Raw genomic sequence first — 57,202 nt, forward strand, 5'->3', positions numbered from 1 at the left:
ACCCAGGCGGCCTCTGCCGCCCCCTCTGCCGCCCCCCCTTCTGCCGCCACCTGCGAAGTCGACCGACCCATCCGCTTCAGCGGACTGAACTGGGAATCCAACCTGGTGCTGGCGGGCATTGAACGCTACGTGCTGGAACACGGCTACGGCTGCAAGACCACCGTGGAAATCGGCGAAACGCTGCCCATGCTGGCGGCGCTGCAACGCGGCGACGTGGACGTGACGCCTGAAGTGTGGCCCGGCCAGATCGAAGGCGCCTGGAAAAAGGCCCTGGCCAGCGGCAAAGTGCTGGGCGTGGGCCACGTGTACGACGCCGGCGAAGGCTGGTATGTGCCGCGCTACACCGTCGAACGTCATCCGGACCTGAAGGCGGCGTCCGACCTGGCGCGCTTCAAGAAGGTGTTCACCGACCCCGAAGACCCCGGCCGCGGCCGCATCTACGGCTGCCCCGCCGGCTGGGCTTGCGGCACCCTGAACGACAACCTGCTGCGCGCCTTGAAGCTGGACAAGGACTACTCGCTGTTCGCGCCCGGCTCGGGCGCCGCGCAGAAAGCCGCCATCGTGTCGGCCTACAAGCGCAAGCGCGACATCGTCTTCTACTACTGGACGCCCACCTCGCTGGTGGGCGCGCTGGATCTGGTGAAGCTGGAACTGCCCACCTTCGACCAGGCCGCCTACACCTGCATGACCGATCCCAAATGCGCCGACCCGGTCGCCACCGAGTTCAAGCCGAACCCCGTCGTCACGGGCGTGAACGCGGCCTTCGCCAAAGAGGCGCCCAAGATCGCCGACTTCCTGGGCAAGCTGACCGTGCCCGACGAGGCCATCAACGCCACCTTGGGTTGGCTCGAAAACGAAGGCAAGGAACCCGAAGACGCGGCGCGCTACTTCCTGAAGCAGTACGGCCCCGTCTGGCGGCAATGGATGCCGGCGGACGCCGCCGATCGCGTGCAGGCGGCGCTGGCTCGCGAGTGATGGCCGGCCGCCACCGCCGCCTCATGTATCCTGGCGTTTCGGCGCCGAAGCAGCGCCTACCCGATTAAAGCGAAGGAAGATGAACATGGATGCCCTGTATTGGCACGACGGTCACTGGACCACCGACAATCCCAAACTGCTCGGCCCCGCCGACCACGCGTTCTGGATGGCCAGCATGGTCTTCGACGGCGCGCGCGCGTTCCGCGGCCTGACGCCCGACCTGGACCTGCATTGCCAGCGCGTCGTGCGTTCGGCTGAAAAGATGCTGATGAAGCCGCAGATCGGCTGGGAAGCGATCCAGAAGCTGTGCCTGGAAGCCGTGGCCAAATTCCCCGCCGGGACCGAGCTCTACATCAAGCCGATGTTCTATTGCGCCGACGGCTTCCTGCTGCCCGACGCCGACAAGACCCAGTTCGTGCTGCACGTGTTCAAGGTGCCGATGCCGGGCGAGCAAGGCTTTTCGGCCTGCTTCTCCAGCTACGCGCGTTCCTGGCCCAACATGGCGCCCACCGATGCCAAGGCGTCGTGCCTGTACCCGAACGGCCAGCGCGCCATTCGCGAAGCCACCGAAAAGGGCTTCGACAACGCCATCATGCTGGACGGCGCGGGCAACATCGCCGAATTCGCCACCAGCAACCTGTGGATCGCCAAGGACGGCATCGTTTCCACCCCCGTGGACAACGGCACCTTCCTGAACGGCATCACGCGCCGCCGCGTCCTGGCGCTGCTGAAGGCAGACGGCGTCGAGGTGCTGGAACGCAGCCTGACCCGCGCCGATGTCGAAGCGGCCGACGAAGTGTTCTCGTCCGGCAACTACGGCAAGGTGGTCCACGTGAACCGCGTGGAAGACCGTGCGCTGGAATACGGCCCGCTGGCGCGCCGCGCCCACAAGCTGTACATGGACTACGCGGAAAGCACCGGCAGCCGCTAAGCCGGCGCCGCCGCCTATCGCTCCCCCCGACACTGCCCGCCTTCCCGCGGGCAGTGTCGTATTCCAGGATGCCCGAGCCCCATGCAGACCCGACGCGACTTCCTGCGCAACAGCGCAACCCTTGCCGGCGCCGGCAGCGCGCTGGCGCTGTTGCCGGCCTCCATCCGCCGCGCGCTGGCCATTCCCGCCGACCGCCGCACCGGCACGATCCGCGATGTCGAGCACATCGTGATCTTCATGCAGGAGAACCGCTCGTTCGACCACTATTTTGGCGGTCTGGCGGGCGTGCGCGGCTTCGGCGACCGCTTCCCCATCCCGGTGCCGGACAGCCCGGACGCCCGCCGCCGTACCGTTTGGGCGCAATACAACGACAAGCCCGATGAAGGCGCGCCGCGCACCGTGCTGCCCTATCGGCTGGACACGCGCGAAGCTTTCGAGACCCTGCGCATCGCCAGCACGCCGCACACCTGGTCCAACGCGCAGGACGCCTGGGAGGCCGGCCGCATGGGCCGGTGGCCGGCCGCCAAGAAGAACCATTCGATGGCGTACTACACCGAGGCCGACATGCCTTTCCAGTACGCCATGGCGCGCGCATTCACGGTCTGCGACGCCTATCACTGTTCGTTCACCGGCGGCACCAACACCAACCGGCTGTTCGTATGGAGCGGCACGAACGACGGCGCGGGCCATGGCAACGGCCCGGCGCTGGGCAACGTCTACAACAAGCTCAAGGGCGGGGACCCGGCCCGCGCCTACACCTGGACCACCTATCCGGAACGGCTGGAGGCCGCAGGCGTCAGCTGGCGCATCTACCAGGACATGGCGGACAACTATTCGCTGAACCCCACCGCGGGTTTCAAGGCCTATCGCGATGCCTACCATGGCGTGCCGGGCTCGCTTGCCGCGTTGAAGGACAAGGCGCTGAGCACCCGCGGCCTGGACCTGCTGCGCCAGGACGTGCTGGACGGCACCTTGCCGCAGGTGTCGTGGATCTGCGCGACCAAGGCCGGGTCCGAACACCCCAGCCCCTCAAGCCCTGCCCAGGGCGCGGACTACACGGCCCGCGTGCTGGACGCGCTGACCGCCAATCCGGAGGTCTGGAGCAAGACCGTCCTGCTGCTGATGTTCGACGAAAACGACGGCTTCTTCGACCACATGCCGCCGCCTGCCCCGCCGTCGCGCGACGCCGCCGGCGAACTGGCCGGCGCGTCCACCGTGGACACCCGGGGCGAATACCACGAAATCATCACCGGCGTGGAAAAGGACGACACGCCGGCGCATCTGCATGGCGTCTACGGGTTGGGGCCGCGCGTGCCCATGTACGTGCTGTCGCCCTGGACCAAGGGCGGCTGGGTCAATTCGCAAGTGTTCGACCACACGTCCGTGCTGCGCTTCGTCGAACAACGCTTCGGCGTGGCCGAACCGAACATCTCGCCTTGGCGCCTGGCGGTGTGCGGCGACCTGACGTCGATCTTCGATTTCGCCAACCCGGACGAAGCCGACCTGTTGCGCGGCTTTCCCGCCACGGCGGAACGGGCCGCGCAAGCCTCCGCCCTGCCCGGCACCGTGACACCTTCCGCGCCCGCGCAACCGGCGCCGGCACGCCAGCAATCCGGCACACGCCCCTCCCGCGCGCTGCCTTACGCGCTACATACCCATGCCCTGGTGGATGGCGGCCGCGTCACGCTGCAGTTCGAGAACACGGGTGCCGCCGGCGCGGTGCTGCATGTCTATGACCGGTTGCATCTGGAACGCGGCCCGCGCCGCTACACCGTGGAAGCCGGCAAGCGGCTGGAAGGCGCGTGGCCGACGTCGGATGATGACGGCCGCTACGACCTGTGGGTGCTGGGGCCGAACGGATTCCACCGGCATTTCACGGGACGGGCCGCGGCCGGCGCCATGCCGCCGCTGGCCGTCACCGCGGCCTATGCGGGGCCCGGCGCCTCCTTGCGCCTGTCGGTGCGCAACCCCGGCCCGCGTCCGCGCGCGTTCCGCATCGACGCCAATGCTTACGGCTATCCGCAGCAGGCCACCGCGGATCTGGCTCCTGGAGAATCCGTGGAGTTGTCGTGGGACATGACCCGCACGGGCGGCTGGTACGACGTGACCGTGCACGCCGCCAGCGACCTCGCCTCCCCCTGTACACACCGTCTGGCCGGCCGCATCGAGACCGGCGCCCCTTCCACTTCCGACCCCGGCATGGGGCAGGAGCTGACCCTGCAATGGACACCCCAAGCATGAAACCACCCGCCCCCTACGAAAACGCCGTGACGTTCCAGTTCGGCGATACGCCCGAGCTGGCGGACGAGCTGCTGGCCCTGGTGCTGGCAGGCGCCAAGACGGCGACCTGCGGCGCGCTGCATCATTTCAACGACAAAGAGCCCGTGCCCGAAGCCGGACGCCGCGACGTCGTGCTGGACGGCAAAGGGCGGCCGGCGTGCGTCATCGAAACCACCAGCGTGCTGATCCAGCGCTTTGACGAGGTGGACGAGGCCTTTGCGCTGGCGGAAGGCGAAGGCCCCTACGACGTCTGGCGGGAGGCGCATATCGCCTACTTCGAACGCAATGGCGGCTATGCCCCGGACATGATGCTGGCTTGCGAGCGCTTCCGCGTGGTCGAGGTCTTCGAATAGCCGTTTCCGCAATTTATGTAATTTCGACTACAGAATGTGCTAAGATGGTCGGCTCAACCTGATCCGATCCGGAGCGCAACATGGCAGATTCTTCCCTCACCGACGCGACAACGGTGATCCCCACGCGAACCGGCATGGTCGCGGTACCCGCGTCCCTGGCGGCCGACGTCGAACAATTCCACTACGCCCCGGCGCGCCGGGCGGGCGACCTGGTCTTCGTATCGGGGGTTGTCGTCGCCAACCCGTCTTCCGAGCCGATGGACGCCGACGCCTTCAAGCAAGCGCTGCGGCGCGTTTTCCGCAGTATTGAATCGCTGTTGGCCGCGTGCCAGGCCGAGCTCTCGGATGTCGTCGAACTCCAGATGTTCCATGTCTTCGGAAGCGATCGCACGACGCTGGACAAGGCGGCGCAGCTGCAAGCCATCGCCACGGTCCGGGACGAGTTCTTCGCCGCCCCCTACCCCGCCGCCGTCGAGCTGGCCGTCGCGGACTTGAATCCTCCTGGCGGCCTGGTCGAGATCAAGGCGCTGGCATTTTCCCCGGTCCGTTAAATGGCGGCGCGAGGAAGGCCCCGCGCCTTTGACCGGAACGCCGCGCTCCACCTGGCGCTGGAGGTGTTCTGGGAAAAGGGCTACCAAGGTGCCCAGGTCAGCGACCTGACCGCCGCCATGGGAATCAATCCCCCCAGCTTCTACGCGGCCTTCGGATCAAAGGCCGCCGTGTTCCAGGAAGTCGTCGACCTGTATGGGACGACCGTGGGGGCCGGCCCGATGCAGGCCCTCGAAGCGCCAGGGCCGCTTGCGGCTGCGATCCGGCTGATGCTGGAACGGAGCATCGGCGTCGCCCTGCAATCGCCTTCCGGGGGCTGCCTGCTCGTTCTTGGCGGCGTCAATTGCCAAGCGGAACACCAGCCGGCGGAGGATCGGCTGAAGGCCGCGCGCCGGGCGTCCACGATACAGGTGGGCAAGCGCCTGGAGCGCGGCATCCGGGACGGCGAGCTGCCCGCCAAGACGGACGTCCGCGCGCTGGCGGCCTTCTATTGCGGGGTGATGCAGGCCATCTCGTTCCAAGCCCGGGACGGCGCCTCGAAACGCGCGCTTGAAGGCCTGATCGCGCCGGCCCTGGCGGCGCTCGCATGACGTCCGGGTCTGCGGCCAGGCCATAAAAAAACCGGGCACCTTTCGGTGCCCGGCGTCTTTCCCGATCCTGCGCGCCGGGCGCGTCAGGCTTGTTCCGCGCCCTTGCCCAGGCCCAGATAGCTCTCGATGACTTTCGGGTCGCCGGCCAGTTCGCGCGCTGGGCCGTGCAGGATCACTTCGCCGGTTTCCAGCACGTAGCCATAATCGGCCACCTGCAGGGCCGCGCGGGCGTTCTGCTCGACCAGCAGGATCGCCACGCCGGTTTCGCGCAGGCGCGCGATGATGTGGAAGATCTCGCGCACGATGCGGGGCGCCAGACCCAGGCTGGGTTCGTCCAGCATCAGCAACGTGGGCTTGGCCATCAAGGCGCGGCCCACGGCCAGCATCTGGCGTTCGCCGCCGGACAAGGTGCCGGCCTGCTGGGCGCGGCGTTCGCGCAGGCGCGGGAACAGGTCGAACACTTCATTCAGGGTGTCGCGCCAGCCGGCTTCGCGCGCCCGGTAACGGCGGAAGCCGCCCAACAGCAGGTTGTCTTCCACGGACATGGTGCCGAACAGCTCGCGGCGCTCGGGCACCAGCGACATGCCGGCCGCCACGCGGCGCTCCACCTGCCAGCCGGACACGTCGGTGCCCGCGTACTGCACGGTGCCGGCCGAATGGCCGGTCTGCGGCAGCGAGCCCATCACGGCGTTGAGCATGGTGGATTTGCCGGCGCCGTTGGCGCCGATCACGGTCACGATGCTGCCGGCGGGCACCGTCAACGTGGCGCCCACCAGCGCGCCGACCTTGCCGTAGCGGGCCGACAGGTTGCTGACTTCCAGGACGGGGGGTTGCGTGGCGCTCATTGCACACCTCCGGCCGACACGGGCTTGGCCTGGTCCGCTTCGGGCAGGTCGTCGTCGATGCCGCCCAGATAGGCTTCCAGCACCGCCGGGTTCTTTTGCACGTCGGCCGGCACGCCTTCGGCCAGCTTGGTGCCGAAATCCATCACCACGAGGTGGTTGGTCAGGCGCATCACAAAATCCATATCGTGTTCGACAAGCAGAATGCTCATGCCTTCCGCGCGCAGCTGTTCAAGCACGCGCGCCAGGTCCTGCTTTTCCTTGTAGCGCAGGCCGGCGGCGGGTTCGTCCAGCAGCAGCAGCACGGGATCGGACGCCAGGGCGCGCGCGATTTCCAGGATGCGTTGCTGGCCCAGCGCCAGGTTGCCCGCCTGCTCATACAGGTATTCGCCCAGGCCCACGCGCTTGATCTGCTCGGCGGCCTCGTGCAGCAGTTGCGCCTCGCGGGCGCGGTCCGAATGCAAGGCGCCCGCCAGCACGCCGACGTCCGAACGCAAATGCGCGCCCAGCGCCACGTTTTCCAGCACGGTCATGCCGGGCAGCAATTGCACGTGCTGGAAGGTGCGGCCCACACCCAGCTTGGCGATTTCACGCGCCGAGCGGTTGTCGATGCGCTGGCCCATGAACGTGACCTTGCCACGCGTTACCGGCAGCACGCCGCTGATCAGGTTGAAGGTCGTGCTCTTGCCGGCGCCGTTGGGGCCGATCAGGCCCATGATCTCGCCCGAGCTGACCTTGAAGGTGATGTCGTTGACGGCGACCAGGCCACCGAATTCCTTGCGGATGGCATCCACTTCCAGCACCACCTGACCCGGCTGCGGACGCTCTCGCGTCGGCAAGGCGGGCGCCGGCGCCGGCGGCGCCAGGTTGCGGCGCGAACCGTCGGCGCCGGTGATGCTGCCCCACCAGCCCGCCAAGATCGGCCACAGGCCGTTGCGGGCGTATTGCAGCATCAGGATCAGCAGCACGCCGAAAACGATCATTTCGAAGTTGGCGTTGGTGTCCAGCAGCTTGGGCAGCCAGTTCTGCAACTGGTCCTTCAGCACCAGGATCACGCTGGAGCCCAGCAAGGCGCCCCAGACGTAGCCCGCGCCGCCCACCACCGCCATGAACAGGTATTCGATGCCGTAGTTCAGGCCGAAGGGACTGGGGCTGACGGCGCGCTGCATGTGCGCGTACAGCCAACCCGAAATGCAGGCCAGCAAGGCGGCCCAGACGAAGATCACGACCTTGTATGCCGCCGTGTTCACGCCCATGGATTCGGCCATGCCTGCGCCGCTTTTCAGCGCGCGGATGGCGCGTCCCGGACGCGAATTCAGCAGGTTCCGGGTCGCCCACAGCGCCAGCAGGACAAACACCCAGATCAGGTAATAGATATGGCGGCCGCTGGCCAGCGAAATGCCGAAAACGCTGAGGGGTTCGATGCCGGCGATGCCGTCGTGTTTGCCCAGCAGGTCGATGTTGCCGAACAGGAAGTACAGCGACAGGCTCCAGGCGATCGTGCCCAACGGCAGATAGTGGCCCGACAGGCGCAACGTGATCGCGCCCAGCAGATACGCCACGACGGCCGTGATGACGAGGCCGACGGGCAGCGCCAGCCAGGGCGACACGTCGTACTGCGTGGTCAGGAAGGCCGTCGTGTACGCGCCCAGGCCGACGAAAGCCGCCTGGCCGAACGACGTCAGGCCGCCCACGCCGGTCAACAGCACCAGACCCAGCACGACCAGGCTGGCCAGCCCGATGTAGTTGAGTTGCGTCACCCAGAATTCCGGCGTGACCGGCACCAGCGGCAGGCCCGCCAGGACGACGATGAATACGGCAAGCAAAATGCGGTTCATGGCGTTTATTCCTCTTCGTCCACGTGATGGGTGCTGAACGAACGCCAGACCAGAACCGGGATAATCAAGGTGAAGACGATCACTTCCTTATAGGCGCTGGCCCAGAAGGACGAGAAAGATTCCAGCACGCCGACCAGCAGCGAACCCGCCGCGGCGATGGGGTAGCTGGCCAGGCCGCCGATGATGGCGCCCACGAAGCCCTTCAGGCCGATCAAGAAACCCGTGTCGTAGTAGACGGTGGTGATGGGCGCGATCAGCATGCCGGACATGGCGCCGATGCCCACGGCCAGCGTGAACGTCAGGCTGCCGGACATGGTGGTGCTGATGCCGACCAGGCGTGCGCCGCGGCGGTTGACGGCGGTGGCGCGCAGCGCGCGGCCGTACAGCGTCTTGCCGAAGAACAGCCACAGGGCCACGATCAGCAATCCGCAGGTCGCCACCACGAACAGGCTCTGCGCCGACCAGACCATGAAGCCCAGGTCCACCTGGCCGCTGACGAACGCCGGCGTGCGCCAGCCTTCGGCGCCGAAGAACACCAGCGCCAGGCCCATCAAGGCGAAGTGCACGGCCACCGAGACGATCAGCAGCACCAGCACGGTGGCTTCGGCCAACGGTTGATACACGATGCGGTAGACCATGGGGCCCATCGGGATCACCAGCAGCAGCGTCAGCAGCATGTTCAGCCACAACGAGTTGTCCGGTCCGGTGTAGCTTTTGGTCAGCCAGAACAAGGCAAGCGGCAGCACGACACAGGTGGCGATCGTCTTGGGCAGGCCGGCGGCGCTGCGGGCGCGCACGGCGCGCAACAGCTCAAGCGCGAGGCACACGGCGCCCAGCAGCGGCAACAGATAGGCGGTGCCCGGCACTTTGCCGTCCACCAGCATGGCCAGGGTCAAGGCGCCAAACGCCACGAACTCGCCCTGGGGAATGAAAATGACGCGCGTAACGGCGAAAACCAGCACCAGAGCCATGCCCAGCAGGGCATAGATAGCGCCGTTGACGACACCGTCTTGCAGCAGGATCAGCGCAATTGAGGAATCCATCGAACAACTACCTTGTGATTTCTTGCTGATACGACACACCGGCCGGAAAGGCCGGTGCGAAGCATTGCTCGGGTACCGCGGAGCAGGCGCCAGACACTGGCGCTACCCCGCGTTCGCGCACCCGCGGATCGGGCAATCCTGGGGAATTACAGGCCGGGCTGATAGACCCACTTGCCGCCTTCGACCTTGACGATGACGCGCGAACGCTCGTCAAAGCCGGCGTGGTCGGTGGGCGACATATTGAACACGCCTTGCGACGCGGCCAGATCCTTCACGCCTTCCAGCGCGTCGCGCATGGCGGCGCGGAATTCCGGCGTGCCGGGCTTGGCGCCCGACTTCAGCGCCACGGGCAAGGCCGCCACGACCAGTTGGCCGGCGTCCCACATGTGGCCGCCGAACGTGTTGGTCGAGCCGGCGCCGTTGGCCTTCTCGTAGGTCTCGACGTAGGCCAGGGCCGACTTCTTGACCGGGTTGGAATCGGGCAGCTGGGCCGCCACCAGCAGCGGGCCGGCCGGCAGCAGCATGCCGTCGCAGTCCTTGCCGCAGACGCGCAGCACGTCGTTGTTGGCGGCGCCGTGGGTCTGATAGATGGTGCCGCCGTAGTTGCGGGCCTTCAGTTCCTTTTGCGGCAGGGCCGACGGGGTGCCGGCGCCGGCGATCAGGATGGCGTCGGGCTTTGCGCCGACCAGCTTCAAGACCTGGCCCGTCACGCTAGTGTCGGTGCGGCTGTATTTTTCGATGGCGACGATTTCGATGCCCTTGGCCTTCGCGGCCTTCTGCATCACGTCCAGCCAGCCGTCGCCGTAGGCGTCGGCAAAGCCGATAAAGCCCAGGGTCTTGACCTTGGACTTGGCCATGGCGTCAGCCAGGGCGCCGGCCATCAGGGCGTCGTTCTGCGGGGTCTTGAAGACCCAGCGGCGCTTTTCGTCCACGGGTTCGACGATCTTGGCGCTGGCGGCCACGCTGATCATCGGCACCTTGGCTTCGGCAGCCACGTCCACCATGGCCAGCGAACCCGGCGTCACGGACGTGCCGATCAGCACGTCGACCTTGTCGTCGGAGGCCAGCTTGCGCGAGTTCTTGACGGCTTGCGTCGTGTCGGTGGCGTCGTCCAGGACGATCCATTCGATCTTCTGGCCGGCCACTTCCTTGGGCAGCAATGCCACGGTGTTGCGCTCGGGGATCCCCAGCGACGCGGCGGGGCCGGTGCTGGATACCGTCACGCCCACCTTGACCTGCGCGCTCGCCAGGAGCGGCAGAGTCAGGGCGAAAGCGGCAGCCGCCGCGGACAAGCCGAAGTGCTTGCGCATATTTTTGTCTCCTGTGGTGGCTCTTATGTGCCTCGATTGAGGCGAAGCGAGCCTAGTTAAAGTTATACAGAAAAAAATATTATAGGGTTAAAAGCGTATCAGATGACTTCTCACAACTACGGTAAATCCCTGATGTGCTACGGAAACCTCATCCCAGCAAACGCATTCGTTAATGGCGAACTTGTACTAGGAAAACTCTCGGCGCGTCTGTTGGGGGATTCCCTGTGCTGGCCGGTTCATCGCCCCAGCATCGGCCAAACGCGTTCGACCCGCGACGCCACCCACGCGGCCACGACCGCCTTGACCAGGTCGCCCGGCAGGAACACCGCCACCGCCATCGCCGCCTTGGGCAGGCCCATCTTCGTCACCGAGGCCAGCCACGGCACGCCGAAGGCATACACCACGGCGATGCCGCCCACGACGCAAGCCGTCACGTAACCCGCCAGCCCGGTCCACGTGCTTGTGGCGCGGCCCGCCAGACGGCGGGCCAGCCAGCCCGTCACGAAGGCGCCGGCCACCATCCCGATCAGGAATCCGCCGGTCGGTCCGAAAAAGGCGCCCAAACCGCCGCGGCCGCCAGGCAGGACGGGCAGGCCGATCGCCGCCAACGCCAGATACAGCAGGCAGGCCAGCGCGCCGCGCACGGGCCCCAGCATCGCGCCGGCGAGCATGGCGCCGAGCGTCTGCAAGGTGATCGGCACCGGAATGCCCGGCAACGGAATCGGCGGCATCAGGCTCAGGACGACAATCAGCGCCGCGAACAGCGCGATCAGCACGGTGTTATTGGATTTCATGGTTTTCCCCTCTACGGAATCAAGGCAGTGCGCGTGGCAGTCATGGGCTGCGCGCGTCGATGGCTTCGGCCACTTCCTCTGCGCGTTTCAGCGTCAGCACGATCAAAGGCACGATCAAGGCGACCGGATGGGCGCCCAGTCCGCGCGCGGCTTGCGCTTCGCGGATCTCCTGGAAGTTGCGCCAGATTTCAGGCACGAAACGCAACGCCAGCGCCAACGCCAGCGCGACCTTGCCGGCATCCACCAGCCCGATGCGTTCAAGCGGCATCAGCGCGCGCTCGCAGACGGCAATCAGGTCCGAGGTGCGGGTCGACAGCGTCACCACCAGCGCCAACCCCACCATCGCCCCGACGCGCAGCACCACCGCCAGCGCCTCGCTCCAGCCCTGGAACCACCCGGTGAACAGCGCCACGGCCAGCAGCACCCAGAGCAGCCCGCGCACCTGCCGCCAGACGGCGGAGGCCGCGACCCCGGTGGCCGCCACCAGCCCAGCGGCCACGGCGAACGCCGCAGACAGCCAGCGGGGATCCCGCAGCATGAACAGCCCCGCCCCGGCCGCGATCAGCACCAGCAGCTTGAGCCAGGCCGGCAATTGATGCAGCGGCGTCCGGCCTGGGACGTACAAGGGCTCCATCATGCGCAGTGCTCCCGGTACCAGCGCAGGGCCGCGGCCGGCGTGTCGTCGGCCGCGATGCCGCCGTCGCGCACGACCAGCACGCGGTCGAAGTCTTCCAGCAATTCCAGATCGTGGCTGACGACAATCGCGTCATGCGGCAGCGCGGCGATGGCGTCGCGCACCCGGTTGCGGTTGCGCAGGTCCAGCTGGGTGGTGGGCTCGTCGAAGACGATCAGCGCCGGCTCCATCACCAGCACGGCCGCCAAGGCAACAAGCTGGCGCTCGCCCCCCGACAGTGTGTGGCTCGTGCGGTCGGCCAGATGGCCCACGCCCAGCGCGCCCAATTGGGATTCGATGCGGCTTTCGCGCCGTGCCTTGTCGGGTTCCAGGCGTTTCAGGCCAAAAGCCAGGTCTTCCCGGACGATGGGAAAGACGATCTGGTTCTCGGGGTTCTGGAACACGAAGCCGACCCGCTGGCGCACGGCCTTCAGGTCGTGGCGGGTATCCCGCCCGTCCACCCTCACGCTGCCCGCGGAGGGCAGCACCAGGCCGTTGACCAGGCGCGCCAGCGTGCTCTTGCCAGCGCCGTTGGGGCCGACGATGCCGACACGGCGTTCGGCCAGGGTCACGCTCACCCCGCGCAAGACTTCCGCCTGGGGCGTGGACACTACCGCCTGGTCAAACTCGATTAACATGGGGCGGGATTATGCCCGAACCATTTCGGGCATCGGGACTCCAAGAGCTCATATGGAAAAAGTACGCAAATCCGACGCCGAATGGCGTGCACAGCTTTCCCCCGAAGAATACGTGGTCACCCGTGAAAAAGGTACCGAACGCGCATTCACCGGGCGTTACTGGAATACCACCACGCCGGGCATCTACCGCTGCGTGGGCTGTGGCACCGCCCTCTTCGCATCCGACACCAAATTCGACGCCGGCTGTGGCTGGCCCAGCTACTTCCAGCCACTCGACCCGGAACTGGTCCGAGAAGAGCGCGACGCCACCCACGGCATGGTGCGCACCGAAGTACTGTGCAACGTCTGCGATTCGCACCTGGGTCACGTCTTCCCCGACGGCCCCGAGCCCACCGGGCTGCGCTATTGCATCAACTCCCTGTCGATGACGTTTGAACCCATAGAAGACTGAATGAAGAAGTTTCTGTTCGACCTGTTCCCGCTGTTCCTGTTCTTCATCGCCTACCGGTACACGGATATCTTCATCGCCACGGGCGTGGCGATGGCGGCGGCCGTGCTGCAGATCATCTGGCTGAAAGCCACGGGCCGCGCCACCGAGGCCATGCACTGGATCAACCTGACGGTCATCCTGGTCTTCGGCGGCGCCACGATCTGGCTGCACAGCGACGTCTTCATCAAGTGGAAACCGACGGTGCTGTACTGGCTCTTCGGCGGCGCGCTGCTGGTCTCCCGCCTGCTGTTCGGCCGCAACCTGATCCGCCGGCTGATGGAAAAGCAGATCCAGCTGCCCGACGCCGCCTGGGACAAGCTGAACCTGGTCTGGGCCGGGTTCTTCCTCATCGCGGGCGCGCTGAACCTATATGTGGCGTTTTCCGGCCATTTCACCGAATCGCAATGGGTCAGCTTCAAGGCCTTCGGCCTGATGGGCCTGATGGTCGTGTTCGTGATCGGCCAGTCGGTGTGGCTGGGAAAGCACATCCAGACCGACGAAAACGCCAGCTCCGGCACCCCGCCGGGCAAGCCCTGATTCGCCAGACGGCCCTACCATCGGCGTGCCCGCCCCAGGGCGGCGCGCCGGAACTTCCCCCTTGCCGCCATGTCAGACACCACCGACCGCATCGCCCTGATCCGGGAGCGCCTAGCCGCCCTGGAACCTCTTACTTTGGACATTCTGGACGACTCGCATTTGCATGCCGGCCACGAAGGCAGTAAAAACGGCGCCGGCCACTATCGCGTGCACATCGTTGCGCCTTGCTTTGCGGGGCTCTCCGCTGTAGCGCGACATAGGCTGGTGTATCATCATTTGCAAGATTTGATCCCCTATCCGATTCATGCGCTTGCGCTAGATGCCCAGGCTCCCAAATAGAAAGTCAAAGGATATTCATGAAACGCATCGTCATGCTGGCTGCGGCCTGCGTCATCGCCGTGCCTGCTTTCGCGCAAAACGTGGCAACCGTCAACGGTAAGGCCATTCCGCAGAAGAACCTGGATCAATTCGTCAAGCTGCTGGTCAGCCAGGGCGCGACCGATTCGCCGCAACTGCGCGAACAGGTCAAACAAGAAATGATCAACCGCCAGATCTTCGTGCAAGCCGCCGAATCCAGCGGCATCGCCAAGCAGGCCGACGTCCAGACGGAAGTCGAGCTGGCCCGCCAAGGCATCCTGGTCCGCGCCCTGATGGCCGACTACCTGGCCAAGAATCCGGTGTCGGATGCCAAGGTCACGGCTGAATACGACAAGATCAAGAAGGAACAGGCCGGCAAGATGGAATACAAGGTCCGTCACATCCTCGTCGAAGACGAGAAGACGGCCAATGACCTGCTGGCCCAGATCAAGAGCAACAAGAGCAAGTTCGACGATCTGGCCAAGAAGAACTCGAAGGACCCCGGCAGCGCCGAAAAGGGTGGCGATCTGGGTTGGGCTCCCCCGACCAACTACGTCCAGCCGTTCGCGCAAGCCGTGACCCAGCTGAAGAAGGGCCAATTGGTCGACAAGCCGGTGCAAACCCAGTTCGGCTGGCACATCATCATGGTTGACGACACCCGCCCGGTGGAATTCCCGCCGCTGGACCAAGTGCGTCCGCAACTGGAAGAAATGCTGCGCCAGCAAACCCTGGCCGACTACCAGAAGCAACTGCGCGACAAGGCCAAGATTCAGTAAGCCTCTCGCCAGACACGAAACTGCCCGCGATTGCGGGCAGTTTTTTTTCGACTGTACTGGCTGCGAATACGGACGATCCTTTCGCCCGCACTGCCTGCGAACGCCCTGCTACGACATGCCCAGCAAGGCCTTCAACGCGTCTTCGTCCAGCACGGTCACGCCCAGCTCCTGGGCCTTGGTGAGCTTGCTGCCGGCCTCTTCGCCCGCCACCAGGTAGGCGGTCTTCTTCGACACCGAGCCGCTGACTTTGCCGCCGGCGGCCTGGATGTGCATCGAGGCCTCTTCGCGCGTCCAGTTGGGCAGCGTGCCCGTCAGCACAAAGGTCTTGCCGACCAGCGTCGTGCCCTGCGGCACGGCTTCGGCCACCGGGTTCACACCCTGGGCCTTCAGTTGCTCGATCACGTCGCGGTTGTGCTGCTCGGCGAAGAAGCGGCGGATGGACGCCGCCACCACCGGGCCCACGTCCGGCACCGACGACAAGGCGTCTTCGTCCGCATCCATGATCGCGTCGATGCTGCCGAAATGCCGGGCCACATCGCGCGCCGTGGTTTCACCCACGTGGCGGATGCCCAAGGCGAACAGCAAGCGGCCCAGGCCCGGTTCGCGGGCCTTTTCAATGGCGGCCACCAGGTTGTCGGCGGACTTCTGGCCCATGCGGTCCAGGCCCACGAGTTCCAGCGGACGCAGGCTGTACAGGTCGGCCAGCGTCTTGACCCGGCCGCTGTCGACCAGTTGGTCCACGAGCTTTTCGCCCAGGCCTTCGATGTCCAGCGCCTTGCGGCTGGCCGCGTGCCACAGGGTCTGCTTGCGCTGGGCGCCGCAGAACAGGCCGCCGGTGCACCGCGCGATGGTTTCGTCTTCAAGCCGTTCAATGGCCGAACCGCAGACCGGGCAGGCCGTCGGCATGACGAATTCCTGCGCGTCGTCGGGGCGCTTTTCCAGCACCGGGCCCAACACTTCGGGAATGACGTCGCCGGCGCGGCGCACGATGACGGTATCGCCCTTGCGCACGTCCTTGCGGCGGATCTCGTCTTCGTTGTGCAGCGTGGCGTTGGTGACGGTGACCCCGCCCACGAATACCGGTTTCAGGCGCGCCACCGGTGTGATCGCCCCGGTGCGGCCGACCTGCACCTCGATATCCAGCAGGGTCGTCGTGGCCTCTTCGGCGGCGAACTTGTGCGCCAGCGCGAAGCGCGGCGCACGCGCCACAAAGCCCAGCACCTTCTGGGCGGGCAGCGAATCCACCTTGTAGACCACGCCATCGATGTCGTAGGGCAAGGTCGCGCGCATCGCGCCCACGCGGGCATAGAAGGCCATCAGGCCGTCGGCGCCCGTGGCCCGGTGGTTGTGCATCAGATTGACCGGCAGGCCCAGCTCGTGCAGCCAGGCCAGCATGGCGCCATGGGATTTTTCGGGTAGCAGCGACGCTTGCCCGGCGCCGGCCGACGCTTCGTCGAACAGGCCGCTCTGCGCGCCGGGCAGGCCCTGGACCTCGCCCCAACCATAGGCGAAAAAGCGCAGCGGCCGCTTGGCCGTAATGCGCGGATCCAGCTGACGCAGGCTGCCGGCCGCCGCGTTGCGCGGATTGACGAAGACTTTCTCGTCGCGCTTGGCCTGGGCGATATTCAGTTTTTCGAAGTCGGCGCGGTTCATCAACACTTCGCCGCGCACCTCCAACACCTTCGGGGCCGTGCCCTTCAACTGCAGCGGAATCGCCTTGATCGTGCGGATGTTGGACGTGACGTCCTCGCCCGTCTGGCCGTCGCCACGCGTGGCGGCCTGCACCAGACGGCCGTCTTCGTAGCGCAGGCTGATCGCCAGGCCGTCCAGCTTCAATTCACAGAAATAGTCGGCTTGCTGCGCCGGGCCCAGCAGCCCCGCGCCCCGCAGCGTATCCGTCACGCGGCGGTCGAACGCCGCGACTTCTTCTTCGTCGAACGCGTTGTTCAGCGACAGCATGGGCACCGCGTGGTGCACGCTGCCAAACGCCGAAACCGGCGCGGCGCCCACGCGTTGCGTGGGCGACTCCGGCGTGACGAGTTCGGGGTGCTCGGCCTCCAGGGCTTCAAGCTGGCGCATCAGTCCGTCGTACTCGGCATCCGAGACCGAGGGCTCGTCGTAGACGTAGTAGCGGACGTTGTGCTGTTCAAGCTCCGCGCGCAAGCGCGCCGCGGCCTGGGCCGCGGATTCCCCTCCGGACGCGCTGTTCATTAAGCGAACACCCGTTGAGCGCGCTCGCTTCCGGCGGGCAGACCCGCTTGTTCGAGCTGTTCGAACAGCACTTGCAGCCGTTCGTCGATGACCGTCTCCGACCCGTCGGCCAGCGGCTTGCCCTGGTCGTCGACCAGTTCAGCGCGCAGGCGCGCGGCCAAATCGCGGCCCACATCCACCATGCGGCCAAACGCGCGGCTGTCCGCCGGTGCGCACGGCACATCCAGCAGCAGGTACAGGCGTTCGATGCCTCCCATGCCGGCATCGAAGGCGGCCCCGTCGGCACGCGACAGCGTGAAGCGGGTCGCGCCGTTCTCGGCAGGCCAGGCCAGGCGGCTGCCGTCCGCCACGAAACCCGTATCGCGGGCAACGGACAGGACTTCGGCGGCCGGTTGGCCAGAGCCCAGCATCAAGGTCAAGCCGACTTGGGTATCCAGGGCGGCGCAGGTGTCGTCCAGGCGGGCGCCCTGCTCCAGCACGGCTTGCTGGTCCGGGCCTTCGATCGTGGCGTCGAAGCGTTCAGCCATGTCCTGGGCGCGGGCCCAGGCTTGCGACCATTCGATGGCGGTCAGCGGACCGCTGCGGTTGGCCAGCAGCACGGCCAACTGCATGGATGCGTAGGTCTCGCCGGCATGCACCCGCGCGCGATGGCGGCGCTGGTCGGTTTCGGCGAACACCCGCATGGGCTTGCGGCCCACGTGGCGCAGGCTTTGCATGTACGGCAGCAGGTCGGCGCCGCGCACCGGTTCGGCGAAGTTGATCTCGATGACCACCTCGCAGGCGGGATCGGGTTCTTCGGCGTCGTCGGCGTCGCTGCCCGGGTCCACCGGCGCAGGCTGGCCTTCCTTGCGCGGCGCATCGCCGCCCATGCCGGGTTCGCGGCGCGACGACGCCGCCCCGGAAGCCGTGGCCGCGGCGCCGGCCGCAGCCGAGCCGCCCAGCAGGGGATCCTGCTCGGAGGTGGGGAAATGGCTCTGCATCTTGCGCCGGACGCGCCGGTCCTGCCACCAGTTGAACCCCAGCACCAGCAGTATCAGCAAGACGCCCAGGGCAATCAGCCCGATCTGCAAATCACTCATGTGTAAATCCCGCGCCAACAGGGCGGCGCCTTTCTAAATATTGGGTTTATGCCGCTTCGGAGGCCATCATTTGCACGGCCGAATCTATATCTACCGCAACGATACGCGAAACCCCTTGCTCTTGCATGGTTACCCCGATCAGTTGCTTGGCCATCTGCATGGCGATCTTGTTGTGCGAGATGAACAGGAACTGCGTCTGCTCGCTCATGCTGGCGACCAGGTTCGCGTAGCGTTCCGTGTTGGCGTCGTCCAGCGGCGCGTCCACCTCGTCCAGCAGGCAGAACGGCGCCGGGTTCAGCTTGAACAGCGCGAACACCAGCGCCGTCGCGGTCAGCGCTTTTTCGCCGCCCGACAGCAGGTGGATCGTGCTGTTGCGCTTGCCCGGAGGCTGCGCCATCACCTGCACGCCCGCGTCCAGGATTTCTTCGCCGGTCATGCTGAGCTTGGCCTCGCCCCCGCCGAACAGCTTGGGGAAGAGCTCGCCGAAGTGGCCGTTCACGACGTTGAACGTCTCTTGCAGCAGCTCGCGGGTTTCGCGGTCGATCTTGCGGATGGCGTCTTCCAGGGTCTCGATGGCGGTCATCAAGTCCTGGTTCTGCGAATCCAGGAAGCCCTTGCGTTCGCGCGACGTGTTCAGTTCGTCCAGCGCCGCCAGGTTGACCGAACCCAGCGATTCGATCTGGCGCGAGATGCGGCCCACTTCCTGCTGCAGCCAACTGGCGCGGCGCCATTCGTCAGGCGCGTTGGCCAAGTCCTGGGCCAGCGCCTCGCGGTCGACTTCGCGCGCGTTCAACTGTTCCGTGAACTGCTCTTCGGCCAGGCGGGCAGCCTGTTCCTGCAACTGCAATTCCATGATGCGCGTCCGGCGCGGTTCCAGCGTCTGCTCTTGCTGCTGCCGGTCTTCGTCGGCCCCGCGCAGCAAGGCCGCCAGGTTTTCCATTTCCTGGCGCGCGCGCGACAGCGCTTCCTCGCGTTCGGCGCGGGCTTCCAGGGCGTCCTGCAAGCCGGCCTGGGACGCGGAGGCGTCCAGCTCGACCAGATCGCCCATCAGCTGTTCCAGCTCGACCGAGCCGCGCTGGCTCTGGTCGGCGGCCAATTGCTGATTGCGCTGCAGGTCGGTGATGCGGACCTGGATGCCGCGCTCGGCGAATTCGGCTTCCTGGGCGGCGCGCTCCAGCTCGCGCAGGCGCGTGCGGGCCGCTTCGGCCTGGGCCGCCAGCGTTTCGCCGTCGATCTCGGCGTCGGCGAACCGGGACTGGTGTTCGGCCAGCTCTTCGTCCAGGGTCTCGAAGCGCGCTTCCGCCTCTTCGCGGGTGGCGCGCAGGTCTTCTTCCTGGACCTTGATTTCTTCCAGGTCCTGCCGCAGGCGCGACGCGCGTTCGCCGGATTGCTCGGCCTGCTGCTGCAGCCGCGAGTGTTCCAGCTGGATGTCGTGCACCCGGCGCGTTACCTCGGCCACGCGCGTGCGCGCCGGCGCGATGGCCTGGGACACCTGCTGCCAGGCGGCTTCGGCGCGGGCGACCGCGGCGCGCGCCTGGTCGGCGATCAGTTGCTGGGCCTTGATCTCGCGCTGCAGGTTCTCGATTTCCTGCTGGCGGGCCAAGAGGCCGGCCTGTTCGGAGTCCGGAGCGTAGAAGCGCACGCTGTGCGCGTCGATCAGATGACCGGCCTTGACCACGCAAGCGCTGCCGGCCGGCAAGGTCGCCCGCATGGCCAGGGCCTGCGTCACGTCGGTGGCGGTGTAGATACCGGCCAGCCAGTCGTTCAGGAGCGTGCGCAGGTCGGGATCGGTGATGCGCAGCAGGCTGGCCAGCGGCGTCAGTCCGGCAGACGCGGCCGGCGCGGGCGCCGCGGCGGGCAGCTGGTAGAACGCCAGGCGGGCCGGCGGCGCGTCTTCGGCGAAGGCGCGGGCCCAGTCCAGGTTGCGCACTTCCATCGACGCCATGCGTTCGCGCAGCGCCGATTCCAGGGCGGTTTCCCAGCCCGGCTCCACATGCAGCTTCTGCCACAGGCGCGACAGGCCGGCGAGCTCGTGCTTGGCCAGCCAGGGCTCAAGCGCCCCCTGCTTCTGCACGTCTTCCTGCAATTTCACCAGCGCCGACAGGCGGGCTTCCAGGCGCGCCAGGTTCTGCGCGTCGGTCTGGGCGGCGGCCTGGGCGCGGCTGCGTTCGGCATCGGCTTCGGGCACGCGGCCTTCCAGCGTGGCCAATTCTTCCTGGGCTTCTTCCAGCTGGTCTTCGCCCGCCAGGCGGTCGCCGGCCAGTTGCTCCAGGCGCACCGGGTCCGGCGCGTGCAGTTCGCGCAGTTCCTGCTGCAGGCGCTCGCGACGCTGCTCCAGGACCTGCATCTGGCGGTCGGCATCGCGCTGGGTCTGGGCGACCAGGGCCAGGTTCTGTTCGACGCGGGCCAGGGCGGCGCGCATTTCGTCGCGGCCGGATGCGGCTTCGCGCACGCGCTGCTCGACGGAAGGCAGGCCCGCCTGAGCGTCTTCAGCGGTGGCGCGCGCCTCTTCGGTGCGGGCGGCAGCGGTGGCCAGGTCGTCTTCGGCCTGGGCGATCTGTTCGGTGCAGTGCTCGCGCTGGCTGGTCCATTCCGCGATCTGCTGCTGCAACTGGTCGCGGCGCGACTGCAGGCGGTTGCGGGAGTCCACCACGTGGCGGATTTCGGCCTCCAGGCGGCTGACCTGGGCATTGGCCTCGTACAGCCCGCCCTGGGCGGTGTGGACCGCGTCGCTGGCGGCGTAATGGGCCTGGCGCCGGGATTCCAGCGCCGCTTCGCCCGCCCGCAGGCCGGCGATGGCGGCTTCGAGCTCGTTCTGGGCCTGCGCCATTTCCTGGACTTTCTTGGCGCGCTCTTCGCGGGCGCCGGTTTCCTTCAGGAACCACAGCGCATGCTGCTTCTTTTCGCCGTCGGCCTGGAGTTCGCGGTAGCGCGTGGCCACTTCGGCCTGCGCTTCCAGCTTTTCCAGCTGGCTGTTCAGTTCACGCAGGATGTCTTCGACGCGGGTCAGGTTCTCGCGCGTGTCGGACAGGCGGTTTTCGGTCTCGCGGCGGCGTTCCTTGTAGCGCGACACGCCGGCCGCTTCTTCCAGGAAAACCCGCAGTTCTTCAGGGCGCGCCTCGATCAGGCGGTTGATCATGCCCTGGCCGATGATGGCGTAGCCCCGCGCGCCCAGGCCGGTGCCCAGGAAGATGTCGTGGATGTCGCGGCGGCGGACCTGCTGGTTGTTGACGAAATAGCTGCTGGTGCCGTCCCGGGTCAGCACGCGGCGCACGGCGATTTCGGCGTAGGTGCTCCATTGGCCAGCGGCGCGCCCTTCGCTGTTGTCGAACACCATTTCCACCGACGCCCGGGCAGCCGGCTTGCGGTGGCCGGAGCCGTTGAAGATGACGTCCTGCATGGACTCGCCGCGCAGCTCGGAGGCCTTGGCCTCGCCCAGCACCCAGCGTACTGCGTCAATGATGTTCGATTTCCCGCAACCGTTGGGACCCACCACGCCGACCAGTTGGCTGGGCACGGGGATCACGGTGGGATCAACGAAGGACTTGAAGCCGGCGAGTTTTAGCTGAGTGAGACGCACAGTACGATGACGACGGGGTGGGTTGAACGAAAGGCGTTAACGGACCTGCCGCATAGATTGCAAACCGGCCCTTCAAGGGCCGGCTCACATATGGGTCGTATGATACCGCAGGCAGTCTGTCCCCAAACGTCAGCAACGGTCAACCCGCGGGCAAACGCTCAATAGCGCGCATCCGCGCTCCGGCTATACTCCCTGACACTTTTTGGCACGACACATAATTTTCACGCGGACCGGCCGGGCACAGGCCAAAGAACGGGGACATTCTTGAAACGTGGTTTCTATCTGGTCATGGCCGCGCAGGCCTTCTCGTCATTGGCGGACAATGCGCTGTTCATCGCAGCGATCGCCTTGATACAGGAACTGCATGGCCCCGACTGGTTGGCGCCCATGATGAAGTGGTCCTTCGCGCTGGCCTACGTGGTGCTGGCAGCCTTTGTCGGCGCCCTGGCGGACTCCTTTCCCAAGGGCCGGGTGATGTTCTCCACCAATGCCCTGAAAGTCGCCGGCTGCCTGCTGATGTTCTCGTACGCCAGCATCGGCGTCGCCCCCGAATACCAGACGTACCTGGTCTGCGCGGCCTACGCCGTCGTGGGCATCGGCGCCGCCGCGTACTCGCCGGCCAAGTACGGCATCGTCACGGAAATGCTGCCGCCCCACATGCTGGTCAAGGGCAATAGCTGGATCGAAGGCCTGACGGTCTTCTCCATCATCCTCGGCACGGTGCTGGGCGGCCTGCTGATCTCGTCCTCGGTCTCCACCGCGCTCCTCAGCCATTCGTTCATCGGCAGCCTGGTGCACACGCCCGCCGAAGCGGCCATCCTCGTGATCGCCTTCGTGTATCTGCTGGCAGCGCTGTGCAACCTGTTGATTCCGCGCACCCACGTGCGCTATCCGCCGCAGCAAAAGAACCCGGTCCGGCTGATCCGCACGTTCTGGGGCTATGTCTGCGTGCTTTGGCGCGACAAGCTCGGCCAGATCTCGCTGGCCGTCACCACCCTGTTCTGGGGCGCCGGCGCGACCCTCCAGCTGATCGTCATCGAATGGGGCCGCAGCCACCTGGGCTATCAGTTGGACAAGGCGTCGATGCTGATGGGCGTGGCCGCGCTGGGCACGGTGGTCGGCTCGATCCTGGCGGGCCGCATTCCGCTGCGCCGCGCGCTGGCCGTGCTGCCGGTCGGCGCCGCCATGGGGCTGGTCGTGCTGCTGATGCCGCTGGTCTACTCGCCCTGGAGCGTATACCTGCTGCTGCTGATCACGGGCGGCCTGGCCGGATTCTTCGTCGTCCCGATGAACGCCCTGCTGCAACACCGCGGCCACGTGCTGCTGTCGGCCGGCCATTCCATCGCCGTGCAGAACTTCAACGAACAGCTCAACATCCTGCTGATGGTGGCGATGTACACGCTGCTGCTGTGGCTGCAACTGCCGATCAACATCATCATCGTCATCTTCGGCACCGTCGTCGCCGTGCTGATGGTCGTGTTCATGCGCTGGAGCAAGCGCAACATGCTGGCCAACCCCGATCTGCATGACCAGATCGGCCAGGAAGGCCACGGCCGCGCGCTGGACTCCACGCACTAGGCGACCGGCGCCCAAGCGATTGATCTTCCAAAGAAAACCGGGCTTTCGCCCGGTTTTTCCTTATCTGGACACGCCGTTGCCGCTGGCGGTCAAGCCTTGCGGGACGCCAGCTTCAAGTCCTGCCAGGCCCGCGCCTTCTCGGACGGGCTGCGCAGCAGATAGGCCGGGTGGTAGCTGACGATGACCGGGATCTCGGCGCCCTCGTCCGTCTTCAGCGAATGGACGCGGCCGCGCAGGCTGCCGATCGTGGCGTCCGTGCCCAGCAGCGTCTGCGCCGCGAAACGGCCCAGCACCAGGATGCGCTCGGGCTTCAGCAAGGCGATCTGCCGCATCAGGTACGGGCTGCAGGCGGCGATCTCTTCGGGCTTGGGGTTGCGGTTGCCCGGCGGGCGGCACTTGATCACGTTCGTGATGAACACGTCGGCGTCGCGGCTCATGCCCACGGCGGCCAGCATCGCGTCCAGCAATTGACCGGAGCGGCCCACGAAGGGGTGGCCCTGGCGGTCCTCTTGTTCGCCCGGGGCTTCGCCCACGACCAGCCAGCGGGTGGGGGTGGCGCCCTGGCCGAACACGGCGTGGCGCCGCCCGTCGCACAAGCCGCAGGCGGTGCAGGCCACGACTTGCTCGCGCAGCTCGTCCAGGTTGGCGTTCTTGACGGCTTCGGCCACCGGGATGCGCGGCGCTTCGGCGGCCTCGTCCTCGGCTGCCTTGGGCGCCGGGCGCGGTGGCGGACCGGTGCGGTTCAGGATGGATGCCGGAATGCCGGGGCGTCCGTTCGCGCGTGTGGACGCGACGGCGGCCCCCACTGCTGGCGGGCTGCCGGCGGCGGCAACCGGCACGGCGGGAGCCGGGGCCGTGGACGGCGCCACCGAAGGCGCCACATGCACCGGCGCGGCCTCTGCCGCGGCCATGACCGGCGCCGGCTCGGGAGCCGAAACCGGTTTGGAAACAGGGACTTGCGGCACGACGACGGGACGTGCCGCAGCGGGCGCCGGGCGCATCCACAGGCGTTCCATGCCGATTTCCCGCAGCCAGATGCGCTGCAGGGGATTGACGCGGGGAGCGGCCGGCTTGGGGGCAGCGGTGGTCGGCAAGGTCATGCCGCTTCCTCCGCCACGGCCGCAAACCGCTTCTGCATGACGATCGCGTCTTCGCGGGCCCCGTTGGCGGCCGGGTAATACCCCCGGCGCACGCCGATCTGCAGATAGCCGTGGCGTTGATAGAAGCCGACGGCCGACGCGTTGGACGGGCGCACTTCAAGCAACACGCCTTCCAGTCCGCGCTGGCGCGCCTGCTGCTCGCACCAGTCGAGCAGCACGCCGCCCAGGCCCTGGCGATGCAGGTCCTTGGCCACGGCGATCACCAGCAGGTGTGCCACGTCGGGCGCGAACATCAGAATGCAGAAACCCGCCACCTTGCCTTCGCGGCGCAGCACCCAGGCGCCATACCCGGCCGCCAGCGCATCCGCGAAATTGCCGCGCGTCCAGGGAAAGGCCTGCACATGGGCTTCCAGCGCGACGACCTCGTCCAGGTCGGCCTCGGTGAGCGGCTGCGGAATCAAGGGCACCTGAGGGGCCTGGGGCGCCAGCGACGGCTGCGCCTTGGGATTGCCGCCTTCGCCGCGCATGCGCTCGGCGGTGGTGAACGCCACCTTGTCGCGCACGTACAGCGGCGCGGCCTGTTCGGGCGGCAGGGCCTCGCCGCGCAGCCAACCCTGGCGCGCCAGCCGCGCCACGCTGGCGGCTTCGGGCCGTTGCGCGTCGGCGGCGCGGCGCCAGGCGGCGGGGTGCGCCATATCGGCCGCATAGGCGTCCCAGGCGTCGCCGGCCAATACCAGGCTCAGGTCCTGTCCGGCCTGGGCCGACCACGCGGGAAGATAATGTGCGGTCCAGGGCACGACTTCGGCCGCCGCGATCAGCAGCGGCGCCTGCAGGGTTTCCCAGCCGGGCTCCCCGTCAGGCGCGGCCACCGGACGGTAGACCGCCAGGTAGACCTCATGCATGCGGGCGTCCAGGGCCACGACGATGGCGTCGGACGGGGAAGCCTGCCCCACCTGGGCGGCGACCGCCTGGTGCGACACCACCGGCAGCACCGGTATGCCCAGGCCCAGTCCCATACCCTGGGCCACGCCGCAAGCCACTCGCAGCCCCGTAAAGCCCCCAGGGCCCTGGCCGAACGCCACCGCGTCCAGCGCGGACGGCGCCAGGCCTGACGCTGCCAGCAGTTCGTTGGCCATGGGCAGAAGCCGTTCGGCGTGCTCCTGGGACCCCTCGTGTTCCCGGGTACTGACCTCCAGACGGCCATCGACCGCCCGCAATAGGGCCACCCCACAACGGGACGAAGACGTTTCCAAAGCCAGCAGGTTTAGTTCCATAGATGCAGATTGTACGAAATACGGCGGCTTTGCCCCCGGTTGTAAGGGGGATTTCAACCATGGTTCGCAATGTGTAATATCTTGTGAACGCCCACTAGCCGCTGGTTCTCGTCACTGTTACATTTCCGGCCATGAATACGCAAAACACCACCCCCACCCGAAAAATCCTCGTCGTCGACGATGATCCGCGCTTGCGCGATTTGCTGCGCCGGTATTTGTCCGAGCAGGGATTCAACGTTTTCGTTGCCGAAGACGCCAAAGAGATGGGCAAACTCTGGCAACGCGAGCATTTCGACCTGCTCGTGCTGGATCTGATGCTGCCCGGTGAAGATGGCCTGTCCATCTGTCGCCGGCTGCGCGGTGGCCACGACAATACCCCCATCATCATGCTCACGGCCAAAGCGGAAGAGATCGACCGCATCGTGGGCCTGGAGATGGGCGCGGACGACTACCTGTCCAAACCGTTCAATCCCCGGGAACTGCTGGCACGGATCAACGCGATCCTGCGCCGCCGCGGCACCGAGGAGCATCCCGGCGCCCCCAGCCAGGAAAACGAATCCATCGCCTTCGGCCCCTACGTGCTCAACCTGTCCACCCGTACGCTCACGCGCAACGGCGAACAGGTGCCGATCACCACGGGTGAATTCTCGGTGCTCAAGGTGTTTGCGCGCCATCCGAAGATTCCCCTGTCCCGCGACAAGCTCATGGAACTGGCGCGCGGCCGCGAATACGAAGCCTTCGATCGCAGCCTCGACGTCCAGATCTCGCGCCTGCGCAAATTGATCGAACCCAATCCGTCCAAGCCCGTGTTCATCCAGACCGTTTGGGGTCTTGGATACGTGTTTGTGCCGGACGGTGGTAGCTGATCGGCTCGCCCGCCCCGGGCAGGAGCGCAGCCTCGTGCCCCGCTTGCGCAGAACCTTCAGGAACCTGACATCACGTTTGCGGCTCGGCTTGTTCGGCCGCACGTTCCTGCTGCTTGCCGCGCTGATGCTCGTCAGCCTGGGCGCGTGGCTACAAGTCTTTTTCAGCATGGAGCTGGGACCGCGCGCCAATCAAATGGCGCAGCGGGTGATCACGGCCGTCAATATCACACGCACGGCGCTGATCTACTCGCATAACGGCGAACGCAGCAAGCTCCTGCTGGACCTGGCGACCAACGAAGGCATCCAGGTCTATCCGCGCGAAGTCACCGACTTCGCCGAAGCCCTCCCCGACGACGATTACTGGCAACGCGTTGCCCAGCACATCCGCACGCGCTTCGGCCCGGAAACGCAGATTGCCTGGGGCGTGAACCAGGTGCCGGGCTTCTGGGTCAGCTTCCAGATAGAAAAAGACCTGTACTGGCTGGTGTTCGAGCGCGAGCAGATCGGGTTGACGGGCGGGATCGAATGGCTGGGCTGGGGCGCCACGGCGTTGCTGCTTTCCCTTGTCGGGGCGGCGGTCTCGGTGGGCTTCGTCAACCGGCCCCTGTCGCGGCTGGCCCGGGCGGCGCAAGTGCTGTCGCGCGGCGAGACGCCTGCCGCCCTGCCCGAGCAAGGGCCGCTGGAAATCCGCGACTTGAACGCCTCGTTCAACCGGATGGCCAAAGACCTGCGGCAGGCCGAGGCCGACCGGGAACTGATGCTGGCGGGGATTTCGCACGATTTGCGAACGCCGCTTGCCCGCATGCGGCTTGAGATCGAGCTGAGCGGCGTGTCGGAAGACGCCCGCCAGGCCATCGACGAAGACCTGGGCCAGATCGACCACAGCATCGGCCAGCTGATGGAGTACGCGCGCCCGGCGGGCACGCTGCCGCAACTGGCGACCGACATCTCGGCCGTCCTGGCCGAACTCTACGAACGCGAGCGCAGCCACACGGCCTCGCTGGGCGGAGAGCTCGATGCCTCGATCGAGCCGGGGCTGCGCGCCCGGATCACCGCGCTGGACTTGAAGCGCGTGGTCAGCAACCTGATCGAGAACGCCCGCCGCTACGGACGCTCCAGCGACGGCATGGCGCATCTGGTCATGACGCTGCAAGCTGAAGGCGGCATGATCGTGATCGAGGTGGCGGACCGCGGTCCCGGCATCGCGCCTGAAGACGTGGACCGCCTGCTGCGGCCGTTCTCGCGCGGCGAGGCGGCGCGCACCGGCGTCAGCGGCGCGGGCCTGGGCCTGGCGATCGTGGAACGCCTGCTCAAGCACGTGGGCGGATCGCTGCGGATGCTTCCCCGAGAGGGCGGCGGACTGACCGCAAGGATAGAGTTGCCCAAAGCCAAGTTTAGGAATTATCAATTAGACAACGATAATCCATAGCGTAGAATTTATGCTTTAAGGCACAGCCTTATTTCCACCAACAACTACTGGGAGTACACATGAAAACTGTTGGCGACAAACTCGAGCCCTTCAAGGTCACCGGCGTCAAGCCCGGCTTCAACCAGCACGAAGAAAATGGCGTGTCGGCGTTTGAAGACATCACCGAAAGCTCGTTCCCCGGCAAGTGGAAGGTGATCTATTTCTACCCGAAAGACTTCACGTTCGTGTGCCCGACCGAAATCGTCGGCTTCAACAAGCTGGCCAAGGATTTCGAAGACCGCGACGCTGTCCTGCTGGGCGGCTCGACCGACAACGAATTCGTCAAGCTGGCATGGCGCCGTGAGCACCCGGACCTGAACAAGCTGGGCCACTACCAATTCGGCGACACCACCGGTGCCCTGATCGACCAACTGGGCGTCCGTGAAAAGGGTGCTGGCGTTGCCCTGCGCGCCACGTTCATCGTTGATCCGGACAACACGATCCAGCACGTTTCGGTGAACAACCTGAACGTCGGCCGTAACCCGGAAGAAGTTCTGCGTCTGCTCGACGGTCTGCAAACCGACGAGCTGTGCCCGTGCAACCGTACGGTTGGCGGCGCCACGCTGTAATTTCCAGCCCGGCAACGGGCCTGCTTGCAGGCCCCGAGCCGGGCTTTAATTGCGCTAGATTATAGGTAAAAACTATGGAATTTCTTACTACCATTAAGGAACAGCTCCCGGATTGGGCCAAGGACATCCGCCTGAATCTGGACGCCGTGATTGCCCGTTCGACGCTCGCCCCTGAAGACGCCGTCGGTGCCGCCCTGTCCGCCGCTTATGCCGCGCGCAGCCCGGTGCTGGTGGAAGCCTTCAAGAGCGGTCTGTCGGAAGGCGACGCCAATGCCGCCCTGACCGCCTCGGCGCTCATGGGCATGAACAACACCTGGTACCCCTACGTCGAAATGACCGGCGACGCCAACCTGAAGAGCCTGCCGGCCCAGTTGCGCATGAACGCCTACGCCACCCACGGCGGCGTGGAAAAGAAGCGCTTTGAACTGTTCGCGCTGGTGGCCTCGATCATCGGCAAGTGCCATTTCTGCGTGGCCTCGCACTATGAAAACCTGAAGAACGACGGCCTGTCGACCGAACAATTGCGCGACGCCGGCCGTATCGCCGCCGTGGTGAACGCCGCCGCCCTGGCGCTGGCCGCCCAAGGCAAGTAAGCGAGCCCGTCTCGACGGGCAACAAAAAACCCGCCTGCTCGCACAGGCGGGTTTTTTCGTGCGAACCGGCACGGGCCTTATTTCTTCGCCATGTCCGCCGTGGTGGGCAAGCCGTTGGCGACCCAGGCTTCGACGCCGCCGCGGTACCAAAAGGCGGACCAGCCGAGCGACCCGGCGCGCAACGCCGCGTTGTACGACGAACGGTCGTTCATGCTGGCGCCCACGAACACGACCGCCGCGCGGCGATTGTTGTTCGCCTTTTTCAGCAACCAGGCATCCAGGGCGCCTTGCAACTGGTCCGTGACGCTGCCATCCGAGCCCGCATCGGCCAGAGGATAGGCGATGGGCAGCGTGTCGCGCAGCCCGCTGGTGTCGACGATGAGCAGATTGTTGTCGTTCTTGATCATGCCGACCAGGTCGCCGGTCGTGATCAGCTTGGCGCGATTGATCTGGTTCGGCGTCGGACCCTTATACGGTGAGGGGAACAGCAGGAACGTGGCAGGCACGCCCATATCCTTGAGTTCGTCGATGGCGCTGGGCGGCATGCCCTGCCCCGGCGGCGCCTGCCGGGGCTGCTGCTGCGGCTGCTGCTGCGGTTGTTGGGAGGGAGCCTTGCCGCCGCCTGCGGCCACGGCTTCCCCGCCCACCGTGCCCATTTCGATGTCGGAGATCATCACCGCAATGTTCTCGATCAGCTCATAGCACATGGTGATCGAGCCTTCGCGCGGGCTGTACCAGGCGTTGAGCGTGTCGCAGTCTTTGAACACCACGTTCACCGGCCGGGGCAGCACATAGGTCTGCCCAAGCAGCTTGATGTTGGCCGAAATCGAGTCCGACAGGGCCGTGGCGAACAGGTTGCCGATCTTGCGCTTGGACGGCTCGAACACCACGTTGACCGGCGCACCGGGCGCGTTGGCGGGCTGCTGGCCGTCGGGCGACCAGGTGCCCACGCGGGTGTGCGGCGCCAGGATCCTGCGCCAGGCGCGGTTCTGCTTGTTGAATTCGTCGGCGCAACGCGCCTTGGTCCGGTCTTCCAGGCCCACGTGTTTGGCGACCGATTCGAACACGGCCGGATTGCCGCCATACATGATGCACAGCATGTTGCGAAAGCGCTTGAGGTCGCCCGTGTGCTCGTCCTGCCAGGCCGACGTTTCGGACGCCCCGCGCTTTTCCGCCAGCTTGCCGCTGTAGTACCACTGCAAGGCGGCGTAAGTCGCGGCGTCGCGCGCCATGGTGTTCGAGTCCTCGTCGGGCGACGGATACATCGTCGGCTCGACAATCTGCAAGGCGGCGTAGATATCCACCGCGTCTTCTTCGGCGCCCGTGGAGGGCAATTCCAGTTCGCCGATCAACGCATGGCCGAACTCATGCATGAAAATACTGCGCATGATGCCGACGTACACCGACACGATACGCATGGTGTCGCCGCCAAAACGCGGATACGGGCCGGCGCCGGCCAAGCCGGAGCCGCCCGAACTGTTGGGAGCCGGGGCCGCAACGGGCGGCTGCGTACTCTGCGGCGCGCTGGCGCCGCCACCGGCGCCACCCCCACGCGGAGGCAAGCCGGCAGGTTGCGGAGCCGGCGCGCCAGCGCCAGTGCGCGGGGGCAAGCCGCCGCCTGGTTGCGCAGGCGCCCCCTGCCGGGGCGCCAGGTCGGTATTGATCGAAAAGTCCGCTATGCCGAACGTGCCCACGTCGTACGCCATGATGCCGATATCGCCGCCCACGGCGGAAGAATCCGTCACGTCGCCGATGATCTTGCCGTTCACGATGAACCGGGCTGCGCCCGGCAACTCGACCACCTTGATGCGGTCCGAGCCATCCAGCTTGGCAAGGTTGGGAACCGTGGCGATATCGCGACGTTTCTGGCCTTCAAGACAGAACAGGATGGTGTTCTTGTCAGCGGTGATCTCGATCAGGCACAAGCCCTTCTTCGCGGGATTGCTCAGCGCCACGCCAATGGACGCCTTCGGATTCTGCGAATTGACGACCACATTCACATCGGTCACGCGCCCCTGCTCAGGAGCCGGTCCGACCGGAAGGTAAAGCGTTTGTTCACTGCCGGGGGTCGCCGCGTTGCGCAACGTGAACCAGCCATCCTGCACGGCGGCGGTCCAGCCTTGGAGCATTTGCTTGCCGACGACGCCTGCCAGGGGTCCCAGCTGTTGTTCAAACGCTGCGTGCGCAGGTGAACCCACCGCAACGAGGACCGAAAACAGGGCGACGCCACGTAAACGCATCTGGATTTCTCTATGTAGGCAGATTGAGGTAGCGCAGAATATTCCAGATCAATTTGACCTGCTTATTTATTTGTTAAAGATGTATAGCAAAGTAAATGCAATGGAATTTCATTGCATTTACTTCGGAACATTGTCAGGTTTGCGCGCGGGCCAGCAGGGCCACGACGGTAGCCGCGATGCCTTCCTTGCGGCCCAGATAACCCAAGCCTTCGTTCGTCTTGGCCTTGATGTTGATCTCGGTCTCTGCCAGCCCGAGGTCAGCGGCGATGTTCGTCACCATGGCCGGCGCATGCGGGCCGATCTTGGGCGCCTGCGCATGCAGGGTGGCGTCGATGTTGACCGGAATCCAGCCCGCGCCGCGCACCCGCGCCATCGCCTCGCGCAGCAACACGCGGCTGTCCGCGCCCTTGAAAGCCGGATCGGTATCCGGAAAGTGCCGTCCGATGTCGCCCAGGCCGGCCGCGCCCAGCAGCGCGTCGGTGATCGCGTGCAGCAGCACGTCCGCATCGGAATGCCCCAGCAGCCCGTGCGTGTGCGGGATCGTGACCCCGCCGATGATCAGCGGGCGGCCTGCGACCAGCGCGTGCACGTCAAAGCCCTGCCCGACGCGAAAAGGAATGCTCATAGCCATTTTTCCATCAGTTCGAAATCATCCGGCCACGTCACCTTGAAATTGCGCAAGGCGCCCGGGACCAATAGCGGCGCATACCCGGCCGCCTCAAGGGCCGAAGCCTCGTCGGTGACGGTCACGCCATTCACGCAGGCCGCCGTCAGCGCATCGCGCAGCACGCCGGCCCGAAACATCTGCGGCGTCTGCGCCAGCCACAAGCCATTGCGGTCCAGCGTGCGCTCCACCCGCTCGTGCCCGCCCTTTACCGTATCGGCCACGGGCAAGGCCAGCAGGCCGCCCACCGGGTCGGCCAGGCAGGCGTCGATCAGGCGGCGCAGCGCGGCTTCCGGCAGGCCGGGACGAGCCGCGTCATGGACCAGCACCCAGGCATCGTCGGCCACCCCGCTGTCGGCCAGCGCACCGGCGACGGTGTCGGCCCGGGTCGCGCCGCCGCAGGCCCGCCATACCGTCCGGGGCAGGCCGGCCAGCGCCGCGTCCACCCAGCCGTCGCCCGGCGTCACGGCAACGCGCACCTGGGACACCCGGTCGTCGGCCAGCAGGGCGCGCACCGCGTGGCGCAGCATGGGCTGTCCGGCCAATGGACGATATTGTTTGGGCACGGGCTGCGCGCCAGGCTGGCTGGCGCGGGCGCCGACACCCGCGGCGGGAACGATCGCAATGATTGAGTCAGACATGGTGCGGTGATTTTATAATCTTCCGCTTGATGCCTGCTTCTACCCTGATGCCCACCCCCAATTCCTCCGCCACCGCCGCGCCGCCCGTCCCGGCGACTGCCCCTACCCTGTCCGCGCTGAAACCCGGCGCGCGCTATGCGCAGCCCCGCCCGCCGGGCTCGGGAGACGCCTGGCTGCTGGCGGACCTGGCACGGCAAGCGTCCGCGCCGCTGGTCATCCTGACGGCCGAGCCGCTGGAGGCCCAGCGGCTGGCGGAAGAGATCCAGCTGTTCGCCCCGGACCTGCGCGTGCGCCAGCTGCCCGATTGGGAAACGCTGCCCTATGACGCGTTTTCACCACACCAGGACCTGATCTCCCAGCGCCTGCACACGCTGCACTCGCTGATGATGAAGACGGTGGACGTGCTGACGGTGCCGATCACCACCGCGCTGTACCGGCTGGCGCCGCCTTCGTTCCTGGCCGCCTACACGTTCTCGTTCAAGCAGAAAGACAAGCTGAACGAAGCCGCCCTGCGCGCGCAACTGACCCTGGCCAACTACAACCACGTCACCCAGGTGACCGCGCCGGGCGAGTTCTGCCTGCGCGGCGGGCTGATCGACCTGTTCCCCATGGGGTCCGCCGTGCCCTACCGGCTGGACCTGTTCGACGACGAGATCGAGACCATCCGCAGCTTCGACGTGGACACGCAGCGCAGCTTGTACCCGGTGCGCGAAGTCCAGTTGCTGCCGGGCCGCGAATTCCCGATGGACGAAGATTCGCGGACCCGTTTCCGCGCGCGCTTCCGCGAGATCTTCGAAGGCGACCCATCGCGCGCCCTGCCCTACAAGGACATCGGCAACGGCATCCCGTTTGCCGGCGTCGAATACTACCTGCCGCTCTTCTTCGAGGAAACGGCGACGCTCTTCGATTACCTGACGGCCGGGACGGTCACCGTCACGGTCGGCGACATCGACGACGCGATCCAGCGCTTCAATCACGACACGTCCAGCCGCTATGGCTTCTTGAAGAGCGACCGCGAGCGCCCGGTGCTGCCGCCGTCCGCGCTGTTCCTGGACAGCGAAACGCTCTATACCCGGCTGAAGGAGTTCCGCCGCCTGTCGCTGGCCGCCGGCGAGCCGCACCCCGACTTCCTCGCCGTGCCCGACGTCAGCGTGGCGCGCCGTTCCGACGACCCGATCGCCAAGCTGCGCGCGCTGGTGCAGACGCGCCACACCCGCGTGCTGCTGTGCGCGGACTCCGCCGGCCGCCGCGAAACCCTGGTGCAGATGCTGAACGAGTTCGGCGTCACGCCCGACGCGCAGCCGGACACCATCGAAGCCTTCCTGGCGTCCGACGCGAACTTCGGGGTCGTGGCCGCCCCGCTGGCCATCGGCTTCCAGCTGCCGCAGGCCAACCTGGCCTTCCTGACCGAAAACGACCTGTACCCCGGCCTGGCCTCGACCGGCCGGCGCGGCAAGCGCTCCCAGGAACGCGCCAGCAACGTCGAAGCCATGGTGCGCGACCTGTCCGAACTGCGCGCCGGCGACCCCGTCGTCCATGCGCAGCACGGCATCGGCCGCTACCACGGCCTCGTCAACATGGACATGGGCGAAGGCGAGATGGAATTCCTCCATCTTGAATACGCCAACGGCAGCACCTTGTACGTGCCGGTGTCGCAGCTGCACGTGATCGCCCGCTACAGCGGCGCCGATCCGGAAGCCGCGCCGCTGCACCAATTGGGCTCCGGCCAATGGGACAAGGCGCGCCGCAAGGCTGCCCGCCAGGTGCGCGACACCGCGGCCGAGCTGCTGGCGCTGTACGCGCAGCGCGCCGCCCGCGAAGGCTTTGCCTTCAATCTGCCGCTGAACGACTACCAGGCCTTCGCCGAAGGCTTCGGCTTCGAAGAGACCCCCGACCAGGCCGCCGCCATCGAAGCCGTCCTGGCGGACATGACGTCTGGCCGCCCCATGGACCGGCTGGTCTGCGGCGACGTGGGCTTCGGCAAGACCGAAGTGGCGTTGCGCGCGGCCTTCCTGGCGGTGGCCAACGGCAAGCAGGTCGCCCTGCTGTGCCCCACCACCCTGCTGGCCGAACAGCACGCCCAGACCTTCTCGGACCGTTTCGCCGACTGGCCGGTGCGCGTCGTGGAACTGTCGCGCTTCCGCTCGGCCAAGGAAGTGGCGGCGGCCATCGAAGGCATCAACGACGGGCGCGTCGACATCGTCATCGGCACGCACAAGATCCTGTCCAAAGATGTGAAGTTCAAACGCCTGGGACTGGTCATCATCGACGAAGAGCACCGCTTCGGCGTGCGCCAGAAGGAAGCGCTGAAGGCGCTGCGCGCCGAAGTCGACGTGCTGACGCTGACCGCCACGCCCATCCCGCGCACGCTCGGCATGTCCCTGGAAGGCATCCGCGACTTCTCCGTCATCGCCACCGCGCCGCAAAAGCGCCTGGCGATCAAGACCTTCGTGCGCCGCGAAGACGGCAGTACGCTGCGCGAGGCGCTGCTGCGCGAACTCAAGCGCGGCGGCCAGTGCTACTTCCTGCACAACGAAGTCGAGACCATCCACAATCGCCGCGCCCGCCTGGAAGAGCTGGTGCCGGAAGCCCGCATCGCGGTCGCCCACGGCCAGATGCCCGAGCGCGAACTGGAACAGGTGATGAAGGGCTTCTACCAGCAGCGCTACAACGTGCTGCTGTGCACCACCATCATCGAGACCGGCATCGACGTGCCCAGCGCCAACACCATCGTGATCCACCGCGCCGACCGCTTCGGGCTGGCGCAGCTGCACCAGTTGCGCGGCCGCGTGGGGCGTTCGCACCACCAGGCCTACGCCTACCTGCTGACGCCTGGCGAAGACGCCATCACGGCCAACGCCAAAAAGCGCCTGGAAGCGATTCAAGCCATGGAAGAGCTGGGCTCGGGCTTCTACCTGGCCATGCACGACCTGGAAATCCGGGGCACGGGCGAAGTGCTGGGCGACTCGCAATCGGGCAACATCCAGGAAGTGGGCTTCTCGATGTACAACGAGATGCTCAACGAGGCCGTACGCGCCCTGCGCGCGGGCGAAGAACCCGACCTGGACGCGCCCTTCAACCTGGCCTGCGAAGTCAACCTGCATGCGCCCGCGCTGCTGCCTTCGGACTACTGCGCCGACGTGCATGCACGCCTGGGCATCTACAAGCGCCTGGCCCACGCCGCCGATGAAGACGACCTGATCCACATCCAGGAAGAACTGATCGACCGTTTCGGCAAACTGCCCGAAGCCGCGCAGACGCTGCTGACCACGCATCGCCTGCGCCTGGCCGCGCAACCGCTGGGCATCGTCAAGATCGACGCCAGCGAAACGCAGGCCCTGATGCAATTCGGCCCCAAGACCACGGTCGATCCGGGCCGGATCATTGAACTTGTGCAACGCCAACGCAACATCAAACTGGCCGGACAGGATAAATTGCGGATTGAGATCAAGGCCGCGCAGATCGCCGCCCGCGCCGACGCCGTGCGCGTCGTGCTGCGCGCCTTGAAGTGAACCCCGCCAACCTTCGCAACTTTATGACTACCCATCACCTTGTCGTCCAATCTCCCGGCCTGACCATCGAACACGCGGAACAGCTGGCCGCCCTGGCCCAGGCCCAGGGCGTGGCGCGCATCAGCAACACCGCCGCCCGTCTGCTGGACGTGCAGCACGACACCCTGACCCGCGCCGAAGTCGTGGCCTGGGCCGACCGCAACGGCGTGGACGTGGCCTTCCTGCCCGCCGGCCTGAAGCTGTCGCAATGCAAGGTGCTGGCGATGGACATGGATTCCACGCTGATCAATATCGAGTGCATCGACGAGATCGCGGGCGTGGTGGGCGTGAAAGACAAGGTGTCCGAGATCACCGAAGCCGCCATGCGCGGCGAGATCAAGGACTTCGCCGAAAGCCTGCGCCGCCGGGTCGCGCTGCTCAAGGGCGTGCCGGCCGAGGCGCTTGAACAGGTCTATGTGGAAAAGCTGCGCCTGAACCCGGGCGCGGAACGCCTGATCAGCACGGTCCAGGCGGCCGGCATCAAGGTGCTGCTGGTCTCGGGCGGATTCACCTTCTTCACCGACCGCCTGCGCGAACGCCTGAAGCTCGACAGCGCGCACGCCAACACGCTGGAGATCGACAACGGCCTGTTGACCGGCCAAGTGGTCGGCGACATCCTGGACGCCTCGGCCAAGGCCGTCTACCTGCGGGAATTCGCCCGCGCGCATGGCGCCACGAAAGACCAGATCATCGCAATGGGCGACGGCGCCAACGACCTGCTGATGCTGGGCGCAGCCGGCTTCCCGGTCGCCTACCACGCCAAGCCGCTGGTGCGCGAGCAGACCCGCTTCGCCTTGAACGTGACAGGCCTGGACGGCGTGTTGAACTGGTTCGAAAGCTGACCGGCCGCGGACATCGCCGCCGGCCGAAAAAGGCCACCCCAAAAAAAAGCCACCTTGCGGTGGCTTTTTGCTTTGCGGCGCCGGCTCAGTAGCGCATGTTCACGCTGAGGATCGCCGAGCGGCCCGGAGCGATGTTGGCGTAGTGCGCCGGATAGGCCTTGTCGTAATACGTCTTGTCGAACAGGTTGAAGACGTTCAGCTGCAGATTCCAGTTCTTGTTGAAGCGGTAGCCGGCCATGGCGTCAAAGCGCCAGTACGATGGGATGTAGGTCGTGTTCGTCGTGTTGCCGTACTGCTTGCCGACGTAATAGGCGCCTCCGCCCATGGTGAAGTCGGGTGTCACAGCGTAGGTCGACCACAAGCTGAAGCTGTTCTCGGGCGTATTCGGGAAATCGTTGCCTTCATCCGCGCCGGAGCCATCCTTCAGCTTGCTCTTCATGAACGTATAGCCGCCGAAGACCTGCCACTTGGGCGTGATGCTGCCCGAGAAGCCCAGTTCCAGCCCGTTCACTTCCTTCTTGCCCGCCATGGCGTAGGTGTTGTCCGGCAGGGTCACGCGCGCATTCGTCGTTTCGGTCCGGAACAGGGCCGCCGTCAACGTTACGCGACGATCCAGCACGTCCCACTTGGTGCCGATTTCATAGGTCTTGTTCTTTTCGGGCGCCAGGTCGGCCACGTTCGCGCCGACGCCGCCGCGTCCCGGGGCCAGGCCGTTGCCGGCGCCTTCGCCCAAGTCGGCGTTGGACGGCGTGGACGACGTCGCGTACGACACGTAGACCGCGCCATTGTCCGCGGGCTTGTACACCAGGCCCAGCTGGTAGTTGAACAGCGTATCGTCGCGGCGCACCACGGCGTTGTTGGCCGCCTTGTTGTTGGTGAACTTGGTCGAGTAGTCATCCATGCGGATGCCGGCGCTTGCCTGCCACTGCGGGTTGAACTCGACGGTGTCGAAGGCGTAGATCGACTTGGTGATCGTCCGCGAACGGGTGGGATCGCCCACGCGGTCGCCGTCCAGCGTGTTGACCCACGGATCATGCGGATTCGGGTCGTACAGGCTCGTGCAGTTGTAGCGCGACGCGGCCCCCAGGTTGTTGCACGCATTGTTCACGCCCGGCGTGCCCGACCCGCGGTTGACGGCGATCGAGTCCTTCTTGCCTTCTTCCTTCGAGAACTCCATGCCGACGTTGAAGCTGTGCTTCAACGTGCCAGTTTCGAACTTGCCGACCAGTTCCGTCTGGTTGGCCATGCTGTCGACACGGCTGGCGCGGGTGTTCGCGCGGCGCCACACGCGGCCGTTCAAGACGTTGCCCTGGCTGTCGTCCGGTTGCGTCCAGACGTAGTCCTGCGTGGAGTACGTGTAGCGCGTCATGTTGCGCAGCGTCAGCTTGTCCGAGAAGTCGTGCTCGAAGCCGATGGTGCCCATGTCGGACGAGGTCTTGCGGTAATCGCTGTCCAGGCCATAGAAATTATTGCGGTTGACGCTGGCCGGGCCCGTTTGCGTGACGCCCATGTAGCTGCCGTCGCGCTTGACCTTGGTGCTGGGGTACGCATAGGGGATGCCGCTGTCGGGCAGATCATCCGACTGCATGTGGTAGTAGCTCAGCGTGATGCGGGTCGGCGTATTGACGCCGAACGTAATCGTGGGCGCGACGCCCCAGCGGCTGTTGTTGACCTGGTCCCGGCCTGCCACGTCGGCATCGTGATACATGGCGTTCAGGCGGAAGGCCGTCTTGTCGCCCAGCATCCAATTGCTGTCGATGGTGGCGCGGTAGTAGTTGTCCGTGCCAAGGCCCAGGGTGGCCGCGGTGAAATCTTCCGCCTTGGCCGTCTTGCTGATCAGGTTGATGCTGCCGCCTGCGCCGCCACGGCCACCGTACACGCTATCGGAGCCCTTGATGACTTCGATCTGCTCCAGGTTGAACACTTCGCGCGAGGTCGCGCCGATATCGCGCATGCCGTCCACGTAGGTGCTGGCCTGGGCGTCATAGCCGCGGATGATCGGGCGGTCGCCCAGCGGGTTGCCGCCCTCGCCGGCGCCGAAGGTAATGCCGGGCGAGTTGCGCAGCGCTTCCGTCAGGGTCGAGGCCGCCTGGTTCTGGATCACTTCCTGCGGAATGACCTGCACCGACTTGGGCGTATCCAGCAACGGCGCGGTGAACTTCCTGGAAGCCGAATCCTTCACGTCATAGGTCGAGAGCGTATCGCCCTGCACCTGGACGGGCGCGAGTTGCGTCACGCCCTGGCCTGAGGACTGCGCATGCGCGGCGGGTGCCAGGAACAGCGCCGGGGTCGCCAGCACGGCCGCCAGCGATCCACTCAGCGAGGTAACGGCAAAGGTGTCTTCGGACTTCACAGCTTTCTCCAGAACATAAATGACAACGATTCTTGTTTTTTTACCGGTTGCGATTCTGAGCCTGGCCGCTGAATGAAACCTGAATGAAAGCTATCTGCGCTGCGTATTCTTAAAAAAACAACACTTGTTAAGGTAATTTTCGTTATAAATAACGCTTTATAGCGAAAGTTGGCGCCGCCGGACGAGCGCCGCCACGCCGCCACCGGACCGCCGATACGGAATTCATCGATGCCCGGGTAACGGCCTGGACGGCCCGTCACGCGCCGCAACCCGGGACATGGCACATTTCACGGACACAAAAGAAAAACGCCCCTGACGGGGCGTTTGGCGGCTTGGCGGACCATCAGGTGCGTAGGACCGGGTGCCGTTTGAACAAGTAGCGGTACACGAAGCCTGGATAGGCCAATACCAGGTACAGGCTCAGGGTGATCGCATAGAACTCCCAGGTCTGGGCAAAGCGGTTGCCCAGCGTGGACTCGAACGCGAAACCCAGCGCGCCGACGATGGCGTAGAACACCAGCACTTCGACCAGGCGCAGCCAGAACGGCTTGACCGCGGCCACCCCGTCCTGCTTCCAGGGCAGGACGGCGAACACCCGTTCCGTCAGGAACGGGAGGTTCGCGCTGACAAGCGCCAGCGCGATCAACAGCCATACCGCCAGTGTCTGGTTCATGGCCGGTATCCGCTTACAGGCTCAGCGACGAACGGATCGCCTGAACGCACAGCGCCATCAGGCCGCCCGGAAGCAGGCCCAGCACCAGCATCATGGCGCCGTTGACCGACAGCAGGCCGCGCTGGCCGCACGTGGCGGCGATCGGGGCGGCGTCCGCCGCCGGTTCGTCGAAATACACGACCTTGACGACACGCAGGTAGTAGAACGCGCCGATCAGCGAGAACAGCACCGCGATCACGGCCAGCGTCACGTGGCCGGCGCTGATCAGCGCTTGCAGCACGGCCAGCTTGGCGTAGAAGCCCACCAGCGGCGGAATGCCGGCCAAGGAGAACATCAGCAGCAGCACGATGGCGGCATGCCACGGGCTGCGGCGGTTCAGGCCCTTCAGGTCGTCGATGTGCTCGCACTCGAAACCCTGGCGCGACAGCAGCAGCACGATGCCGAAGCTGGCCAGCGTGGTCAGCACGTAGGTCAGCATGTAGAACAGCGACGCGCCGTAGGCGGCGGACGACAGTTCCGGCTTGCCCGCGACCGAACCCGACATCAGGCCCAGCAGCACGAAGCCCATGTGAGAGATGGTCGAGTACGCCAGCATGCGCTTGAAGTTGGTCTGCGCGATGGCGGTCAGGTTGCCGATGGCCAGCGACAGCACGGCCAGGATCATCAGCATCGGCTGCCAGTCGGCGGCCAGGCCATGCAGGCCGTCCACCAGCAGGCGCAGCGTGATGGCGAAGGCCGCCAGCTTGGGCGCGCCGCCCAGGATCAGCGTGACCGCGGTCGGCGAACCCTGGTAGACGTCCGGCACCCACATATGGAACGGAACCGCGCCCAGCTTGAACGCCAGGCCCGACACCAGGAACACGATGCCGAACACCAGCGCCATCTTCTCGGCCTTGCCGGCGGCGATGACCTTGGAGATCTCGGCCAGGTCCAGGTGGCCCGTCGAGCCGTAGACCATCGACATGCCGTACAGCAGGAAGCCCGAGGCCAGCGCGCCCAGCACGAAGTACTTCATGGCGGCTTCGGTGGCGACGACGTCGTCGCGGCGCAGCGCGATCAGCGCGTACAGCGCCAACGACATCAGTTCCAGGCCCAGGTAGATCGAGATCAGGTTCCCGGAGGAGATCATGACCATCTGGCCCAGCAGGGCGAACAGCGTCAGCACGTAGAGTTCGCCGCCCTTGAGCATGTCGCGGACCTGCGCATACACGCGGCCGTAGACCAGGGTGGCGCCCACGGCGATATAGGACGCGATCTTCAGCAGGTGCGACAGTTCGTCGGTGACGTACAGACCGTGGAACGTCGCGCCCGCGACGCCGTTTTTCCATTGAACGGCCGACACGACGGTCAGCACGCCCAAGGCCAGCAGGGTCAGCAGGAACGTCGGCTTGCGCTCAGGGTGATTGCTGACCGCGTCGACGAGCAGGATAGCCAGGCCGAAAACCAGCAGAAGGATTTCCGGTGTCGCCAGGGCGAAATCGATTTGGGATTGCATCATTGTCTTGTCTTACAGTTTCGAGACGGCAACGTGTTGCAGCAGGGCCTCGACCGACACGTGCATCACGTCGGTGAAGGGCTTGGGATAGATCCCCATGTACAACACGGCGATCGCCATCACGCCAAGAATCACGAATTCGCGGCGGTTGATATCGGTCAGTTCGCGCACATGGTCATTGGCGATGTCGCCCAGGACCACGCGCTTGACCATCCACAGCGAATACGCGGCACCCAGGATCAGGGCGGTAGCCGCCAACAGGCCGATCCAGAAGTTGTGCTGGACCGCGCCCATGATCACCATGAACTCGCCGACGAAACCGCTGGTGGCCGGCAGGCCGCTGTTGGCCATCGAGAACAGGATGAAGAACGTGGCGAAACGCGGCATCACGTTGACCACGCCGCCGTAATCGGCGATGTTGCGCGAGTGCATGCGGTCATAGAGCACGCCGATACACATGAACATGGCGCCCGACACGAAGCCGTGGGAGATCATCTGCACGATGGCGCCTTCGACGCCGGCCGTGTTGAAGATGAAGAAACCCAGGGTCACGAAGCCCATGTGGGCCACGGACGAGTAGGCCACCAGCTTCTTCATGTCTTCCTGGATGATCGCGACGAGACCGATGTAGATCACGGCGATCAGCGACAGCGTGATCATCAGGCCAGCCAGGCTGTGCGACGCATCCGGCGTGATCGGCAGCGAGAAGCGCAGGAAACCATAGGCGCCCAGCTTCAGCATGATCGCGGCCAGCACGATGGAGCCGCCCGTGGGCGCTTCAACGTGGACGTCCGGCAACCACGTGTGGACGGGCCACATCGGCACCTTCACCGCGAATGCCGCCAAAAGAGCCACGAAGATCAGGATCTGCTCGGTCTGGCCCAGCTTGACCTGGTGCCAGGTCAGGATGTCGAACGAACCACCCGAGGCATGCCACAGGTAGATGAACGCGACCAGGGTCAACAGGGAACCCATCAGCGTGTACAGGAAGAACTTGAACGCCGCGTAGATGCGGTTATCGCCGCCCCACGCGCCGATGATGATGTACATCGGGATCAGCGTGGCTTCGAAGAACACGTAGAACAGCATGCCGTCCAGCGCGGCGAACACGCCCACCATCAGACCCGACAGGATCAGGAAGGCGGCCATGTATTGCGCCACGCGGCTGGTGATGACTTCCCAGCCCGCCAGCACCACGATGATGGTGATGAACGCGGTCAGGAGGACGAACCACAGCGAAATGCCGTCGATGCCCAGGTGGTAGTTGACGTTGAAGGCCTCGATCCAGGAGGCCTTCTCCACGAACTGCATGGCAGCCGTGGTGGAGTCGAAACCGGTGTAGAGCGGGATCGTGACGACGAAACCGGCCAAGGCGCCAGCCAGCGACAGGCCACGCGTCAGACCGGGACGGTCGTCACGGCCCACCGCCAGCACCAGCAGGCCGAATACGATCGGGACAAAGATCGCAAGCGTGAGCCAGGGGAAAGTGTTGGATGCCATCTCGCTTGCCATCATTGGGGAATCAGCACAAAGAAAGTCACCAGCGCCATGATGCCGATGATCATCGCGAACGCGTAGTGATAGATGAAGCCGGACTGCAGGTGACGGCTGACCGCTGCCACCCAGCCCACCACGCGGGCGCTACCGTTGACGAGCAAGCCGTCGATGATGCCGCGGTCGCCGGTCTGCCACAGGCCACGGCCCAGGGCGCGCAGGCCGCGGGCGATGATCTGCTCGTTGACCCAATCCACGTAGTACTTGTTCTCAAGCACCTTGTTCACGCCAGACAGGCTGGACTTGATCGCGGCCGGAACCTTGGGGTTGATCAGGTAGCAGTACCAGGCGATGACGAAACCCGCCACAACCAGCCAGAACGGCAGGGTCTGGAAGGCATGCAGGCCATAGGCGACCCAGCCGTGCCACTCTTCGTTCAGCTCGTGCATGGCCGGATGCTGCGGCAGCACCGTGATCACGCCGTTGAAGAACTTGCCGAACAGCATCGGGTCAACCGCCCAGGCGCCAACCAGCACCGACGGGATCGCCAGCAGGATCAGCGGCAGCGTGACCACCCAGGGCGACTCATGCGGCTTGCCGCCATGATGGCCGTGGCCGTGATCGTCGTGGCCGTGGTCGTCATGGGCATGGTCGTCATGGCCATGGCCGTGGTCGCTGGTGTCGAAGCGTTCCTTGCCGTGGAAGACCAGGAAGTACACGCGGAACGAGTACAGCGAGGTCACGAACACGCCGATCAGCACCGCGTAGTACGCGAAGCTTGCGCCCCAGACGTTAGCGTGGCCGGCGGCTTCGATGATGTTCTCTTTCGAGTAGAAACCCGAGAAGAACGGCGTGCCGACCAGCGCCAGCGTGCCCAGCAGGAAGGTGATCCAGGTGATGGGCATGTACTTGCGCAGGCCGCCCATGTTGCGGATGTCCTGGTCGTGGTGCATGCCGATGATGACCGAGCCCGCGCCCAGGAACAAGAGCGCCTTGAAGAACGCGTGGGTCATCAGGTGGAAGATCGCCACCGAGTAGGCCGACGCGCCCAGGGCCACGGTCATGTAGCCCAGCTGCGACAGCGTGGAGTACGCGACGACGCGCTTGATGTCGGTCTGGATGATGCCCAGGATGCCCAGGAACAGCGCGCCGATGGCGCCGATCACGATGATGAACGACAGCGCCACGTCCGACAGTTCGAACAGCGGCGAGAAGCGCGCGACCATGAAGATGCCGGCCGTCACCATGGTGGCCGCGTGGATCAGCGCGGAGATCGGGGTCGGGCCTTCCATCGAGTCGGGCAGCCAGGCGTGCAGCGGCACTTGGGCCGATTTACCCATGGCGCCGATGAACAGGCAGATACACGCCACCGTCAGCAGCATCCAGTCAGAGCCCGGCAGGGTCATCGTGGCCAGCTTGTCGGCTTGGGCGAACACGTCGCCGTAGTGCATCGTGCCGGCGTACGCGAACAGCAGGCCGATGCCCAGCACGAAGCCGAAGTCGCCGACGCGGTTGATCAGGAACGCCTTCATGTTGGCGAAGATCGCCGTCGGGCGGGTGTACCAGAAGCCGATCAGCAGGTACGACACCAGACCCACCGCTTCCCAGCCGAAGAACAGCTGCACCATGTTGTTCGACATCACCAGCATCAGCATGGAGAACGTGAACAGCGAGATGTACGAGAAGAAGCGCTGGTAGCCGGGATCATCCGCCATGTAGCCGATGGTGTAGATGTGCACCATCAGCGACACGGAGGTCACCACGACCATCATCATGGCCGACAGCGGATCGATCAGGAAGCCGATTTCCAGCTTGGTCTGGCCGATCAGGCTCCAGGTGTAGACCGCGCCGTCAAAGCGCAAGCCGTTCAGCACGTCGGCCAGCACCACCACCGAACCGATGGCGGAGATGAGCACGCCCAGGATCGTGATGACGTGGGACGCGCGGCGGCCTATCGGGCGGCCCAGGAAGCCGGTGCCGAAAAGGCCCGCGAGGATTGCTCCGGCCAGCGGCGCCAGCGCGATGAGCAAGTAGAGATTGGGTGAGCTAGACATTTTCTTCCAATACCCCGTCAGCCCTTCAGGCGATCGAGTTCGTCAACGTTGATCGTGTTCAGGTTGCGGAACAGCAGCACCAGGATGGCCAGGCCGATCGCCGCTTCAGCGGCGGCCACGGTCAGGATGAAGAACACGAACACCTGGCCGGCGGTATCGCCGAACCAGCTGGAGAACGCCACGAAGTTCATGTTGACGGCCAGGAGCACGAGCTCGATGGACATCAGCAGGATGATCAGGTTGCGGCGGTTCAGGAAGATGCCGAAGATCCCGATGGCGAACAGGATCGCCCCCAGGATCAGATAGTGGGCCAGCGTCAGCGTCATTCTTTTTCTCCTTGGGGCGCAGCGGCGACACCGTTGGCGGCGTCGCGCCTGGCCTGGGCACGGTCGCTCTGGGCGGGCATGTCCACCATGCGGAAACGATCCTTCGCGCGAACGCGCACGGCGGCCACCGGGTCGTTGTACTTCACGTCGCGGCGGCGGCGCAGGGTCAGCGCGATCGCGGCGACCATGCCGACCAGCAGCAGCGCGGCGCCGACTTCAATGGCGTAGACGTACTGCGTGTACATGACTTCGCCCAGCGCGCGGGCGTTGTTGTAGTCGCCGGCGACCGGGGCTTGCGGGCCCGAGCCGTACCAGGTGGAACCCAGCACGAAGGACATTTCCAGCACCAGCACCAGACCGATCACCAGGCCCAAAGGCAGGTAGGTCTTCATGCCCTGGCGCATGGTGTCCATGCGGATGTCCAGCATCATCACGACGAAGAGGAAGAGCACCATCACGGCGCCCACGTACACCAGCACCAGCAGCAGCGCCAGGAACTCGGCGCCCAGCAGCATCCACAGCATGGCGGCGTTGGAGAACGCCAGGATCAGGTGCAGAACAGCGGTGACCGGACTGCGCGCGGTGATCACGCGGAACGCCGCGATCACCAGCACGGCGGCCAGTATGTAGAAAAGGACAGTGGTAAAAGTCATGGATCAGACCCTGGGCTTCAACGGTAAGGAGCGTCGTCGGCCCGGCGGCGGGCGATGTCGGCTTCGTAGCGGTCGCCCACGGCGAGCAGCATGTCTTTGGTGAAATACAGGTCGCCGCGCTTTTCACCGTGGTATTCGTGGATATGGGTTTCCACGATCGAGTCCACGGGGCAGCTTTCCTCACAGAAGCCGCAGAAAATGCACTTGGTCAGATCGATGTCGTAACGCGTGGTGCGGCGCGAGCCGTCATCACGCTGTTCCGATTCGATGGTGATCGCCAACGCCGGGCAAACCGCTTCACACAGCTTGCACGCGATGCAGCGCTCTTCCCCGTTGGGGTAGCGGCGCAATGCGTGCAGGCCGCGGAAACGCGCCGACGTAGGCGTCTTTTCCTGCGGATAACGCAAGGTCACCTTGCGCTTGAAAAAATACTTGCCCGTCAGGCGCATGCCCTTGAGCAATTCGGTCAGCATCAGACTGCCGAAGAAATCTTTGATCGCTTCCATATCCTGCCTCTGCCTGGCGGCTTAGCGCCAAATGTTCCAGGGCGTCTGCATCCAGATCGCCACCACGACCAGCCAAACGCCGGTCAGCGGGATGAAGATTTTCCAACCCAAACGCATGATCTGGTCATAGCGGTAGCGCGGGAACGAAGCGCGGAACCACACGAACAACGAGACCACGACGAACGTCTTCAGACCCAGCCAGATCCAACCCGGGATCCAGGTCAGCGGCGCAATGTCGATCGGGGAAGCCCAGCCGCCCAGGAACATGATCGACGCCATGCAGGACAGCAGGATCATGTTGGCGTATTCACCCAGGAAGAACAGGGCGAAGGCCATACCCGAGTACTCGACCATGTGGCCGGCCACGATTTCCGATTCGCCTTCCACCACGTCGAACGGATGGCGGTTGGTTTCGGCCACGATCGCCACGATGTAGATCACGAACAGCGGCAACAGCGGCAGCCAGTTCCAGGACAGGAACGTCAGGCCCTTGTCGGCAAACCATCCGCGGTTCTGGACGTTGACGATTTCGGACATGTTCAGGCTGCCGGACACCAGCAGCACCGTCACCAGCACGAAGCCGATGGCCAGTTCGTAGGACAGCATCTGCGCCGAGGCGCGCAAGGCGCCCAGGAACGCGTACTTGGAGTTCGACGCCCAGCCCGCCACGATCACGCCGTACACGCCGATCGACGTGATGGCCATGATGTACAGCAGGCCGGCGTTGACGTTGGCCAGCACGACATCAGGACCGAAGGGCACCACGGCCCAGGCGGCCAGCGCGGGCATCAACGTGACCACCGGGGCCACGACGAACAGCACCTTGTTGGCCTCGCTGGGGACGATGACTTCCTTCGTCAACAGCTTGAACACGTCGGCGAACGGTTGCAGCAACCCCTTGAAGCCCACGCGGTTCGGACCCACGCGCACGTGCATGGCGCCAATCATCTTGCGTTCCCAGTACGTCAGGTACGCGACGCACAGAATGATCGGCACGGCGATGATCACAATCTTGATGAGGGTCCAGAGGACCATCCAGACCGTCGGGCCCAGCAATGCCTGCCCGTGGCTCTCAAGAACATTAAGCCATTCCATCAGGCACGCTCCACGCTGAGTTGACCGAATGCGCCACCCAGGGCTGCGGTGTTGTCAAAGGCTGCGGAAATGCGCACGGCGCGGTCGGCCACGGCATCATCCTGCACGGTTTCGAGTTCGACGGCGCCTTGCGCGCCCGCGACGCGGACCTTGACCCCGGCCGTCAGGCCCAGGCTGGTCAACGTGCGGCCGTTCATGGCGGCAGCCGGTTTCTTCGAGGCCGGGGACGCTTGCAGCGGTTCCGAACGGCGGACCATGGCGTCGGTGCGGTAGATCGGCACGTCGGCCACGCGTTCCAGGCCGCTTGCGGCCTGGCCCAGGCCCAGCGGCGCCTTGACGTCGTTGGACAGGCGGCCTTCGATGCCGCCGGCCAGCGCGGCGTCGCGCACGGATTCGGAGGTCTCGTCGTCAAAGCCGGCCAGGTGCAGGACATTGCCCAGCACGCGCAGGACCTTCCAGCCCGGACGCGTCTGGCCCAACGGCGTGACCGTGCCCTTGAAGCTCTGGGCCAGCCCTTGCGCGTTGACGAACGTGCCCGAGGTTTCGGTGAACGGCGACACCGGCAGCATGACGTCGGCCCATTCGGCGGCGGCCGAGCGGTACGGCGTCAAGGCCACGGCGAATTGCGCGCCGCGCAGCGCGGCGATCGCTTGCTGGCCGTTGTCGGCATCCAGCAGCGGTTCGGCGTGCAGGACGATGTAGGCCTTCAGCGGTTCCGCGAGCATCGCGGCGGCGGTCTTGCCGCCCTTGCCCGGGACGGCGCCAGCCAGGTAGCCGCCGACGGTGTTGCCGCCGGAGGTCAGGAAGCCGAACTTGCCGCCAGCCAGATCGGCCACGGCGCGGCCGTTGGCGGCCAGCGTCGACGCCTGGGCGCTGGCGACCGCCAGGTTGCCCATCAGCACGGCGGTGTTGGCGCCGGACGCCAGGCTGGCGGCGATGATCTTGGCGTTTTCGCCCGGGGTGACCGAGACGAATTCGGCCGGCACGGCTTGATCCTTGGCTTGCGCCAGGGCGACGGCCACTTCGGCCAGCGCGCGCGGCAGCTCGGACGGCGCAACCGTGATGCGGGCGGCGACGGGCATCAGGGGATCGTCAGCGGCGCTGTCGATCATCAGGATCTGCGTGCCGCGCTTGGCCGCTTGGCGCAGGCGTTGCGCCATCAGCGGGTGATCCTTGCGCAGGAACGAGCCGACGACCAGGACGCGGTCCAGGTTGTCGAGTTCAGCGATGGGCATGCCCAGCCACGGCGTGCCGGTCAATGCGGCGTCGAACGCCGGATCGGTCTGGCGCAGGCGGAAGTCGATGTTCTCGGAACCCAGCGCGCGGACCAGGCGGCCGAGCAGCGCATATTCTTCGGTGGTGGCGTATTCCGACGCCAGCGCGCCGATCTGGCCGGCGCCGAAGCTGTCGCGAACGCGCGACAGGCCTTGGGCCACGGCTTGCAGCGCGTCGGCCCAGGAGGCTTCCTGCCACTTGCCGTCGGTGCCCTTGATCATCGGGGCGGACAGGCGGTCGTCGCTGTTCAGGCCTTCGTACGAGAAGCGGTCGCGGTCGCTGATCCAGCATTCGTTGACGGCGTCGTCTTCGAACGGGACCACACGCATCACGCGGTCGCCCTTGACCTGGACCACCAGATTGGCGCCCAGGCTGTCGTGCGGGCTGACCGAACGGCGGCGAGCCAGTTCCCAGGTGCGGGCGCTGTAGCGGAAGGGCTTGGAGGTCAGCGCGCCCACCGGACAGATGTCGATCATGTTGCCCGACAATTCGGACTCGATCGAGCGGCCCACGAAGGTCGTGATCTCGGCGTGTTCGCCACGGCCCAGCATGCCGAGCTCCATGACGCCGGCGATTTCCTGGCCGAAGCGCACGCAGCGGGTGCAGTGGATGCAGCGGCTCATTTCTTCTGCGGAAACCAGCGGACCCAGGTCCTTGTGGAAAACGACGCGCTTTTCCTCTTGGTAACGCGAGGAAGAGCCGCCGTAGCCCACCGCCAGATCCTGCAGCTGGCATTCGCCGCCCTGATCGCAGATCGGGCAGTCGAGCGGGTGATTGATGAGCAAGAATTCCATCACCGATTTCTGAGCGGCGCGAGCCTTCTCAGAGCAGGTGTGGACGACCATGCCGTTAGTCACGGGCGTGGCGCAGGCGGGCAGCGCCTTGGGCGCTTTTTCCACTTCAACCAGGCACATCCGGCAGTTGGCCGCGATGGACAGTTTCTTGTGGTAGCAGAAATGCGGCACGTAAAGCCCGACTTTCTGAGCGGCATGCATGACCATGCTGCCTTCGGGCACTTCGACCTGATTGCCGTCGACGGTTAGTTCAACCATTGCTGTTCCTGAGACCTACAGATATTGCGGGACCACACAAGACTTATGCTCGATGTGGTGCGCGAATTCGTCGCGAAAATGCTTGAGGAAGCCACGGACGGGCATGGCGGCGGCGTCACCCAGGGCGCAGATGGTGCGGCCCATGATGTTGCCTGCCACGTTGTCCAGCAAGTCCAGATCTTCCGGACGGCCGTGACCGTTTTCGATGCGGTGCACCATGCGGTAGAGCCAGCCGGTGCCTTCGCGGCACGGCGTGCATTGGCCGCAGCTTTCCTCGAAATAGAAGTACGACAGGCGCAAGAGCGACTTCACCATGCAACGCGTTTCGTCCATGACGATCACCGCGCCGGAACCGAGCATCGAGCCGGCCTTGGCGATGGAGTCATAGTCCATCGTGCATTCCATGATGATGTCGGCCGGCAGCACCGGAGCGCTGGATCCGCCAGGGATCACGGCCTTCAGTTTCTTGCCGCCGCGCATGCCGCCCGCCAGTTCCAGCAGCGTCGAGAACGGGGTGCCCAGCGGGATCTCGTAGTTGCCGGGGCGTTCGACGTCGCCGGTGATCGAGAACAGCTTGGTGCCGCCGTTGTTCGGCTTGCCGACTTCCAGGTAGGCCTGGCCGCTGTTGCGGATGATCCACGGCACCGCCGCGAACGTTTCGGTGTTGTTGATCGTGGTGGGCTTGCCGTACAGGCCGAAGCTGGCCGGGAACGGCGGCTTGAAGCGCGGTTGGCCCTTCTTGCCTTCCAGCGATTCCAGCAGCGCGGTCTCTTCGCCGCAGATGTAGGCGCCGTAGCCGTGGAATGCGTGCAGCTGGAAGCTGTAGTCCGAACCCAGGATCTTGTCGCCCAGGAAGCCGGCGGCGCGCGCCTCTTCCAGCGCTTCTTCGAAGCGCTCGTAGACTTCGAAGATTTCGCCGTGGATGTAGTTGTAGCCGACGCTGATGCCCATGGCGTAGGCCGCGATCGCCATGCCTTCAATCACGATGTGCGGATTGAAGCGCAGGATGTCGCGGTCCTTGAACGTGCCCGGCTCGCCTTCGTCCGAGTTGCAGACGAGGTATTTCTGGCCCGGGAAGGCGCGCGGCATGAAGCTCCACTTCAGGCCGGTCGGGAAGCCCGCGCCGCCACGGCCGCGCAGACCCGACGCCTTGACTTCGGCGATCACGTCTTCCGGCTTCAGGCCGGTGGTGAGGATCTTCCTCAGGGCTTCGTAGCCGCCGCGCTTGACGTAGTCGGCCAGGCGCCAGTTCTCGCCGTCGACATCCGCCATGATCTGCGGCTGGATGTGCCGGCCGTGCAGGCACATCGAGTTGGACACGTCGTTCAGCGGATTGGGATCCAGCCCTTGCGCGAACTGCTTGTACAGGTCGGGCGCGTTCATGCCGACTCTCCTTGCACCTTGAGGGCCGCGACCAGCGCGTCCAGCTTCTCGTCGGTCATGCGCACGCACATATGCTTGTTGTTCACGATCAGCACGGGGGAATCGCCGCAAGCGCCCATGCATTCGCCTTCAACCAGCGTGAACTGGCCGTCGGCGGTGGTTTGACGGTAGTCGACACCCAGCTTGCGCTTGAGGTATTCGCCGGCACGGTCGCCATCGCGCAAGGCACAGGGCAAGTTCGTGCAGACGGCGATCTTGTTCTTGCCGACGGGCTTGACGTCGAACATGTTGTAGAACGTGGCGACTTCCTGCACCGCGATGGGTGGGACGCCAATGTAATTGGCGACGTCTTCAATGGTTTCGGTAGCCAACCAGCCCTTCTCTTCTTGCGCGATGGCAAGCGAGGCCATGATGGCGGACTGCCGCTGGTCGCCCGGGAACTTCGCGAGTTCTCGGTCGATTTTCTGGTAGGCCTGTTCGGAAAGCAGCATAGTTTGAATCCGGGTTATGCGGGCGTGCTCGTGACTGTCTGGGCGGATCAGCGATCGATCTCGCCGAAAACGATGTCCTGCGTACCAATGATGGTGACGGCGTCGGCGATCATGTGACCGCGCGACATTTCGTCCAGCGCTTGCAGGTGGACAAAGCCGGGGGCCCGAATCTTCAGGCGGTAAGGCTTGTTGGCGCCATCCGACACCAGATAGATGCCGAACTCGCCCTTGGGGTGCTCCACCGAGGCATACGCCTCGCCCGGGGGCACGTGGAAACCTTCGGTGAAGAGCTTGAAATGGTGAATCAGCTCTTCCATGTTGGTCTTCATGGCGGTGCGCTTGGGCGGGGCGATCTTGTGATTCTCGATCATGACCGGACCCGGGTTGTTGCGCAGCCATTCCACGCACTGGCGGATGATGCGATTGCTTTCACGCATTTCGGCGATGCGGACCAGGTAGCGGTCGTAGCAGTCGCCGTTGACACCCACGGGGATGTCGAAATCAAGCAGGTCATAGACTTCGTAGGGCTGCGTCTTGCGCAAGTCCCAGGCCACGCCCGAGCCACGCAGCATCGGGCCGGTGAAGCCCAGCGCCTTGGCGCGGTCGGGATCGACCACGCCGATGCCCACCAGACGCTGCTTCCAGATGCGGTTGTCGGTCAGCAGCGTTTCATACTCGTCGACGCAGGCCGGGAAGCGGTTGGTGAAGTCTTCGATGAAGTCCAGCAGCGAGCCCGAACGCGCGTCGTTCATGATGCGCATTTCTTTGTCGCCGCGGTATTTGCTGGTGTCGCCGTACTGCGGCATCGTGTCCGGCAGGTCGCGGTAGACGCCGCCCGGACGGTAGTAGGCCGCGTGCATGCGCGCGCCCGAGACCGCTTCGTAGCAGTCCATCAGGTCTTCGCGTTCACGGAAGGCGTACAGGAACACCGCCATGGCGCCCACGTCCAGCGCGTGCGAACCCAGCGACATCAGGTGGTTCAAGAGACGCGTGATCTCGTCGAACATGACGCGGATGTACTGGGCGCGCAACGGGGCTTCGACGCCCAGCAGCTTTTCGATGGCCATGACATAGGCGTGCTCGTTGCACATCATGGACACGTAGTCCAGGCGGTCCATGTAGGGCAGCGCCTGGATGTAGGTCTTGTGCTCGGCCAGCTTTTCGGTGGCGCGGTGCAGCAGGCCGATGTGCGGGTCGGCGCGCTGGATGACTTCGCCGTCCAGTTCCAGCACCAGGCGCAACACACCGTGCGCGGCCGGATGCTGAGGACCGAAGTTGAGCGTGTAGTTCTTGATTTCTGCCATGATGATTTAACGCCCCAAGCCGTAGGAGTCTTCGCGGACCACGCGCGGGGTGATCTCGCGCGGATCGATCGTGACCGGCTGGTAAATGACGCGCCGTTGTTCGGGGTCGTACCGCATTTCGACGGTGCCGGACAGCGGGAAGTCCTTGCGGAACGGATGGCCGATGAAGCCGTAGTCGGTCAGGATGCGGCGCAGGTCCGGGTGGCCTTCGAAGACGATGCCGTACAGGTCGAAGGCTTCGCGTTCGAACCAGCCCACGGTCGGCCAGCATTCCATCAGCGACGCGACGATCGGGAACTCGTCGTCGGTGGCCCAGGTGCGGACACGCAGGCGCCAGTTGTTCTCGATCGACAGCAGGTGGATCACGACGGCGAAGCGCGCGCGGTGGATCTTGGCGCTGCTTTCCTCGGGCAGCTGGCGCGTGCCGTTGCCCCACGTGAGGTAGTCGACGCCACAGAGGTCGATACAGGTTTCAAAGCGCAGGCCGGCTTCGGTGCGCAGCTTGTTGCAGACGGAGAACCACTGCTGCGCGGGCACTTCGAGCGTCAGCTCGCCCAACGCCTCGGTCAGCGCGATATCCGCGCCGAGGGTGGTCTGCAAATTGTTTTTCAGGGTTTCGAGCCTGGTCATCATCTTGTACGCTTAGGTGAACCGATACGCTGGTTTCGCAATGCCCGCGGCAACGACTGCCGCCGGCGGGGCGAAGGCTCAGCGCGCAATCGTGTTGGTCAGACGGATCTTGTTCTGCATTTGCAGCAAGCCGTAGACCAGCGCCTCGGCCGTGGGCGGGCAGCCCGGCACGTAGACGTCTACCGGTACGATGCGATCGCAACCACGAACCACCGAATACGAGTAGTGGTAGTAGCCGCCGCCATTGGCACAGGAGCCCATGGAAACCACCCAACGCGGCTCGGGCATCTGGTCATAGACCTTGCGCAGCGCCGGCGCCATCTTGTTGCACAGCGTGCCAGCGACGATCATCAGATCGGACTGACGCGGGCTGGGCCGGAAGATGATGCCGAACTGGTCCAAGTCGTAGCGGGCCGCGCCCGCGTGCATCATCTCAACCGCGCAACAGGCCAGACCGAAGGTCATGGGCCACATGGAGCCGGTCTTCGCCCAATTAAGGAACTTGTCGGCGCTGGTTGTGATGAACCCTTGCTTGAGAATGCCGTCTATAGCCATATTCGTCTCTGATAGCGAGCTGTGAAAAAACCCGGAGGGGTTATTCCCAGTCCAGCGCGCCCTTTTTCCATTCGTAGATGAAGCCGACGGTCAACACGGCTAGGAAAACCATGACCGTCCAGAAACCGACGAGCCCGACTGTGCCTTGGGCGATGGCCCACGGGAACAGGAACGCGATTTCCAGGTCGAAAAGAATGAACAGAATCGCCACCAGGTAGTAGCGCACGTCAAACTTCATGCGGGCGTCTTCAAACGCTTCGAAGCCGCACTCATACGGCGACAGCTTCTCAGCGTAAGGACGCCGCGGGCCAAGGAGGGAGCCGGCCGTTAGAAGCGCGAACCCGATAAGGGTGGCCACTACGATAAACAGCAGGACGGGAAAATACTGTTGCAGGTTCATTCAGGCGTCCGTCAAATGCGCAAACCTTAGGATTGTAGCATTCGCACGGTTACTTCCGGCTGAACTCTGTAGCTTGAATAACAGGTGAAAGACTGCATTCCTCAGATGGAACAATCGCAGTTTCCGGCAAAGAACGACAAGAATACAGGACTCGCCTGACAAGCACCTTCGGAACGCAAAAAATCAGGCGATGGGACGAAAAAAAGCCACCCCGAAAGGTGGCTTTATACGAACGGGCCGAAGCCCGTTCGTTCGCTTGCGCTTTGAATCCAGACAGGGCTTGCGCCCTGCGTTGGATTAGAAGCGGTGGCGGATACCGACGCCGACAGCGGTCGACTTGACGCCGTCGATGAAGGCGTAGTTCTTGGCGTACGAACCGTACGTGTACAGGTTGGTGCGCTTGGACAGGTCGTAGGTGTAGCCCAGCGAGAAGACTTGCGTCGTTTCGTCGCCGCCAGTCAGCTTCGTGTTGCTGGGGTCAACCATTTGCCACGAACCGAACAGGCTGCTTGCGCCGCCGATCGGGGCGGACAGGCCGACCATGTACGAGTTGGCCTTGAAGCCATCAGCAAAGGCGTTGGCGCCGAAGTTGATGCTGCCCAGGTTGGTGTCGACGCCTTGACCAGCGAACCAGCCGTCGGTCGTGCGAGCGTAGGCCAAAGCCAGCTTCACAACTTCAAAGTCGTACGAACCGCCGATGGCGTACTGACGCGGGGTAGCGTCGGTCGAAGCGCCCGGCAGCTTGTTCGAACCATTCAGCTGGTCAAACGTCAGGGCTGCGTTCAGCGGGCCGTTGACGTAGCGCAGACCGGTCGTGATGGCGCGGGTGTTGTCGGCGGTCTTGAAGCCGGTTTGACCAGCGTTGGTGTCGTTCACGTTGAACGAGTAGCCGACGCCGAACTGGAAGCCGCTGAACGACGGGGTCTGATACATGACCATGTTGTCGTAGCGGTTCGTGTTGGCGGCGCTCAGAGCCACGCCGATGTTAGCTTGACCGAAGCCAGCGCCGAACGGATCGATCGAGCCGAAGTACTTCGACGCGATGTTGGTTTGGCGACCGAAGTCCAGTTGACCCCAGCTGTCGCTGGCCAGACCGACGGTGGCTTGACGACCGAACAGGCGGCCGCCTTGAGCGGAGTTGCCGTTACCGGAGTTGAAACCCGATTCCAGTTGGAAAACAGCGCGCAGGCCATCACCCAGGTCTTCCGAACCACGCAGACCCCAGCGCGAACCGTTCTGGACGCCGTTGATCATGCCGAAACGGCTGCCATTCACAGCATCGGAAGCGCCGCTGATCTTGTTGTAGCCGAGGCCCGTGTCGATGATGCCGTACAGGGTGACAGACGTTTCTGCCTGGGCGACACCGGCAAAACCGGCGAGCAGGGCGGCAGCGAGCAGAGTCTTTTTCATTTAAGAAATCTCCGTTGATTTGAGTGACAAGAGCAGCAATCCAGCAAACCAGCCTGCCGCCCCCCTAACTCCGCGAAGGGAAGTTGACGCTATTGCATCAAAAATCGGGGGGACTGGCTATGGTCGGCGTCAGAAAAGTGCAGGTTTGCGACACCCCTGTTGGGATCTTGCAACATCACGCGAACCTGCTGCCAAAGCTGCTAGGGCTAACCCTTAGTCAAACAGGTAAGCCCGTATCCATGCGACTTTCAGCCCTGCCCCTAATTATTTCTGGCATTTTAGCCTACCGCTTTCAATCGCCTTTCTTACCGTTTTCGCCGTGTTTTCAGCTGGAAACCCGGTTGCAGGACGAGGGAGCCGCCCCTGGGGCCCGACGACAGGGCAACCGTCTAATAACGTTGTTATTAATAAAAATCGCCGATATTATCGATTCCATCCCGTCGCCTCCGCCCTGCCCCAATGCCCTCCCCGACCGCCCGCACCGACCGCAATGAACGCCTCCACGCCCTGCGCCGCCAGTTGATCCTGGATGCAGCAGGGCGCGTGTTCGAACGGGACGGACTGGAAAAGACCACGATCCGGGCGATCGCCAAGGAGGCCGGCTGCACCACCGGCGCCATTTATCCCTGGTTCGCCGGCAAGGAAACGATCTACGGCGCCCTGCTGGACGAATCGCTGCAGCGGCTGCACGCGCATCTGGCCGACGCGGCCGCCACGGGCGATGCGCCGGCCGCCGCGCGCCGCGCCATCCGCGCCTTTTTCGGCTATTACGCCGAGCGGCAGACCGACTTTTCACTGGGCATGTATCTGTTCCAGGGGCT

The 57,202-nt window shown here is 65.1% G+C and carries 50 protein-coding genes (1 of these 50 cut by a window edge); 18 read left to right on the top strand and 32 right to left on the bottom strand.

Going from position 1 to position 57,202, the window contains the following annotated elements; all coding sequences use genetic code 11:
- The 6 genes from A9973_RS18335 to A9973_RS18360 form a co-directional block, all read left to right on the top strand.
- The coding region (locus A9973_RS18335) for an ABC transporter substrate-binding protein (protein ID WP_183015144.1) at positions 1-975 on the top strand (975 nt) is incomplete at its 5' end.
- A gap of 85 nt (positions 976-1,060) precedes the next feature.
- The gene (locus A9973_RS18340; protein WP_183015145.1) at positions 1,061-1,906 is read left to right on the top strand and encodes a branched-chain amino acid aminotransferase; all 846 of its coding nucleotides are present in this window, start codon (positions 1,061-1,063) and stop codon (positions 1,904-1,906) included.
- A gap of 81 nt (positions 1,907-1,987) precedes the next feature.
- The gene (locus A9973_RS18345) at positions 1,988-4,147 is read left to right on the top strand and encodes a phosphocholine-specific phospholipase C (protein ID WP_183015146.1); all 2,160 of its coding nucleotides are present in this window, start codon (positions 1,988-1,990) and stop codon (positions 4,145-4,147) included.
- Entirely contained in the window at positions 4,144-4,539 is a 396-nt protein-coding gene (locus tag A9973_RS18350; RefSeq protein ID WP_255469213.1) for an ASCH domain-containing protein, read from the top strand. The genes A9973_RS18345 and A9973_RS18350 overlap by 4 nt, the downstream gene beginning before the upstream one ends.
- Positions 4,540-4,619: 80 nt before the next feature.
- Positions 4,620-5,090, top strand: coding sequence for a Rid family hydrolase (locus tag A9973_RS18355; RefSeq protein ID WP_183015148.1), 471 nt, complete (start codon positions 4,620-4,622; stop codon positions 5,088-5,090).
- The gene (locus A9973_RS18360) at positions 5,091-5,678 is read left to right on the top strand and encodes a TetR/AcrR family transcriptional regulator (RefSeq protein WP_183015149.1); all 588 of its coding nucleotides are present in this window, start codon (positions 5,091-5,093) and stop codon (positions 5,676-5,678) included. It begins immediately after the preceding gene.
- 83 nt (positions 5,679-5,761) lie between these two features.
- Here A9973_RS18360 and A9973_RS18365 read toward each other — a convergent pair whose 3' ends face one another.
- The 7 genes from A9973_RS18365 to A9973_RS18395 all read right to left on the bottom strand — a co-directional run bounded on the left by A9973_RS18365 (position 5,762) and on the right by A9973_RS18395 (position 12,816).
- Complete coding sequence (locus A9973_RS18365) at positions 5,762-6,523, bottom strand: ABC transporter ATP-binding protein (protein WP_183015150.1); 762 nt, start codon at positions 6,521-6,523, stop codon at positions 5,762-5,764.
- Entirely contained in the window at positions 6,520-8,358 is a 1,839-nt protein-coding gene (locus A9973_RS18370) for an ATP-binding cassette domain-containing protein (RefSeq protein WP_183015151.1), read from the bottom strand. The genes A9973_RS18365 and A9973_RS18370 overlap by 4 nt, the downstream gene beginning before the upstream one ends.
- Before the next feature lie 5 nt (positions 8,359-8,363).
- Positions 8,364-9,401, bottom strand: coding sequence for a branched-chain amino acid ABC transporter permease (locus tag A9973_RS18375; protein ID WP_183015152.1), 1,038 nt, complete (start codon positions 9,399-9,401; stop codon positions 8,364-8,366).
- A 146-nt stretch (positions 9,402-9,547) separates the two neighbouring features.
- Complete coding sequence (locus tag A9973_RS18380; protein ID WP_169273726.1) at positions 9,548-10,711, bottom strand: ABC transporter substrate-binding protein; 1,164 nt, start codon at positions 10,709-10,711, stop codon at positions 9,548-9,550.
- Between the two features lie 236 nt (positions 10,712-10,947).
- Complete coding sequence (locus A9973_RS18385; RefSeq protein ID WP_183015153.1) at positions 10,948-11,505, bottom strand: biotin transporter BioY; 558 nt, start codon at positions 11,503-11,505, stop codon at positions 10,948-10,950.
- A 40-nt stretch (positions 11,506-11,545) separates the two neighbouring features.
- Entirely contained in the window at positions 11,546-12,142 is a 597-nt protein-coding gene (locus tag A9973_RS18390) for an energy-coupling factor transporter transmembrane protein EcfT (protein WP_183015154.1), read from the bottom strand.
- Positions 12,139-12,816, bottom strand: coding sequence for an energy-coupling factor ABC transporter ATP-binding protein (locus A9973_RS18395; RefSeq protein WP_183015155.1), 678 nt, complete (start codon positions 12,814-12,816; stop codon positions 12,139-12,141). Before A9973_RS18395 ends, A9973_RS18390 begins: the two co-directional genes overlap by 4 nt.
- A 52-nt stretch (positions 12,817-12,868) precedes the next feature.
- Here A9973_RS18395 and msrB point away from each other — a divergent pair, with 52 nt between their 5' ends.
- From msrB to A9973_RS18415, 4 genes are all read left to right on the top strand, one after another.
- Positions 12,869-13,267, top strand: coding sequence for a peptide-methionine (R)-S-oxide reductase MsrB (msrB, locus tag A9973_RS18400; protein WP_183015156.1), 399 nt, complete (start codon positions 12,869-12,871; stop codon positions 13,265-13,267).
- Positions 13,268-13,843 (top strand): septation protein A, encoded by a 576-nt coding sequence (locus A9973_RS18405; RefSeq protein WP_183015157.1) that lies wholly within the window; start codon positions 13,268-13,270, stop codon positions 13,841-13,843.
- A gap of 69 nt (positions 13,844-13,912) precedes the next feature.
- A complete protein-coding gene (locus A9973_RS18410) occupies positions 13,913-14,182 on the top strand; it encodes a BolA family transcriptional regulator (protein WP_054424111.1) in 270 nt (89 codons plus the stop codon).
- Between the two features lie 17 nt (positions 14,183-14,199).
- Positions 14,200-14,976 carry a peptidylprolyl isomerase gene (locus A9973_RS18415; protein ID WP_006223778.1) on the top strand — a complete coding sequence of 259 codons (777 nt, stop codon included), beginning with the start codon at positions 14,200-14,202 and terminating at the stop codon, positions 14,974-14,976.
- 108 nt (positions 14,977-15,084) lie between these two features.
- On the opposite strand, the gene ligA is transcribed toward A9973_RS18415, so the two are convergent.
- Genes ligA through smc form a run of 3 tightly spaced genes read right to left on the bottom strand, consistent with a single transcriptional unit; the run spans position 15,085 to position 21,846 of the window.
- Positions 15,085-17,187, bottom strand: a complete 2,103-nt coding sequence (ligA, locus tag A9973_RS18420) for an NAD-dependent DNA ligase LigA (RefSeq protein WP_183015158.1) — start codon at positions 17,185-17,187, stop codon at positions 15,085-15,087.
- Entirely contained in the window at positions 17,187-18,266 is a 1,080-nt protein-coding gene (locus A9973_RS18425; RefSeq protein ID WP_183015159.1) for a cell division protein ZipA C-terminal FtsZ-binding domain-containing protein, read from the bottom strand. Before A9973_RS18425 ends, ligA begins: the two co-directional genes overlap by 1 nt.
- 46 nt (positions 18,267-18,312) lie before the next feature.
- Complete coding sequence (gene smc, locus A9973_RS18430; protein WP_183015160.1) at positions 18,313-21,846, bottom strand: chromosome segregation protein SMC; 3,534 nt, start codon at positions 21,844-21,846, stop codon at positions 18,313-18,315.
- Between the two features lie 264 nt (positions 21,847-22,110).
- Between smc and lplT the strand changes: the two genes are divergently transcribed.
- Positions 22,111-23,424 carry a lysophospholipid transporter LplT gene (gene lplT / locus A9973_RS18435; protein ID WP_183015161.1) on the top strand — a complete coding sequence of 438 codons (1,314 nt, stop codon included), beginning with the start codon at positions 22,111-22,113 and terminating at the stop codon, positions 23,422-23,424.
- A gap of 89 nt (positions 23,425-23,513) precedes the next feature.
- Here the strand turns inward: lplT and A9973_RS18440 are convergent, their stop codons facing one another.
- Both A9973_RS18440 and tsaB read right to left on the bottom strand, forming a co-directional pair.
- Entirely contained in the window at positions 23,514-24,524 is a 1,011-nt protein-coding gene (locus A9973_RS18440) for a uracil-DNA glycosylase (protein ID WP_183015162.1), read from the bottom strand.
- Entirely contained in the window at positions 24,521-25,798 is a 1,278-nt protein-coding gene (gene tsaB / locus A9973_RS18445; RefSeq protein WP_183015163.1) for a tRNA (adenosine(37)-N6)-threonylcarbamoyltransferase complex dimerization subunit type 1 TsaB, read from the bottom strand. The genes A9973_RS18440 and tsaB overlap by 4 nt, the downstream gene beginning before the upstream one ends.
- A gap of 131 nt (positions 25,799-25,929) precedes the next feature.
- On the opposite strand from tsaB, the gene ompR reads away from it, so the two are divergent.
- The 4 genes from ompR to A9973_RS18465 all read left to right on the top strand — a co-directional run bounded on the left by ompR (position 25,930) and on the right by A9973_RS18465 (position 29,294).
- Positions 25,930-26,664, top strand: a complete 735-nt coding sequence (gene ompR / locus A9973_RS18450; protein ID WP_003813882.1) for a two-component system response regulator OmpR — start codon at positions 25,930-25,932, stop codon at positions 26,662-26,664.
- 34 nt (positions 26,665-26,698) lie between these two features.
- Positions 26,699-28,093 (top strand): ATP-binding protein, encoded by a 1,395-nt coding sequence (locus A9973_RS18455; protein ID WP_183015164.1) that lies wholly within the window; start codon positions 26,699-26,701, stop codon positions 28,091-28,093.
- A gap of 59 nt (positions 28,094-28,152) precedes the next feature.
- The gene (locus A9973_RS18460) at positions 28,153-28,701 is read left to right on the top strand and encodes a peroxiredoxin (protein WP_006217982.1); all 549 of its coding nucleotides are present in this window, start codon (positions 28,153-28,155) and stop codon (positions 28,699-28,701) included.
- A 74-nt stretch (positions 28,702-28,775) separates the two neighbouring features.
- Complete coding sequence (locus tag A9973_RS18465; protein WP_006223770.1) at positions 28,776-29,294, top strand: carboxymuconolactone decarboxylase family protein; 519 nt, start codon at positions 28,776-28,778, stop codon at positions 29,292-29,294.
- A 77-nt stretch (positions 29,295-29,371) separates the two neighbouring features.
- On the opposite strand, the gene A9973_RS18470 is transcribed toward A9973_RS18465, so the two are convergent.
- The 3 genes from A9973_RS18470 to ispD all read right to left on the bottom strand — a co-directional run bounded on the left by A9973_RS18470 (position 29,372) and on the right by ispD (position 32,839).
- On the bottom strand, positions 29,372-31,423 hold the full coding sequence (locus A9973_RS18470; RefSeq protein ID WP_183015165.1) for a DUF4344 domain-containing metallopeptidase: 2,052 nt from the start codon (positions 31,421-31,423) through the stop codon (positions 29,372-29,374).
- Between the two features lie 244 nt (positions 31,424-31,667).
- Complete coding sequence (ispF, locus tag A9973_RS18475) at positions 31,668-32,159, bottom strand: 2-C-methyl-D-erythritol 2,4-cyclodiphosphate synthase (protein ID WP_183015166.1); 492 nt, start codon at positions 32,157-32,159, stop codon at positions 31,668-31,670.
- Positions 32,156-32,839, bottom strand: coding sequence for a 2-C-methyl-D-erythritol 4-phosphate cytidylyltransferase (ispD, locus tag A9973_RS18480; protein ID WP_183015167.1), 684 nt, complete (start codon positions 32,837-32,839; stop codon positions 32,156-32,158). Before ispD ends, ispF begins: the two co-directional genes overlap by 4 nt.
- A gap of 29 nt (positions 32,840-32,868) precedes the next feature.
- Here ispD and mfd point away from each other — a divergent pair, with 29 nt between their 5' ends.
- Both mfd and serB read left to right on the top strand, forming a co-directional pair.
- On the top strand, positions 32,869-36,351 hold the full coding sequence (gene mfd / locus A9973_RS18485) for a transcription-repair coupling factor (RefSeq protein ID WP_183015168.1): 3,483 nt from the start codon (positions 32,869-32,871) through the stop codon (positions 36,349-36,351).
- Between the two features lie 23 nt (positions 36,352-36,374).
- Positions 36,375-37,232, top strand: a complete 858-nt coding sequence (serB, locus tag A9973_RS18490; RefSeq protein WP_183015169.1) for a phosphoserine phosphatase SerB — start codon at positions 36,375-36,377, stop codon at positions 37,230-37,232.
- Positions 37,233-37,317: 85 nt separating this feature from the next.
- On the opposite strand, the gene A9973_RS18495 is transcribed toward serB, so the two are convergent.
- The 17 genes from A9973_RS18495 to A9973_RS18575 form a co-directional block, all read right to left on the bottom strand.
- Positions 37,318-39,585 (bottom strand): TonB-dependent siderophore receptor, encoded by a 2,268-nt coding sequence (locus A9973_RS18495; protein WP_183015170.1) that lies wholly within the window; start codon positions 39,583-39,585, stop codon positions 37,318-37,320.
- A gap of 343 nt (positions 39,586-39,928) precedes the next feature.
- The gene (locus A9973_RS18500) at positions 39,929-40,258 is read right to left on the bottom strand and encodes a DUF2818 family protein (RefSeq protein WP_183015171.1); all 330 of its coding nucleotides are present in this window, start codon (positions 40,256-40,258) and stop codon (positions 39,929-39,931) included.
- Between the two features lie 13 nt (positions 40,259-40,271).
- On the bottom strand, positions 40,272-41,756 hold the full coding sequence (gene nuoN, locus A9973_RS18505; protein WP_183015172.1) for an NADH-quinone oxidoreductase subunit NuoN: 1,485 nt from the start codon (positions 41,754-41,756) through the stop codon (positions 40,272-40,274).
- Between the two features lie 9 nt (positions 41,757-41,765).
- Positions 41,766-43,268, bottom strand: coding sequence for an NADH-quinone oxidoreductase subunit M (locus tag A9973_RS18510; RefSeq protein WP_183015173.1), 1,503 nt, complete (start codon positions 43,266-43,268; stop codon positions 41,766-41,768).
- Positions 43,265-45,301 carry an NADH-quinone oxidoreductase subunit L gene (nuoL, locus tag A9973_RS18515; RefSeq protein WP_183015174.1) on the bottom strand — a complete coding sequence of 679 codons (2,037 nt, stop codon included), beginning with the start codon at positions 45,299-45,301 and terminating at the stop codon, positions 43,265-43,267. Before nuoL ends, A9973_RS18510 begins: the two co-directional genes overlap by 4 nt.
- Positions 45,302-45,318: 17 nt before the next feature.
- Positions 45,319-45,627 carry an NADH-quinone oxidoreductase subunit NuoK gene (gene nuoK, locus A9973_RS18520; RefSeq protein ID WP_006217969.1) on the bottom strand — a complete coding sequence of 103 codons (309 nt, stop codon included), beginning with the start codon at positions 45,625-45,627 and terminating at the stop codon, positions 45,319-45,321.
- Complete coding sequence (locus tag A9973_RS18525) at positions 45,624-46,280, bottom strand: NADH-quinone oxidoreductase subunit J (RefSeq protein ID WP_183015175.1); 657 nt, start codon at positions 46,278-46,280, stop codon at positions 45,624-45,626. Before A9973_RS18525 ends, nuoK begins: the two co-directional genes overlap by 4 nt.
- Before the next feature lie 17 nt (positions 46,281-46,297).
- Positions 46,298-46,786: an NADH-quinone oxidoreductase subunit NuoI gene (gene nuoI, locus A9973_RS18530; RefSeq protein ID WP_006223758.1), complete on the bottom strand. Its 489-nt coding sequence runs from the start codon at positions 46,784-46,786 to the stop codon at positions 46,298-46,300.
- 21 nt (positions 46,787-46,807) lie between these two features.
- A complete protein-coding gene (gene nuoH, locus A9973_RS18535) occupies positions 46,808-47,881 on the bottom strand; it encodes an NADH-quinone oxidoreductase subunit NuoH (protein ID WP_183015176.1) in 1,074 nt (357 codons plus the stop codon).
- A complete protein-coding gene (gene nuoG, locus A9973_RS18540) occupies positions 47,881-50,208 on the bottom strand; it encodes an NADH-quinone oxidoreductase subunit NuoG (protein WP_183015177.1) in 2,328 nt (775 codons plus the stop codon). The genes nuoH and nuoG overlap by 1 nt, the downstream gene beginning before the upstream one ends.
- A gap of 15 nt (positions 50,209-50,223) precedes the next feature.
- On the bottom strand, positions 50,224-51,591 hold the full coding sequence (gene nuoF, locus A9973_RS18545; RefSeq protein ID WP_169271265.1) for an NADH-quinone oxidoreductase subunit NuoF: 1,368 nt from the start codon (positions 51,589-51,591) through the stop codon (positions 50,224-50,226).
- Positions 51,588-52,082 carry an NADH-quinone oxidoreductase subunit NuoE gene (gene nuoE, locus A9973_RS18550; RefSeq protein ID WP_100857383.1) on the bottom strand — a complete coding sequence of 165 codons (495 nt, stop codon included), beginning with the start codon at positions 52,080-52,082 and terminating at the stop codon, positions 51,588-51,590. The genes nuoF and nuoE overlap by 4 nt, the downstream gene beginning before the upstream one ends.
- 47 nt (positions 52,083-52,129) lie before the next feature.
- A complete protein-coding gene (locus A9973_RS18555) occupies positions 52,130-53,386 on the bottom strand; it encodes an NADH-quinone oxidoreductase subunit D (protein WP_183015178.1) in 1,257 nt (418 codons plus the stop codon).
- A gap of 6 nt (positions 53,387-53,392) precedes the next feature.
- Positions 53,393-54,019: an NADH-quinone oxidoreductase subunit C gene (locus tag A9973_RS18560; protein ID WP_183015179.1), complete on the bottom strand. Its 627-nt coding sequence runs from the start codon at positions 54,017-54,019 to the stop codon at positions 53,393-53,395.
- A 75-nt stretch (positions 54,020-54,094) separates the two neighbouring features.
- Positions 54,095-54,571, bottom strand: coding sequence for an NADH-quinone oxidoreductase subunit B family protein (locus tag A9973_RS18565; RefSeq protein WP_006217960.1), 477 nt, complete (start codon positions 54,569-54,571; stop codon positions 54,095-54,097).
- A gap of 40 nt (positions 54,572-54,611) precedes the next feature.
- A complete protein-coding gene (locus A9973_RS18570; protein ID WP_006217959.1) occupies positions 54,612-54,971 on the bottom strand; it encodes an NADH-quinone oxidoreductase subunit A in 360 nt (119 codons plus the stop codon).
- 297 nt (positions 54,972-55,268) lie between these two features.
- Positions 55,269-56,381 carry a porin gene (locus A9973_RS18575; RefSeq protein WP_183015180.1) on the bottom strand — a complete coding sequence of 371 codons (1,113 nt, stop codon included), beginning with the start codon at positions 56,379-56,381 and terminating at the stop codon, positions 55,269-55,271.
- A 459-nt stretch (positions 56,382-56,840) separates the two neighbouring features.
- On the opposite strand from A9973_RS18575, the gene A9973_RS18580 reads away from it, so the two are divergent.
- Positions 56,841-57,202 carry the 5' portion of a TetR/AcrR family transcriptional regulator gene (locus A9973_RS18580; RefSeq protein WP_183015181.1) on the top strand. Its footprint extends 253 nt past the window's final position, so the window shows 362 of its 615 coding nt (coding positions 1-362); its start codon is at positions 56,841-56,843; the stop codon falls past the right edge of the window.

This window comes from Achromobacter sp. UMC46 (genome assembly GCF_014170335.1).
Taxonomy (GTDB): domain Bacteria; phylum Pseudomonadota; class Gammaproteobacteria; order Burkholderiales; family Burkholderiaceae_B; genus Achromobacter.

What these genes read in the sequence shown, in the direction of transcription:
- A9973_RS18340 (WP_183015145.1), top strand. Translation starts at nt 1,061, where the DNA reads ATGGATGCCCTGTATTGGCACGACGGTCACTGGACCACCGACAATCCC.
- A9973_RS18345 (WP_183015146.1), top strand. Translation starts at nt 1,988, where the DNA reads ATGCAGACCCGACGCGACTTCCTGCGCAACAGCGCAACCCTTGCCGGC.
- A9973_RS18350 (WP_255469213.1), top strand. Translation starts at nt 4,144, where the DNA reads ATGAAACCACCCGCCCCCTACGAAAACGCCGTGACGTTCCAGTTCGGC.
- A9973_RS18355 (WP_183015148.1), top strand. Translation starts at nt 4,620, where the DNA reads ATGGCAGATTCTTCCCTCACCGACGCGACAACGGTGATCCCCACGCGA.
- A9973_RS18360 (WP_183015149.1), top strand. Translation starts at nt 5,091, where the DNA reads ATGGCGGCGCGAGGAAGGCCCCGCGCCTTTGACCGGAACGCCGCGCTC.
- A9973_RS18365 (WP_183015150.1), bottom strand. Translation starts at nt 6,523, where the DNA reads ATGAGCGCCACGCAACCCCCCGTCCTGGAAGTCAGCAACCTGTCGGCC.
- A9973_RS18370 (WP_183015151.1), bottom strand. Translation starts at nt 8,358, where the DNA reads ATGAACCGCATTTTGCTTGCCGTATTCATCGTCGTCCTGGCGGGCCTG.
- A9973_RS18375 (WP_183015152.1), bottom strand. Translation starts at nt 9,401, where the DNA reads ATGGATTCCTCAATTGCGCTGATCCTGCTGCAAGACGGTGTCGTCAAC.
- A9973_RS18380 (WP_169273726.1), bottom strand. Translation starts at nt 10,711, where the DNA reads ATGCGCAAGCACTTCGGCTTGTCCGCGGCGGCTGCCGCTTTCGCCCTG.
- A9973_RS18385 (WP_183015153.1), bottom strand. Translation starts at nt 11,505, where the DNA reads ATGAAATCCAATAACACCGTGCTGATCGCGCTGTTCGCGGCGCTGATT.
- A9973_RS18390 (WP_183015154.1), bottom strand. Translation starts at nt 12,142, where the DNA reads ATGATGGAGCCCTTGTACGTCCCAGGCCGGACGCCGCTGCATCAATTG.
- A9973_RS18395 (WP_183015155.1), bottom strand. Translation starts at nt 12,816, where the DNA reads ATGTTAATCGAGTTTGACCAGGCGGTAGTGTCCACGCCCCAGGCGGAA.
- msrB (WP_183015156.1), top strand. Translation starts at nt 12,869, where the DNA reads ATGGAAAAAGTACGCAAATCCGACGCCGAATGGCGTGCACAGCTTTCC.
- A9973_RS18405 (WP_183015157.1), top strand. Translation starts at nt 13,268, where the DNA reads ATGAAGAAGTTTCTGTTCGACCTGTTCCCGCTGTTCCTGTTCTTCATC.
- A9973_RS18410 (WP_054424111.1), top strand. Translation starts at nt 13,913, where the DNA reads ATGTCAGACACCACCGACCGCATCGCCCTGATCCGGGAGCGCCTAGCC.
- A9973_RS18415 (WP_006223778.1), top strand. Translation starts at nt 14,200, where the DNA reads ATGAAACGCATCGTCATGCTGGCTGCGGCCTGCGTCATCGCCGTGCCT.
- ligA (WP_183015158.1), bottom strand. Translation starts at nt 17,187, where the DNA reads ATGAACAGCGCGTCCGGAGGGGAATCCGCGGCCCAGGCCGCGGCGCGC.
- A9973_RS18425 (WP_183015159.1), bottom strand. Translation starts at nt 18,266, where the DNA reads ATGAGTGATTTGCAGATCGGGCTGATTGCCCTGGGCGTCTTGCTGATA.
- A9973_RS18440 (WP_183015162.1), bottom strand. Translation starts at nt 24,524, where the DNA reads ATGACCTTGCCGACCACCGCTGCCCCCAAGCCGGCCGCTCCCCGCGTC.
- tsaB (WP_183015163.1), bottom strand. Translation starts at nt 25,798, where the DNA reads ATGGAACTAAACCTGCTGGCTTTGGAAACGTCTTCGTCCCGTTGTGGG.
- ompR (WP_003813882.1), top strand. Translation starts at nt 25,930, where the DNA reads ATGAATACGCAAAACACCACCCCCACCCGAAAAATCCTCGTCGTCGAC.
- A9973_RS18460 (WP_006217982.1), top strand. Translation starts at nt 28,153, where the DNA reads ATGAAAACTGTTGGCGACAAACTCGAGCCCTTCAAGGTCACCGGCGTC.
- A9973_RS18465 (WP_006223770.1), top strand. Translation starts at nt 28,776, where the DNA reads ATGGAATTTCTTACTACCATTAAGGAACAGCTCCCGGATTGGGCCAAG.
- A9973_RS18470 (WP_183015165.1), bottom strand. Translation starts at nt 31,423, where the DNA reads ATGCTCCAAGGCTGGACCGCCGCCGTGCAGGATGGCTGGTTCACGTTG.
- ispF (WP_183015166.1), bottom strand. Translation starts at nt 32,159, where the DNA reads ATGAGCATTCCTTTTCGCGTCGGGCAGGGCTTTGACGTGCACGCGCTG.
- ispD (WP_183015167.1), bottom strand. Translation starts at nt 32,839, where the DNA reads ATGTCTGACTCAATCATTGCGATCGTTCCCGCCGCGGGTGTCGGCGCC.
- mfd (WP_183015168.1), top strand. Translation starts at nt 32,869, where the DNA reads ATGCCTGCTTCTACCCTGATGCCCACCCCCAATTCCTCCGCCACCGCC.
- serB (WP_183015169.1), top strand. Translation starts at nt 36,375, where the DNA reads ATGACTACCCATCACCTTGTCGTCCAATCTCCCGGCCTGACCATCGAA.
- A9973_RS18500 (WP_183015171.1), bottom strand. Translation starts at nt 40,258, where the DNA reads ATGAACCAGACACTGGCGGTATGGCTGTTGATCGCGCTGGCGCTTGTC.
- nuoN (WP_183015172.1), bottom strand. Translation starts at nt 41,756, where the DNA reads ATGATGCAATCCCAAATCGATTTCGCCCTGGCGACACCGGAAATCCTT.
- A9973_RS18510 (WP_183015173.1), bottom strand. Translation starts at nt 43,268, where the DNA reads ATGATGGCAAGCGAGATGGCATCCAACACTTTCCCCTGGCTCACGCTT.
- nuoL (WP_183015174.1), bottom strand. Translation starts at nt 45,301, where the DNA reads ATGTCTAGCTCACCCAATCTCTACTTGCTCATCGCGCTGGCGCCGCTG.
- nuoK (WP_006217969.1), bottom strand. Translation starts at nt 45,627, where the DNA reads ATGACGCTGACGCTGGCCCACTATCTGATCCTGGGGGCGATCCTGTTC.
- A9973_RS18525 (WP_183015175.1), bottom strand. Translation starts at nt 46,280, where the DNA reads ATGACTTTTACCACTGTCCTTTTCTACATACTGGCCGCCGTGCTGGTG.
- nuoI (WP_006223758.1), bottom strand. Translation starts at nt 46,786, where the DNA reads ATGGAAGCGATCAAAGATTTCTTCGGCAGTCTGATGCTGACCGAATTG.
- nuoH (WP_183015176.1), bottom strand. Translation starts at nt 47,881, where the DNA reads ATGGAATGGCTTAATGTTCTTGAGAGCCACGGGCAGGCATTGCTGGGC.
- nuoG (WP_183015177.1), bottom strand. Translation starts at nt 50,208, where the DNA reads ATGGTTGAACTAACCGTCGACGGCAATCAGGTCGAAGTGCCCGAAGGC.
- nuoF (WP_169271265.1), bottom strand. Translation starts at nt 51,591, where the DNA reads ATGAACGCGCCCGACCTGTACAAGCAGTTCGCGCAAGGGCTGGATCCC.
- nuoE (WP_100857383.1), bottom strand. Translation starts at nt 52,082, where the DNA reads ATGCTGCTTTCCGAACAGGCCTACCAGAAAATCGACCGAGAACTCGCG.
- A9973_RS18555 (WP_183015178.1), bottom strand. Translation starts at nt 53,386, where the DNA reads ATGGCAGAAATCAAGAACTACACGCTCAACTTCGGTCCTCAGCATCCG.
- A9973_RS18560 (WP_183015179.1), bottom strand. Translation starts at nt 54,019, where the DNA reads ATGATGACCAGGCTCGAAACCCTGAAAAACAATTTGCAGACCACCCTC.
- A9973_RS18565 (WP_006217960.1), bottom strand. Translation starts at nt 54,571, where the DNA reads ATGGCTATAGACGGCATTCTCAAGCAAGGGTTCATCACAACCAGCGCC.
- A9973_RS18570 (WP_006217959.1), bottom strand. Translation starts at nt 54,971, where the DNA reads ATGAACCTGCAACAGTATTTTCCCGTCCTGCTGTTTATCGTAGTGGCC.
- A9973_RS18575 (WP_183015180.1), bottom strand. Translation starts at nt 56,381, where the DNA reads ATGAAAAAGACTCTGCTCGCTGCCGCCCTGCTCGCCGGTTTTGCCGGT.